The organism is Quyinboa sediminis (assembly GCF_042219855.1).
GTDB lineage: Bacteria > Bacteroidota > Bacteroidia > Bacteroidales > UBA5342 > JBHJHP01.
The window spans coordinates 327,063-384,733 of sequence record NZ_JBHJHP010000004.1 but is presented as its reverse complement, the minus strand read 5'-3'; the positions used below and the strand labels follow the sequence as shown (position 1 = coordinate 384,733).

The following is a 57,671-nucleotide window of genomic DNA, read 5'->3' as shown; positions in this document are numbered from 1 at the left end:
GAAGCTGAAAAACTGGAATCTTTAATGAAACCTGAAAACCTTTTAAAAGAAGGGTTTTCACTAAAAGATATTTAGAATCACAGATGAAAGGACGAGAATTAAAACCACATATTGGTATTTTTGGCCGTCGCAATTACGGAAAGAGCTCGATCATCAACGTGCTAACCGGACAGGACATTGCCATTGTTTCCGACACGCCGGGAACCACGACTGATCCGGTTAAAAAGTCCATTGAAATACATGGGATTGGCCCTGTAGTTTTAGTGGATACTGCCGGGATTGATGATACAGGAAGTTTAGGTGAACAGCGAATAAAAAAAACCCGGCAGGCCATCCAGTCCATCGACCTGGGTATTATTGTGATCAATAATAACGAGATTGGTGAAGAAGAAACGCGCCTTTTTCATGATTTGTACGATTTTGGAGTCCCTGCTTTGTTTATTCACAATAAATCGGATCTTTCACCATTAACAGTCGCGACCCAACATACAATAGCCGGAAAGTTCAGTTCAGCTGTTGTTGATTTTTCAACGGTTGAGCCCAAAAACAGTGAAGAGTTGATTCAGGCGATCAGAACAGCAATTCCTGCCACTGCCTATCAGACGGCTTCCATGCTGGGCGACCTTTTAAGCTATGGCGATATTGTTTTACTGATTGTTCCCATCGATATTGAAGCACCGGATGGCCGGCTGATTCTTCCTCAGGTTCAGGCAATAAGGGATATTCTGGATAACGACAGTGTAGCCATTGTGCTGAAAGAACGCGAGGTGGACGCATTTCTTAAGAAAACCGGCATCAAACCCAAACTGGCCGTCACAGACAGTTCTATCTTTTTAAAAGCAGATGCTTCCATACCAAAAGACATACCATTGACCGGATTCAGCGTGGTTCTGGCAAGATTTAAGGGAGACTTTCCAAAGTATCTTGAAGGCACACCCAAAATCAGTGAACTGAACGATGGTGACCGGATTTTGTTGTTGGAATCCTGCACACATCATGTGTCATGCGACGATATCGGCCGCGTAAAAATTCCGCGCTGGATCAGTAATTTCACCGGCAAACAACTGGAATACGATGTGGTATCCGGACTAGACAAACTGGAACGTCCCATTACGGACTATGCCCTGGTCATTCAGTGCGGCGGCTGTATGATTACCAGGAAACAGCTGATCAACAGACTCAAACCAGCCATAGATGCAGGAATACCTGTAACCAATTATGGCATGTCCATTGCCTGGGTTCAGGGCATTTACAAGCGGGCCATTGCACCTTTTGTAAAAACAACAGAAACAGCTGAAGACTACCTTTAATCTTTACCACAACCATGCAAGGCATAGCACATATACTGAAAGCAAACACCCTGACGAAAGCAAACATAATTGCACTTTTAAATGCTGAAGGCGAAGATAAAAGGCTGCTTTTTGAAACATCCTCTCGTGTAAAAAAACAATATGTGGATGACAAGGTCTACTTCAGGGGACTGATTGAATTCTCGAATGTATGTGATAAAAATTGCTTTTACTGCGGAATCCGTAAGGATAACTCCAAAGTAAAACGCTACAATTTAAGTGATGAAGAAATCGTAAATGCAGCCATTTTTGCCTGGAAGAACAAGTATGCATCCATTGTGATGCAATCGGGTGAATTAAGCGGTTCTGTATTTGTGAACCGGATTGACCGGCTGCTGAAAACCATTCATCAAAAAACAAACGGTGAACTGCATGTCACGCTTTCGTGTGGAGAGCAAAGCAAAGAAACCTACAGGCGATGGATGGAAAGTGGCGCTCACCGATATTTACTTCGCATAGAATCAAGTAATCCTGACCTCTATAAAAAGCTGCATCCCGATGACGGGAAACATCGCTTTGAAAACCGCATCAGGGCACTAAAAGATTTACAGGATAGCGGCTATCAAACCGGAACCGGTGTAATGATCGGGCTACCGTTTCAAACCATGGATGATCTGGCAAAAGATCTTTTGTTTATGCAGGAATTTAATATTGATATGGTTGGTATGGGCCCTTACATTGAACATCGCGATACACCTCTTTACAGGTACAAAGATCAGCTTCTGCCCATCGAAGAGCGCTTTCAACTGACGCTGAAAATGGTTGCCATCCTCAGGATCATGATGAAAGACATTAATATTGCCTCAGCAACAGCACTGCAGGCCATCGATAAAATCGGACGGGAAAAAGCCATAAAAATCGGTGCCAACGTGATTATGCCGAACATTACACCAGGAAAATACCGCGATGATTATAAATTGTACGAAAACAAGCCTTGTACTGATGAAAATGCGGAAGACTGCTCTAATTGTCTTGAAGCCCGAATAGCACTGGCAGAAAATGAGGTAGCATTGGGCGAATGGGGCGACTCTAAACATTTTCAGTTCAGAACCAAACAATAAAAAAGAGCTGTAACATAACGAAACAGCTCTGGTAATACTGGATGTATAATATCAATAGTTTTCCTCTTTAATCTCGAAATATGCCTGCGGATGCTGGCATCCCGGACAAACCTTCGGTGGCTTGGTTCCTTCATGTAAATATCCGCAAACACGGCACTTCCATGTCACCTTACCTTCACGTTCGAATACCTTTCCGTTTTCAAGATTTTCGTACAGTTTTTTATAGCGTGCTTCATGCGCTGCTTCAACTTTAGCAATTATCTTGAATGCCACGGCCACTTCCTTAAAACCCTCATCCTCAGCGATTTTAGCAAATTCAGGATATAATTCGGTCCACTCTTCATTCTCCCCGTTAGCTGCTTCTTTCAGGTTTTCAAGGGTTGAGCCGATAACGCCTGCCGGATAGCTGGCCGTAATTTCTACCATTCCGCCTTCAAGAAATCTGAAAAACCGTTTGGCATGTGCTTTTTCATTCACCGCTGTTTCTTCAAAAATGGCAGCTATCTGCTCCAGGCCTTCTTTTCTGGCTTGTTTTGCAAAATAATTGTACCGCATACGGGCCTGGGATTCACCCGCAAATGCTTTGAGCAGGTTTTGCTCTGTTTGAGATCCTTTTAAACTTTTCATGTGTTTTATTTTTGTTGATGTAAATACAATAGTGGGATATGAATAAACCTTCTAAGTGATCACCTCGAACATGTCCTTTGTGGCACCACAATTGGGACAAACCCAGTCATCGGGAATATCTTCGAATGGTGTTCCGGGAGGTATACCGCCATCAGGATCACCTTTTTCAGGATCATAAATATAGCCACAAACAAGGCACTGTGCCCCCCCTTCGTTCTCTTTTGCTTCCTTATCATCCCAGATTGCCTCCTCTTCATGCGCTTTTTTATTATCGCTTTCCTCCTGCTGTTTTCTTTCTTCCTGCTCCTTTTTAATCTTTTTTCTGTCAATATATGTTGGAGCATTCGGTGGGGCTATTCCACGTTTTACGTTCCTGTAGTATGCATACGTGAGCGGATCCATATCCGGTTCCAGTAATGCATCATTAATAACCTCACCGACAAATAAGGTATGGCTCCCGACATCTAACTGCATTGTGACCTTGCATTCAAACCAGGCGACACACTCACTTCGCACGATAGGCACACCGGTCTCACCATATATATAATCAATGCCATCGCTGAACTTATCTGTTTTATTGCTGGTTTCATATCCAAACTGCAGAATTACAGATTTGTCAGCTTCCTGCCGTAAAACCGAAACAGCAAATACGCCGCTATCCCTGATAACTTTATTTGTATGATTATCCTTATGACAGCTTATAGCCAGCTGAGGTGGCTCAGCAGTAACCTGAAACGCGGTATTGGCAATGTAACCGCTTTTATAGTCCTTATCACCGGAACAGATAACAAAGAGCCCGTAACTTATTTTATAAAATGCTTCGTAATTCATGATTTAATTAGCTGAGGTTCGCGTAAAGATAAGCAATATGATCCGTAGAAAACAGCAAACATAAAACATTTTAAACCGGTACTGTTTTGAATGAAGATATAGATTTCAACTGTGTTTGTTAAAAAATTCGATTTTTTGTGAATTTTTTTAACTCTGACATGAACTTTTCATTCACTTAATTGTACTTATAAACGACCAATCCTATTAATTTGGTCTGATTAAAATTTTTGGGGAAAATTTGAGTTAATTTTAACGAGTTTAAATAATAATTATTACTTTTATATAAGAGAGTCATAAATATCTCTGATTATCAACCACTAACAAAATAAGCTATGCGAAACATCTTTTCAATCCTCTCCCTTGCACTGCTATTATTGATAAGCGCATGCAATAATAAAAAAAGTACCACAGAAAACTCTGAAGCCACCGATGCGAAAATAGAATTACAAACCTACAATTTTGATGTTGAAGGCATGACCTGTACAGGTTGTGAACAAACCATACAGGCCAACGTAAGAAAACTGGAAGGTATTCAGCTTGTTTCGGCTTCTCATACCGACAAAAATGCTGTTGTAAGTTTCGATCCGGATAAAACGGACACAACAGCCATTAAACAAGCAATAGTTGGTTCTGGTTATACAGTTACAGGAATAACACAATCTTTAGAATAACGAATTAGTAAACACCCCGATATGAGTGACAAACCGAATAACAATCCAACAGGTCCGGTAAGGGACAGCAGGGAATCCCGGAGGGAATTTGTTAAGAAATTCGGTATTGCTGGTGCGGCACTTACTGTTGGTGCTGCCGCTATATATACCGGTCATAAATTTGAACAGGAGAAGGAATATGTTACCGTTTTAACGGAAGACAATAAACTTGTAAATGTTCCAAAAGACCAGATGAAGGATATTAAACTTGATCTGGACGAGTTACAGGCAAGAGGCCGTGAAGGTCTGGAAGGTAAAAGCTGGGTTATGGTTATTGACCTTGCTAAATGCCGGAATGCCAGAAAATGTATTAACGCCTGCCAGACGGCTCATGAGTTGCGTCCGTATGAATATCATATCAACACACTGGTCATGCAGGAAGATGAGTCAACAGAGCCATACTTCATGCCTAAACCATGTCAGCACTGTGATAATCCGCCATGTACTGCTGTCTGTCCTGTCAATGCCACCTTTAAGCGCCAGGATGGGATTGTTTTGATCGATAATGAACGTTGTATTGGTTGCCGGTTTTGTATGGCAGCCTGTCCGTATTCAGCAAGGATTTTCCATTGGAACGCACCTTTAAAGTCTGACGAATATAAACAGAACAGAGAGGAATACGAAGAAGCCGTTGAGCGGGGTGATTTTGAGAAAGCCAAAGCGCTAAAGAAAAAGGTGGAATACAATGTAGAACTTAATGTTCCGCAGAAAAAAGGAACCATCACAAAATGTCTTTTCAGTGCCGACAGGTTACGGGAGGGCAAAATGCCTTATTGTGTTTCAGCTTGTCCTAACGGTGTATTCTGGTATGGCGACAAAAACGAAGATGCTGTCACCAACGGAACGACCAAGGAAACCGTTCGTTTCAGTCAGTTGATTGAGGAAAAAGGAGGATATCGTCTGATGCCGGAACTTGGAACCGAACCAAGAGTTTATTATCTCCCACCCAAAGAGCGGGCTTTTAAATTTCCGGATGAGAAACCACCAAAAGACAGTTACACTAACGAAGCATAATACCATTAACTATGTCTGATCACAAAAAAATATTCTCTGACGATAATCAGAAACTGAATAAGATTTCTTCCGATCTTTTGGGGCATATAAGAATAAACGGAAGCTTTCTAGCCTGGATTGCATTCCTGCATATACTGTTACTGGTTTGTGTAGGCTTCTATGTTTATCAGTTGAAAAACGGACTCGGCGTTACAGGTTTAAGAGATTATGTAAGCTGGGGACTTTACATTGCACACTTTGTGTTTTTTGTTGCAGCCAGTTTGATAGGAATGCTGATTAGCTCTGTCTTAGGACTCATTGGTTATCAGTGGATCAAACCGATAGGAAGGATAGCTGAGATTATTGCAGTAGCCTTTTCTGCTGTTGCAGGCCTTGTAATCGTTTCTGACATGGGACGTCCCGACAGGCTGCCTTATGTTTTTATGTACGGAAGGGTTCAATCGCCGATATTATGGGATGTAACGGTAGTTACCACTTATATGGTTATCAGCCTTTTACTTTATTTCCTTCCCTTAATTCCGGATCTTGCCATTGCTAAAACCAGGTTACAGCATGCTCCGAAGTGGCTGTCTAAAGTATATGAGTTTTTATCGTTAAACTGGAATCACAGCAGCAAACAGTATGATATTTTACTTAAATCCATGCGTATTCTGCTTATTCTGATTATTCCGACTGCCTTTGCCATTCACACGGTAACCTCGTGGTTATTTGCAGTGACGCCAAGAGCAGGATGGAACAGTACCATATTCGGACCTTACTTTATAACCGGAGCATTTGTCACAGGTGTAGCCGGTGTTGTTATCCTGATGTACTTTTTCAGAAAGAATTATAAACTTGGGAATTACCTCACCGATATGCATTTCGACAAAATGGGTAAGTTATTGGTGCTTGTATCGCTTGTTTATCTCTATTTCAACATTAATGAATTTCTGGTTCCTGCCTATAAAATGGAAAAAGCAGAAGCTGTTCATATAAAAGAATTATTTGTTGGAGAACATGCCCTCCTATTCTGGGGAACCCAGTTGTCAGGATTAATCCTTCCGATTATTTTGCTTCTGTTCAGGAAAATGCGTAAGCCTCTGCCAATGCTGATAATATCCATATTTGTGTTTATGGCATCATGGACTAAACGGTATATCATTGTTGTTCCAACGCAGGAACATCCGTTTTTACCTAAAATGTATGTCCCTGAAAAATGGATGCATTATGTCCCCACTGCTCCGGAAGTATTTATCACACTGGGGACTTTTGTCCTTGCTGTGTTAATTATAACGGGATTATCGAAATTCTTTCCGGTAATACCCATCTGGGAAATGGCTGAGGAAGCAGAGAAAAAAGAAATCAAAGAGATTAAAGAATAAAGGAGGGATCATGAAATTATATGCACTCTTAGCACTGCTCTTATTATCCGGGTTAAACTCATTTTCACAGGATCCGGACTGGATTGTACCCGAAAACAAAACAAAGGATTTAAGTCCTTTCAAATTTACAGATGAAAATGTTGAAGCCGGGAAAAAAATATTTGAAGCCAATTGTACATCCTGTCATGGCCATCCCGGACAGGGAGATTACAACAGCGCATTAAACCCGGTGCCCGGTGACCCGGCAACAGGAAAGATTCAGAATAACAGTGACGGTACACTTCATTACAAAATCACCAATGGACGAGGTGCAATGCCGGCATTTAAAAATATTTTGTCCTCAACAGACATTTGGAATGTTATCGCATACATCAGGAGTTTTAATGAAGATTATGCACAGGAAGTGGCGAAAAAGATTATTGAAGGAACATTTGAAGGTAAAGATCTAAAGATACTTTTACAATATTTAAAGGATAAAGAGCAGATTCAGGCTTCGGTATCAGGCATTAAGGACGGTGCTAAAATTCCGGTTAAAAATGCAGAAGTCAATCTGTTTGCCAAACGTGTATTTGGTAATTTACCGGTTGATGAAGTTAAGCGAACCGATGAAGAAGGGTACGCATATTTTATGGCTCCGGCGGATCTGCCGGGGGACAGTGCAGGTTATGTCAGTTTCGTGGCCAATCTTCCGAACGAGGACCTCTATGGTACAGTGAATACAGACACCATGCTACAGGCGGGAGTGCCTACACATCCCGTAAGCCTCAGAGCTCAGAGGGCTATGTGGAATACCATCTGGAAAGCGCCCGTGTGGTTACTGATTGCATATTTTACAGTTGTTGCAGGAGTATGGGGATTCATCTTTTACATCCTGTTTCAAATCAGAAATATTTTTCTATTAGGTAAAAACAATTAATCATTTAAATCGTCACGCTATGAAAAACCTCACTTTTATTGGACGGCTGTTATTCGGTATCCCGTTTATATTTTTAGGTTTGGGTCATTTTATTGAACTGGACTTTTTCACAGCCGAGTTTACGTCATTTATTGCTATCGGTCCGTATACCATTATGCTGACAGGTTTACTGCTGATAGCTGCCGGTGTTAGTATTATTACCAATAAGTTGATTCAGGTATCAACGCTACTGCTGGCTGCTCTCATTTTTGTATTTATACTTACAATTCACATCCCAAACTATTTGAACGGGGATGAAACAGAAAAAGCCTTTGCAATGATGGCTATGCTTAAAGACCTCTCACTGATGGGCGGATCTTTAATTGTGGCAGGAATTTGTAAAGAAAGAAATAAAGTTAATAATGAAGCTTAACATGATTAAAAAAGGTCTCATACTTTTTCTCATTGTATTTTCATTTTCTCTCTCATTTTCACAGAGTTCAGAAAAAGAAGTTGAAGTTGGCGTGGTAGAACATCTGAATGATACCATTCCAATGGACCTTACTTTCCTGAATGAAAATAACGATACGGTAACTTTGGCAGAACTGGTTACAAAACCAACCATATTCAATTTCGTTTATTTTGACTGCCCCGGGCTTTGCAGCCCCTTACTCAGCGGAGTTTCCGACGTAGTAAGTAAACTGGACATGAAACTGGGTGATGATTATCAGGTTGTAACGATAAGTTTCAACACCAAGGACACACCGGAAAAAGCACGTGAGAAAAAAGAAAATTTTATTCAGAAAGTCAGTAAGGAGAACCGTGATGCCTGGATCTATTTAACAGGAACACAGGAAAGTATATCAAAGGCAACTGATGCATTCGGTTTTAAATACAAACCAACAGGTGTAGACTTTGCACATCCTTCTGTCATCATTATTGTCAGTCCTGACGGCAAAATTACGCGCTACCTCTATGGGTTAGACTTTTTACCGTTCGATGTTAAAATGGCATTAATTGAAGCTCAGAAGGGTATTTCAAGGCCCAGCATCAGCAAAATTTTACAGGTATGTTTTGCGTATGATCCCAAAAGCCGGGGTTATACTTTAAATGTTACCACAGTTTTTGGTGCTTTGATACTTGGTATTGCGGCCATAACATTTATTATCCTGCTGATAAAAGGAAGAAAAAAAGTAGTTAAATAATAATTATTCATATGTCTGTAACTGAAAATCAGAATTACGAAAGTTATCTGGAACATCACGGGAAGTATAAAGGTCTCCTGGGGTGGCTGACTTCGACAGACCATAAAAAAATTGGTTTGTTGTATATGTATTCCATTATGGCTTTTTTCCTGATTGCAGCAGTATTAGGATTACTGATGCGAATTGAGAAAATCGCTCCGGGAGAAACAATTATGGGTGCTCAGACCTATAACGGCATTTTCACCATTCATGGAATCATCATGATATTCATCGTGGTGATACCGGGTCTTGCAGCCGTGTTTGGGAACTTTTTTCTTCCCATATTAATTGGAGCAAAGGATGTGATGTTCCCAAAACTAAATCTCTTTTCATGGTATCTCTACATTATCGGTGCCATTCTGGGTGTATTATCACAGTTTATCGGTAACGGACCACCTGATACAGGCTGGACCTTCTATGTTCCCTATAGTGCTGAAGCCAACTCAAATGTCATTTATGCGCTGACCGCAGCATTTATTCTCGGGTTTTCTTCCATTCTTACAGGGATCAACTTTATTGTTACCATTCACCGCATGAGAGCACCGGGAATGACATGGTTTAAAATGCCATTGTTCCCCTGGGCACTGTACGCCACAGCATGGACACAGGTTCTGGCTACACCGATTGTAGGGATAACACTTTTAATGGTAATCGCTGAAAGGGTACTTCAGATTGGATTTTTTGATCCGGCTTTGGGTGGAGACCCCTTGCTTTATCAGCACCTGTTCTGGATTTATTCTCATCCGGCAGTATATATTATGATCCTACCGGCAATGGGAGCAGTAAGTGAGATATTTCCGACATTCAGTCAGAAACCGGTATTCGGTTACGGAGCCATAGCAATTTCAAGTATTGCCATTGCAGTGGTTGGCTATTTTGTTTGGGGTCACCATATGTTTACAACCGGGATCAGTTACTGGTCAAGATGGTTCTTTTCCTTCCTGACATTTATTGTTGCTATTCCAAGTGCCATCAAGGTATTTAACTGGATTTCGACAATGTATGGCGGTTCAATTGATCTTAAACCACCGCTACTGTATGCCATTTCGTTTATCTTCCTTTTTATGATCGGTGGATTTACAGGTTTAACACTTGGAGCACTGGCAACCAATGTACAGACACATGATACGACATTTGTGGTAGCACACTTCCATTATATTATTTTCGGAGGTATGGGATTTGCATTTTTCGCTGCAATTCACTACTGGTATCCTAAGATATATGGTACCATGTATAATATACGAATGGCTAATATTGCATGGGGAATCCTATTTACAGGATTTAACGTACTCTATTTCCCCTTATTCATTATTGGTCTGCAGGGGATGCCAAGACGGTATTTCGATTACCTGCCACAATTCCAGACCGGTCATGTGATTTCAACGATTGGCGCTTTTATTCTGTTCACCGGATTAATCATGATGATATGGAACCTTGCCAGAGGACGTAAAGGTCCTAAGGCCGGACCTAATCCATGGCACGGTGTGACCCTGGAATGGCAGATCCCTTCGCCACCTCCTGTTGAGAATTTTGACGAGATTCCGGTCATAAAACATGCCCCGTATCTCTTTAAAACAACGAAAGACGAAGATGCTTAAAACGAATTAATATGTCACAAACAGCGCACACAGAGCATGTAATTGATAGCGAATCGGGGAAAATGGGAATGTGGATATTCCTGTTTACGGAGCTGTTTCTGTTTGGAGGTCTTTTCCTGGTCTATGCCGTAATGCGATTCAGGTATTCCGAAGATTTTCATGAGGCAGCACTGGAACTCAATGCCTTAATAGGAACACTTAATACTGTTGTACTTCTTATTAGCAGTATGACGGTTGCGATGTCAATTACTGCCGTTCAGAGAGGAAAAAACAAACAGGCAGTCTGGTTTCTACTGGCCACCCTGATTCTCGCACTTGTTTTTATGGTTAACAAATACTTTGAATGGAGCCATAAATTTCATTTGCATCTTTATCCCGGATCAGAAATTATGGCCAATCTTCCACATGGCGAAACACAGTTCTTTGGTTTATATTATATCATGACCGGACTCCATGCAATCCATGTAATCGTGGGAGCAGTATTACTGATTATATCCATGCGAAGAGTCATTTCCGGCAGAATCAATAAGGACAAATACCTGCTGCTGGAAAACAGTGGTTTATACTGGCACCTGGTTGACCTTATCTGGATTTTCCTTTATCCCTTATTATATCTGGTAACTTAATATGTGATGACAATGAAAAACGAAGAAACTCAGGGTACAGAAAAAAAACATGTGCATATTTCCAGTTATTATCAGCTTGGAATAATTCTTATTGTGTTGTTATTCCTGACATTTTTGTCTGTATTTGTTGCAGCTATTCATTTTGGAGCACTCTCTATTGTAGTAGCCCTCCTGGTTGCATCAATTAAAGGAACTACTGTCGCAACCTATTTCATGCATCTTAAGTATGAAAAGCCATTTATACGGATTATGGTTGGAGGAGTATTTTTCCTTTTTGCACTGGTAATAATTATTACATTTATTGACTACTTTTTAAGATAGTAAAAGATAAGACTATGTTTTCAGGAGCTTCAAACTTAGCAGAAGGTGTAGATAGAACGTTTATTTTTATATTCAGCGTTGCCTTTCTGTTTATTATTGGCATTACAATTTTTATGATCTACACGGTGATTCATTTCAACCGTAAAAAAAACAAACCGGCCCGACAGTTTACAGGAAATGTCAAGCTCGAAATTATCTGGACCGTTATCCCGCTCATTCTTGTACTGATAATGTTTTACTATGGATGGAAAGGATTTGCCCCGATGCGAAAAGTTCCTAAGGGTGCAATGGAAATAACCGCCGTTGGAAGAATGTGGGAATGGGAGTTTGACTATGGAGACGGTAAAAAATCAAAAGATCTGGTTGTACCGGTGGATAAGCCGGTTAAGCTGAACCTGGTATCCGAAGATGTGAATCACTCTTTGTTTATACCTGCTTTCAGAGTGAAAGAAGATGTGGTTCCGGGTTATAATAACTACCTTTGGTTTACACCAACATACATTGGCAGCTACGATGTGCTGTGTGCCGAATATTGCGGTTTGTTACATTCCAACATGCTGGCTAAGGCGAAAGTCGTGTCTCAGGATGAATATGACAGCTGGTTCAGTAACCTGGCTGCTGTTGATACATCAAAAGCTGAAAATAACGGGTTGACCATACTAAAAAACAATGGTTGTCTTGCCTGCCATTCTCTTGACGGTTCTAAATTGGTTGGCCCAAGCTTCAAAGGTTTGTACGGACATGATGCAGTGGTTATTACTGATCAGGGTGAGCAAACGGTTAAAGCACTGGAAGATTATATCAGGACCTCCATTTATGAGCCGAACAAAGAAATCGTAAAAGGATATAATAAGGGATTGATGCAATCGTATAAAGATATCATCAGTGAAGATGAGGTTACCCAGATTACGGAATATTTGAAAACTATAGCAGAATAAATGGATAAAAACAACCATTCATATTTCCATCTTATACTTGTATTGATGAAACACAGGTTATCAATGACAGTGGCATTTTCAGCCATTGTTGGATGGTTCCTGTTTACATCGGAAATATCATTTGGAATTCTTGCTTTATATCTTGGCACCTTTTTGCTTGCAGGAGGTTCTTCTGCAATGAACCAGTACCAGGAACGGGAACTGGATAAAAACATGGGCAGAACCAGGAACAGGCCGCTGCCTTCAGGCTCTTTATCGGCACCTGCTGCTTTTTTAATTGCTGTTTTGCTCATGTTACTGGGTACCGTAATTCTGTTTGCATTCAACAACATCACAACCGCATTTCTTGGTGTGCTAAATGCAGTAATTTACAACCTGGTCTATACAAAATTAAAAACGAAAACACAGTATGCTGTTCTACCCGGTGCCATTGTTGGTGCCATACCTCCTATGATGGGATGGGCTGCTGCCGGTGGTAATATCCTGCAACCTCAGATTGTATATTTTGCCATGTTTATGTTTTTATGGCAAATGCCACATTTCTGGTTGCTGGTTATTAAGTATGGAAAAGAATATGAAAAGGCCGGCTTTTCTATCCTTTCTGGTAAAATTGATGAGCAGAAAATAAAACGGCTTGTTTTTTTCTGGGGAGCGATAACATCAGCCTATTTACTTGGATTTCCACTTTTTTTCAGGCACGCATCCTTACTGGTTATGATTGCCCTGATGATTTTAAACATCGGATTTATTATCGGATTTTACAGGATTTTATATAAACCTAAAGAAGAAAAACGAAGCACAATTAAAGCTTTTTTATTCATTAATTCTTACGCCCTGCTGGTGATGATTCTCTTTATTGCCAATACATTCATTTAATATATTTGACTGATTTTTAATGAACTACGAACATATAAAATCATGTGTTCTCAGTTTTAACAAGCAGATGTATATATACAAAAAACGGGGTTCAATTTGCATTGATACCCCGTTCCTCGTTCGACGACCGTAGTTGTCTTAGATTCCGAATAAGCTTATTATGACCGGCTCTGAGTTTTTCACTTTGCAGTTCGATTCTCTCGGCCCTGACCTTCCTTCATAACCTCTTACAGTTTTGAATTCCGGCTGTTCCTTATTCTGTTTTTTCCTTGCCGGTTACCCGGTAATTTCAAAACAGCTTCAGAACGAAGTATTCTCCAGCTCAGTTCATATTCGGTACAAGCCGAAACTTATATTTCCTATGCACTGTGAATCAGGTTTTGACACCTTATTCCTGAAACCCTGAAACCGAAGTTTCATTGTTCCTGCTTTTGAATCAGACTCTGAATGAACGTATCGTTCCTTTGTTTTAGGTTTTCACCATCAACACACATTTGAATCAAATCACTTTTTTGAGCGAACCCAAAAACGGTTGATTTTTTATCCCTGAGCTTGTTACCGGGGTTACCCGAATAACCGGAGCTTCATGTCGCAATAAAAGAATAAATCCTCTTATTGTTCAGATCCGCTGCAACTTGCGTTGCGTAAGTCATCTCGGCGAACCGAAAATCGTTAAACCTCAATCTTTTGGTAAATCAGGATGTTACCTTGGATGGTACCGGCGTTACAAATCCTGGAATCTGCACCCCATTGATACCGGGTTTATAGGCTCTCTTCAGTTATGAACGCAGGGTTCACGGAACTAAGAGATTAAGAATTGCCATGAGTAAACTCATTAATTCTTTAAACCATACTTCAGCCGAAACCGCTATCTGGTTTATCCTGCCTCAAACTCAAATGTTTTAAAGAACGAACCTCTTTCAACAGACTGCCTCCTCTTTAAGGATTGCTCCCTTCCGATTCGGACCTCGGCTTTCTTTGCCGGCAAACCTTTCAATTTGTACGATTCAGGTAAAATCCACTTAAGTATTATTACCTTCCTCCCGGTTTCTGAAAGCAGTCTTTATTGCTTTTCGGTATAACAAATATAATATGACATGATGCTATTGTGCAACTTTTTTTGGTTGAAGAAATCCACGATGTTTCATCTCTGTATTAACAGGTTATGAACGGCTTTATTAACAATTGTTGATAACATTGCAGTAACAGGTTCGTTTCGGAAATCGGCGGCAATATTAATGCTTTTTTAGTTAAGAGGAAATATAAATTACAAATCTTTACTGCCATTCCCGGGACGCAGGTATAATATATGTAGATGCAATACATTTTTTTAACAAAACGCAATTGAACAATAGCACCTTAAATATTGTATTATAATAAGTAAACTTCAGAAATGAACGGAGTATAACAAACTTTAATCAAACCGATTAAATTGCAGGAAAATAACTTACAATTTACGACAAATGTGGAACATTATGAAATCTCATTCGTATATATCAAAGAAAGTCAAACAAATTTAATTTTCACCTAAACACATCCGCTACTATGAGACAACTCAAAATTTCAAGACAGATTACAAGCCGGGAGGAGATATCGATTGATAAATACCTTCTGGAAGTTTCAAAAATCGATTTGTTAACACCTGATGAGGAGGTTGCATTAATAAAAAAGGTACGCGCCGGCGACAAACAGGCATTTGACAGGCTTATAAATTCAAATCTGCGTTTTGTCGTTTCGGTAGCCAAGCAGTATCAAAACCAGGGATTATCATTTCCGGATCTTATTAATGAAGGAAATATAGGACTGATAAAAGCTGCTGAACGCTTTGATGAAACCCGTGGTTTTAAGTTCATATCCTATGCAGTATGGTGGATCCGCCAGTCAATCCTGCAGGCGCTTGCAGAACAGGCAAGAATTGTCAGGCTGCCGCTGAATAAGATCGGATCTATTAATAAGGTAAATGCTACATACAATCATCTTGAGCAGACACTTCAGCGGGAACCTACTGCAGTTGAAATTGCAAAGGAACTGGATTTGCCGGTCAAGGACGTGCAACAGGCGCTGAGCAGTTTTAAACGACATGTATCAATGGATGCGCCCATTAGCAATGATGAAGAAAAGGGTACATTATACGATGTATTTCTGAATAACGACACCAAATCTCCGGATGATGATCTGGAAATGGAATCCTTAAAAACAGAAATCGCAAATTCCCTGGCATCGCTACATCCAAGGGAAATTGAAATTCTCAAACTTTTTTACGGACTGGAGGGCGAATCAGCCAAATCGCTTGAAGAAATTGGCAAAATTGTGGGGCTTACCAAAGAAAGAGTCCGGCAGATTCGTGAACGGGCACTTAAAAAGCTTAAGCAGAAACATCGCAATAAGCAGTTGAAATCCTATTTGTAAATAATATTTTTTAATTTTACGGGGCAGAAATAAATCTGCCCTTTTTTATTGCTTACCGGGGTAAGCATAATTTCACATATAAGGTAAAACAACATAATAATGAATCATCTAATCGCTCCATCTCTTCTGGCTGCGGATTTCAATAATTTGAAGTCTGAAGTTGAATTCATAAATAAAAGCGATGCAGACTGGCTGCATCTGGATATCATGGATGGTGTTTTTGTACCGAATATCTCGTTTGGATTTCCTGTTCTGGAAAAGGTTGCTGATGTTTGTGAAAAACCTATGGATGCCCATCTGATGATTGTTGAACCCCAGAAATTTATAACGGAATTCGGCAAACTGGGGATTCATATGCTTAACGTGCATTACGAAGCCTGCACACACCTGAACCGTGTGGTGAACCAGATTAAGGAGGCAGGGATGAAAGCTGCTGTTACACTGAATCCACACACCCCGGTACATTTACTGAAGGATATAATAAGTGAAGTTGATATGATCCTTCTAATGTCAGTAAATCCGGGATATGGTGCACAGAAATTTATACCTAATACCTTATCGAAGGTATCAGAGCTTAAACTGATGATTGAAGAGAAAGGATTGAATACGCTGATTGAAATTGATGGCGGGGTGAATTTCGATACTGCACCTCAGTTACTTGAACATGGTGCCGATGTTTTGGTTTCGGGCAGTTTTGTATTCAGCGCAAGCGATCGGTTCGAAACCATCAGAAAACTCAAAGCCTTATAAGCACACACAAACAAAAGTCAACATAAAATGAAACAATTCTTTATTACTATCACACTCGTGATACTGGCCTCGCTACAACCTTCGAATGCCTGTACCAACTTACTTGTAACAAAAGGAGCATCTGCAGAAAACTCCTCCATGATCAGTTATGCCGCTGACTCTCATACCTTGTATGGGGAACTCTATCACTGGCCTGCAAAAACATATCCTAAAGGAACAAAACTTAAAGTTTACGAATGGGATACGGGTAAATACCTTGGTGAGATTGATCAGGTTCAGCAAACCTATGCTGTGGTCGGAAATATAAACGAATATGCCGTTTCTATCGGCGAAACCACATTCGGTGGCAGACACGAACTGACGGATACAACTGCGATAATGGATTATGGTAGTTTGATATACATTGCCCTGCAGCGTTCTAAAACGGCAAGGGAAGCCATAGAAGTTATGACATCCCTGGTGAAGGAATATGGATATTACAGCTCAGGAGAATCTTTTTCGGTTGCCGATCCTAATGAAGTATGGATTCTGGAAATGATCAGTAAAGGCCCGCATGAAAAAGGAGCGGTCTGGGTTGCCAAACGCATCCCTGACGGATATGTTTGTGCGCATGCCAATCAGGCAAGAATTACCACCATAGATTTCAAGGATAAAAAGAATTGCCTTTATGCACCGGATGTGGTTAAGTTCGCAGAAAAGATGAAATACTTTGAGGGAAATAAGGAAGATTTTGATTTTTCTGCTGCCTATGCTCCGCTGGATTATGGCGCAGTACGCTTTTGCGATGCCAGGGTATGGAGTTTTTTCAACCACGTAAATCCCGAACAGGGCAAAAAGGATCTTCCTTATATCTTAGGGGAATCAAACAAACGCATGCCACTTTGGATCAAACCGGATAAAAAAATCAGCTACCGGGATGTGCAAAACTACATGCGGGATCATTTTGAAGGGACACCTCTGGATATGTCGAAAGATGCCGGTGCAGGTTCTTTTGCAGTACCTTACAGATGGAGGCCGTTAACATGGGAGATTGACAGCACAGAATATTTTAACGAAAGGGCTATTGCAACACAGCAAACAGGGTTTTCATTTGTGTCACAGCTAAGGGGAGACGGTTTTCCAACGCCAATGAAGGGCATCCTTTGGTTTGGTGTGGATGATGCGGCTACCAGTGTCTATGTACCCATTTATGCAGGAATAAAAGAGATTCCGGAATGTTTTAAAGTTGGAAACGGCGATATGCTCACATTTACCTGGGATGCTGCATTTTGGGTATTCAACTGGGTTTCAAACTGGGCATATACCCGTTACAGTTATATGATAGAAGATATTAAACCGGTACAGAAGGAACTTGAAAATTATTATCAGATTTCGGTGGATGCTGCAGATGAAGAGGCTAAACACCTTTATGCATCGGACAAAGCCGAATTCTATGATTACATTACTAATTTTTCAGCCAACCAGTCAGAGATGATGATGGACAAATGGACCAAACTAGGACAGTATCTCCTGGTAAAATATATTGATGGTAATATCAAAAAGGAAAAAGACGGAAAATTCATCAGAACTCCATACGGACTGCCTGAATTTCCGGATCAACCCGGTTATTCAAAGACATATTACAGGGAAGTGGTGAAAAGCGCAGGAGAGAATTTAAAAATGCGCGAAGTTCCTAATGAATAATTCATTATTTTTGGTAGCTTAACTCCGACGAATGGATCTGATAAAAAAATATTTTCCCAATCTTGAGACAGAACAGTTTGAAAAGCTGGAAGCTTTAATTCCTTTATACCGGGATTGGAATACAAAAATAAATGTGGTGAGCCGCAAGGATATTGACAATCTTGCTGTTCACCACATTCTGCATTCACTGGGCATCGTAAAAATCATTCGCTTTCAACCCAATACAACGGTTCTGGATGTAGGAACCGGCGGTGGTTTTCCCGGAATACCTCTATCCATTGTCTTTCCCCGATCAAACTTTCATCTTGTAGATTCGATTTCAAAAAAAATAAAGGTTGTTCAGGAAATTGCCACAACACTTGAATTAGGTAATGTTAGAGCCGAGCAAAAAAGGGTCCAGCAGATTAAGGCTAAATATGATTTTGTGGTCAGCAGGGCTGTTACATCTTTTCCCCGCTTTGTTAAAATGACCCAAAATAACATATCGGATGAACACAAGAACGGGTTACCCAATGGCATAATCTATTTAAAAGGGGGTGATTTCAGTAAAGAGATCGCAAATTTCAAAGATAAGGTTGCCGTTTTTAAGCTGACAGATTACTTTACTGAAGAGTTTTTTGAAACCAAGAAAGTCATCTATCTGCCGTTCGCATGATACGAAATTAAGGCAATAATCGTTTTTACTGTTACACGTACCAAAAGGTTTCTATGAACAGAAAAACGTTTTACATCTTATCAGTAGCTCTCATCGCAGGGTTTCAGGTTTTTTCACAATCATATCATTCTTATTACAACAGAAAAGCACAGCCGGAAAAACAAAACACGGTATCTCTGGAATACGGATTTTTATCCACGGTGAATATTGGAGTTTACCTTGTTGCTACCGGTGTTGATTATTTAATTGATGAATATGGCAATGAGCTTAACCGAAACGGCTATACCGTTACCGGTCCGCTTGGGTTTTCGTACATGAGGCATTTCAATAAATTCGAAATCGGAGGAGAATTCTGGCTCAGCAGGCATAGCATCAACTTTAGTGGATATTCCTATGGTTCTCCAACTGTAAAAACGTATGCATTCCTATTGAATGCCAATTACATTTATCTCAACAAAAATAATTTCAAGCTTTATTCGGGGCTCAGTTTTGGCCCCGGATACATTGGAATCTCCAATCTTACTGACGACAGTTTATTACAGAAACTTGAAAAATACCTGCCCCTTTCTTCCATGTATCTTGCCAGTCATATAAATGTTTTTGGCCTTCGCTACGGCAAAGATTTTGGTGTTTGTGTTGAAACCGGTTTCGGGCACAAGGGACTAATCCATTTTGGTGTGGATTATATGTTTTAATAAACATCATCCTAAGTCTTATGTCTTATGTCTTACATCTTATGTCTTGTGTCTTGTGTCTAATATCTAACAAACATCATACTCTGTTTTATTCATTGGTCTTATCTTTAGGATCAAATCGATACGAATGATACAGGAAGCACTCATTAAGCCCGAAAGCATTGTGGTTATAGGCGCATCTGAAAACCTCCAGAAGCCAGGCGGGAAAATTCTTTACAATCTTCAGAACGGGAACTTTAAGGGCAGATTATATGTGGTAAATCCTGCTCGGGACAGTATTTCCGGAATAAAAGTTCATAAATCACCGGATGAACTACCGAAGGTTGACCTGGCCATACTGGCTGTTCCTGCAAAGTTCTGTCCTCCTGCCATCGAAATACTCTTAAAAAAAGGGACCAAAGCATTTATCATCATATCTGCCGGTTTCAGTGAAGAAAATGAAGAAGGTAAAAAGCTGGAAGATAAAATCAGGGGAATGATAAATTCCTATGATGCAACATTAATAGGTCCGAATTGTATCGGTGTACTCACTCCTTTTCATCAAAGTATATTCACCTCCCCCATTCCCAAACTTGACCCGAAAGGCTGTGAATTGATCTCAGGATCAGGTGCCACCGCAGTATTTATAATTGAAACCGGCATGAAAAAGGGCCTGACTTTTTCGAGCGTATATTCGGTTGGCAACAGCGCACAGACAGGTGTGGAGGACATTCTTGAGTATCTGGATAACTCTTTTGATCCCGAAACCAGCTCACCTATAAAACTCCTTTACATTGAAAGCATTCAAAATCCTGATAAACTGCTTAAACATGCATCATCACTGATTCGGAAAGGCTGCAGGATTGCAGCAATCAAAGCCGGTGGTTCTGAAGCCGGAAGCAGGGCTGCAACATCGCATACGGGAGCATTGGCGAGCAGCGATCTGGCAGTGGATGCGCTGTTCAAAAAAGCAGGCATTGTCAGATGTTACGGACGTGACGAACTGACTACCATTGCCGGAGTTTTTATGTGTAAGGAGCTGAAAGGAAAGAATATGGCGATCATCACTCATGCCGGCGGACCAGCCGTTATGCTTACGGATGCCCTTTCGAACGGAGGCATTAACATCCCTTCCATATCGGGAGAAAAGGCGGATTCATTAAAGACCGGTTTATTTCCCGGATCTTCCGTATCAAACCCGATAGATTTTCTTGCAACCGGAACAGCAGAGCAGTTAGGGCTGATTATAGATGCATGCGAACACGATTTTGATCAGATCGATGCAATGGCTGTCATATTTGGCAGTCCGGGACTATTTCCGGTCAGAGATGTTTATACTGTTCTGGATCAGAAAATCAGAAGCTGCCGGAAACCAATCTATCCTATCCTTCCCTCAGTAGTTAATGTTGCCGATGATATATCATATTTTACTTCGCTGGGGCATGTTAACTTTCCGGATGAAGTAGAACTCGGCAATGCACTGGTCAAAATATTTCAAACACACACACCGGCTGATGAAAATTTAGATCTGGACCAGGTTGATATTCCTGCTGCAAGAAGAATAATTGACAATGCAACGGATGGCTATTTACCGCCGGACAAGGTTGAAAAACTCCTTGATTGTGCTTCTATACCAAGGGTAAAAGAACTGTCAGGGAAAACCGAAAATGAAGTTTTACGTGCAGCCAAATCCATCGGTTATCCCTGTGTCATGAAAGTGGTTGGTCCGGTTCATAAAACAGATGTGAGAGGTGTGGTTCTTGATGTACATTCCGATGAACATCTGCTTGCAGAGTTCAGACGAATGATGAAAATTAAGGATGTTACGGCCGTTTTGGTTCAGCCTATGATTAAAGGACACGAACTGTTTATTGGAGCCAAGTACGAACCTAAGTTCGGACACGTAATTCTGTGCGGACTCGGAGGCATATTTATTGAGGTACTGAAAGATGTCAGCTCCGGTCTGGCTCCGTTAACCCTAAAGGAAGCACTTTCAATGATCCGTTCGTTAAAAAGCTATGCATTAATTAAAGGAACCCGTGGTCATGAAGGCGTCAATGAACTGCTGTTTGCGCAGATAATAGTACGCCTGTCCTCTTTATTGCGGTTTGCAACAGAGATTGTGGAACTTGATATTAATCCGCTTATTGGTCTGGGAGACAGAATTTTTGCTGTGGATGCAAGGATTAGAATTAGTCGTGAGAAGTGAATAGTGAGACGCGAATAAAACCATGAAAGCCTAGTAAAAAGGAATAACTATTAATTCTTCGATTTTCCCTTTTCAATTAAAATCAATTCCCTACCTTCTGCACAGTACCGGTGCCATCTATTTTAATTTGGGTTTCGGGATCACCCTTATAATAAACAGACCCGGAACCATTGATATCAACATTCAGACTATTGGCAACATGTAACTGACAATCTCCGGTACCGTCAATATTTACAATCGCATTACTGCTCTCCATATCGAAACATAGCATACTACCTGAACCATCGATGGCCACACTCAAATCATTTGTAAAACCTGTCAGTCTTACATCTCCCGCTCCGTTAACCGTTGCATTAACCGCATTGCATTCTATTTCATCACAGCGCATGTTACCTGATCCGTCAATATTTATATCGGTTGAACCGGCTACAATCTTTTTCGCCACCACATCGCCGGAACCATTCAGGTTTATTTCGAGAGGCCCCTGAACCCTGACTGAATCGGATATCTCTATATCCCCTGAACCATCCAGACCAATTAATCTCACATCGGGCAACGACACTTCAAACCGCAACTCATCGAACTGCCACACCTTTACCTTGTCCTGTAAATAAATATGAAGAATGCTGTCTGTAACGTACAGATTCAGCCATTCAAAAAGATTTTTATTGGTGGTAACGGTAATATTCTTATCTCCTTGTGACACTACAAGTTTACCTGGAACATCAAGTATAATGCCTTTAAAATCCTTGAGGTTATACCCGCGACTGATAACATCCCCTTCTCCTTCCACCAGTTCCACGCATGATGTAAATGTTAAAACCGCCAAAATAAGCAGGAGTGTCTTTTTCATAATCTGGTATTTTCCAAATGAAAAACTGATTTTAAAAATACTATTTATATATGAAACGGGCAAAACCTGTATCAAAAGCCAGATGATGTTATACTTCTCCGCAGGTACAAAACAGATTTCTGTCTCCGTAAGCATCGTCCACACGGGCAACAGGTGGCCAGTATTTATTCATCCTGAGCCATTCTACCGGATATGCTGCTTTTTCCCTGTTATATTTGTGATCCCAGTTATCTGAAACAACTTCCTGAGCTGTATGTGGTGCATTTTTTAATACATTATCGGCTTTATCGGTATCACCCTTTTCCACTGACTGAATTTCATTGTAAATACTCTTTAACGCATCCACAAAACGATCCAGTTCCTCCAGACTTTCGCTTTCAGTCGGTTCAGCCATTAAGGTGCCATGAACCGGGAATGAAAGTGTAGGCGCATGAAAGCCGTAATCCATTAAGCGTTTGGCAATATCCACTTCGTTGATGCCGGAAGCTTTAAAATGCCTGCATTCCAGAATCATTTCATGAGCCACACGTCCCTTTTCACCCACATAAAGTACACCAAACGTATCTTTAAGCTTATGGGCAATATAGTTTGCATTTAAAATGGCTATTTCAGATGCCTGTTTCAATCCGTCAGCACCAAGCATTTTAATATAACCATACGTAATCGGCAAGATACTGGCACTACCATAAGGTGCTGCTGCAACAGGTTTTCCTTTGCGGTCGTTATTTAATACATTATGTCCGGGAAGAAAATCCACCAGGTGCTCAGCAACGGCAATCGGACCTACTCCGGGGCCACCTCCACCATGCGGTATTGCAAAGGTTTTATGCAGATTAAGATGACATACGTCTGCACCGATTATTGCCGGATTTGTTAAACCAACCTGTGCATTCATATTAGCGCCATCCATGTAAACCTGACCACCTGCATCATGAATTATGCGGCACATCTGTCTTACATTGGCTTCGTAGACACCATGTGTGGATGGATAGGTAATCATAAATGCTGCCAGTTTTTCTCCCGTTTCCGCGACTTTTTGTTTCAGGTCTTCAAGACTGATGTTTCCTTTGTCGTCACATTTAACAACGACCACCTGCATACCGGCAGCTACAGCACTGGCAGGATTGGTTCCATGAGCAGAAGAAGGTATAAGAACCACATCCCGCTGATCATCACCGCGACTGAGATGATATTCCCTGATTACCATCAGACCGGCCAGTTCACCTGCAGCACCTGAATTTGGCTGAAGGCTCACATCTGCAAAACCGGTAATCACGGCTAAATCGTGTCGTAATTCCTTAAACATCTCGTGATATCCGGCTGCCTGATCAACAGGAACAAATGGATGTATTCCATTGAACTCAATCCAGCTTAAGGGCAGCATCTCTGTTGCAGCATTCAGCTTCATGGTACATGATCCCAGCGATATCATGGAATGCGTAAGGGAAATATCCTTATGTTCCAGCATTTTTATGTAGCGCACCATTTCGGTTTCCGAGCGATACTTCATAAATACATCCTGAGATAAATACGCACCTGTTCTGAGAAACTTTTTTCCTAAGGTAATATTTTCAGGTACATCATCCACAGAGGGAACAGCCTTATTATTCGCTTTGGCAAATACTTCCAGTATCCAGTTCACATCATCTATATTGGTTGTTTCGTCGATACTGATACCGACTTCTCCGGAAGTAAAATACCTGAAATTCATTTCCAGCTCTGTAGAATACCGGATGATATCGGATAACCTTACCTGGGACGGTATTCTGATTTTCAGTGTATCAAAGTAATTATCATTTAACTGCTTATATCCCAGTTTTTCCACTTCCTCTGACAAAAAGGAAGCAATACTGTGAATGCGTTTAGCGATACGTTCAATGCCCTCCCTGCCATGATAAACGGCATAGAAGCCAGCCATATTTGCCAGGAGAGCCTGCGCTGTACATATATTGGAAGTAGCCCTCTCCCGCTTAATATGCTGCTCACGTGTTTGCAAAGCCATACGCAGCGCCCTGTTTCCGAATCTGTCGCGCGTAACACCTATTATCCTTCCCGGGATATTTCTCTTATACTCTTCCCTGGTGGCAAAAAATGCAGCAGCTGGTCCACCATATCCCATGGGCACTCCAAACCGTTGAGATGATCCAAATACAATATCCGCTCCCCATTCACCCGGAGGTACCAGTAATGCCAGACTAAGAATGTCTGTAGCAACAGCAACCTTTTTGTCCTGCTGGTGAAACTTATCTGTAAAGCTTTTATAATCAAGCACCCGTCCATCTGAATTCGGATACTGAACGATGGCACCAAACATGGCATCCGCACATTCACAGGTTCTGAAATCTCCAATGTGAATAGTTATTCCCAAAGGCTTGCTTCTTGTTTTTAATACAGCAAGAGTTTGGGGCCAAATATTTTCATCCACAAATAAGGTGTTCATGCCATCCTTAACCTGGGACCGGGACCGGCAGTTATACATCATTATCATGGCTTCAGCAGCAGCAGTTGCTTCATCGAGAAGACTGGCGTTTGCAAGTTCCATTCCGGTCATGTCACAAACCACGGTTTGGTAGTTCAGTAAAGCTTCAAGCCTGCCCTGTGATATTTCTGCCTGATAAGGCGTATATGAGGTATACCATACCGGATTTTCAAGTACATTTCTTAAGATGACCGATGGCGTTATGGTATCATAATATCCCATACCGATATACGTATTAAACACCTTATTTTTTGATGCAAGGCCTAATATGCGACGATAATACTGACGTTCGGTCAATCCCTGAGCCATATCCAGCGGTTTATCCAGCAAGATATCAGAAGGTATGGTTTGCTCAATAAGCTCCTGTACACTACCAACACCAAGCTCTTTCAGCATATATTCAATCTCGTGAGGACGAGGACCAATATGACGGGAAACAAAACGATCAGTATTCATGTGTTAAATATCTTAATATCAATATATTATTTTTATCTTATTATAGTTCGAAAGATAATGATTTTTATTTTATACAGGGATATGATAATTATCATCCGCCGGGAAACATAATAACCTTTTATCAACTGCCGGGAAATAAAAAAACATAAAAAAACCCGGAAATCTCATTCCGGGTCCTGAAACATATCATTAATAATTTTTATCTTCCCATCATCGCAGCACCAAATCCGGCGAGCATCATAACCACAAGGGTTATAACATATATCGAAATGACCACAATGGTTAATATACCAAGAATCTGCAGGAAACTATTCATGTTTTTAAAACTCAGTTCCAGCATCTCATCATCATTGGTTTTCAGCGCAGCTATTGCTTTATCTGCAAAACGATAAAGCTTTATTGCAATAACAATATTGACAATGGCCATTGCAAAGTAAAAAATTCCCCCAAGGATAAAGACCGTGGAAGATAAGAAAGCCGCCGGACCAAGACCTTGTCCCTGCGGAGCCATCCCTTGTCTCATACCGGGAATCAGTGAACTCATGCCCATTAAAGCAAATGTTCCGAAGATCATTAATCCGGCTGAAATAAAACCCAGAATAGCAAAGAATTTAGACCACTGCGCACTCCTGTAGAGGTAATGCGCTGCATTTTCATTCACGTTTAATACATAAGAGTTTTCAACTTCCATAATTATATTTTTAGGTTATTCTGTTTGCGCAGGACTGTTTCCCATTGAAATACCGGTCAATGTATACCCCTGAGTAGAAATATCATGTGATGCATTAAAATCGATATTCTGAACAGTCATAACAGTATGTTCCTTATTCACCTTTGATTTGCTGTCATACTGAATAACCACACCATCAGTCTGACCAGCCAGCCAAAGGGATCCGGCAAACAATTGATTATTATATACTTTTGAGTTGATTTTATGGTTCAGTTGATTGGTAACCCACAAGGTAACCAGGTATTCATCATCTTCAGCCTGGTATTCCTCACACCTGAATCCGTTAATGGTTTTTGTTTTCCCTGTTTTTTTCAGTTTATAATTCTGCGGCATCTGATTTTCTTCCGCCTTAGCTTTTGCATCAGCCTCCATATCCGACATTTGCTCTGCCGTCATTTTAGTTGCAATACCGGTTTTTTGACCTCCATCGTTCATCAGAATAAGTGTACAGTTATTATCTGTATCGTAAATGAAGGAGGTAAATGCTCCATCTTCATTTGTAAATTCCATTCCGTAATCCGATTTTCCTTCAGAAAAATAGGTATTATAATACACAGGATCTTCTGTTGTACCACTTGCATCGGTCTGTTCAATCAACATTTTCATATGCGAAGCAAAATGGTATGTATCCTTATGAGGCACATCAACGCCCACACCCATAGATTTCATAAAATTACCCATAGCAGCATCAAAGCGTTTTTCAGAATCACGTTTCCCTTCACCTGCGTTTGGCTCAGCATCCGTTGCATTTGCATTATTTATACTGTCAGTTGCTCCCTCTAACTTGACTGATGCAGAATCCAGGATTTTATCAGCGGCCTTATTTACAGCTTTATCAACGGCTTTATCCACTTCTTTATCGGCTCTTTTCCTAACAGATTTTTCAACCTTATTTTTGAGATAGTTGGGGAGTGTCTGAGCTTCAGTAACCATTGGCAGCAATGTAAAAGAAGCAATCAGAGCAATTAAAATCTTTTTCATGGTCAATAAATTTAAAAACACATTCAAAATTACTAAATTATTACGCTAAAGTATATTACCGGAATATGATATTTCAGATCAGAAAAACTTACCGGTAACACAAACAGGTATCAAATGTATAAAAAATATCCATATTTTATACGTATTTAAAATAAGTATTTCAGCTTCTGCAGGACACAAAAAAAACCGTGAATTTATCACGGTTTCTTTTTATATGTTTCACCCTTTAGGTTTAATTTTCAATAACTGACCAGGCGATATGGAATTGGAAGTAAGGTTATTCAGCCGTTTGATATCATCGCTGGAAATGCCGGGGAATTTTCGGGCTATAAGCCAAAGATTATCACCCGATCTTACCTTATAATAGACATAATCCGGATCGTGGCCGTTTGTTGTTTGAACGGGTGCTGCTGAAGCAGTATATGAGGCCGTACCCTGCTTCTGCGCAAACGACATCTCATTGATTGAAGCATATTTACTTTTCTGAGATGATGGCACAAAAACGACCAGTTTCTGACCTACCCGTATCAGGTTCCGGTAAATGTTATTCCAGTACCGTAAATCTGAAATCCTCACATCATACCAATCCGCAATATATCCCAGGTTGTCCCCTGATTTAACGGTATAATACAGTTTGGTTTTTCCTGCGATTGAAGAAGGGATATAACCGGCACTGGCTGCAGGATCAACTGTTTCCCTCTTTTCACTGAAATACTCATTATCCTTATAGTTGAAAATGCTGTCCTGCAATTCCACAAACTGTCCTGTAACACTTACCGGCACGGTTAAGGTATACGACTTTGTACCTCCAGGAATAATCTCACGTCTGTATTGTGGATTCAGCTCTTTCAGTATCTCTTCAGGAACATTCAGTACAGCAGAAACCTGATTAAAATGCAATGGTTCCTGGATGATAAGAGTATCGGTATGCATAGGGATATTAGCCTGAACCGGAATAATATGATGTTCCTTATAATAATTGAGCGTATACATGGCAGCAATAAATGCCGGCACATATCCTCTTGTTTCACGGGGCAGCCTGTAGTAAATTTCCCAGTAGTCTCTTTTTCCTCCACTTCGGCGAATGGCTTTATTCACATTCCCGGGTCCGCAGTTATAGGCAGCAATCACCAGGTACCAGTCCTGATAAATATCGTACAGATCGCTTAAATATTGAATGGCTGCCTGAGTTGATTTTCTCGGATCACGCCGTTCATCAATATATGAATTGACATCAAGATGATACTGTTTTCCCGTATAATATACAAACTGCCATAATCCGGAAGCCCCGGCCCTTGAAAATGCTCTTGGTTTTAATGCAGATTCAATTACCGGCATATATTTTAATTCTATAGGCAGACCTGCTTTATCCAGCTCCTCCTCGAAAATGGGAAAATAATAATCCGTAAGCCCAAGTATTTCTGATGTCACGCCGCGCTTTTTATCGGCATAAACAGCAATGTGGGCCTTTACCCTCTCATTAAAAGGTAGTTCTATCACGGTCTCTTCCGACAGCTTCTTTAAGCGCTGAATAAAAACGGAGTCCGGAACATTAGCGATGGAAGTTGAATCGTTAAACGCCGTATCGATATAGGTAAATGCACGGTCGGAATACCAACCTGTAACTTTATCATCCAGACGATTCATAAACTGTTCGGCCTCAGCCAATGCATCTTTATAACTGACATCTGTTACCGTAGTATCGTTAACTTCTCCTTCTCCTGCGGCCCAAATATTTGAAACAATAATCAAACAAGCGGTTAAAACTATCCCCCTCATATTAAAAGTTTAATGTTAATGACAATCCAGGCGTATATTTCCCTGACCCTGAAAGGCCATTCAACAACACCGGACTAACATTCATTGATAAATCATTACTTACATCAAAATCTGCCAGATGTGCATCCACATTGGCATCAATAATATTTAATACATACACTCCAACGGTGACTATAATCATTAAGTCTCTGTCCCTTCTGAAACTTTCTCTCCTGCTCTTAAAAACGCCTTCAAAATATGATTTATTCGATAAAATATAAGCTTCTCTTTCTTCCCTTGGCATCGGCAAAGGTGCATCAATATAACTTCGTGATGATGGATCGCTGTCAACCAGATCTATATAAGCGTAACGATATAAACTGTAACGTTCATTGTTGTAATTAATACCATATGCACAGGCAGCAAAACCAGCGTACAAAATTGGCACTTTCCACCATTTATGGTTATAAATCTGTCCCAGACCAGGGAATGCAGCTGAGAGCATGGCAGCTTTCTTTGGAACATACACCTTGCTCAGCTTATGTTGCTTCTCAACTTTTTGCCCACCAACTATATCTGGTAACGAATCATTCTGCACAATATTTTGCTGTGCAGTTGCAATCGTTCCAAAGCATAGTAAAACAAAAAAGAAAAGAATAGCGTGTTTCACAAGTTCAGTTACTGTAATTTATCCAAAATACTGATTATACGTTCCAGTTCCTCATCAGATGAAAACGGAATAGAGATTTTCCCTTCCCCTTTTTCATCCCTTGAAAAAGCTACCTTTACTCCAAAAAAGGAAGAAAGATGTTTTTTCAGTGCTTTATATTCTTCCGGAAGTTTTTTCCGTGGAACCGGTACCGGTTCAGATTCTTCCCTGCTTTCTTCATTCAGCTCCCGAACTATTTCCTCAACCTTACGAACCGAAAAATCATATTCCATAATCTGTTCATAAACCATAAGCTGGGTTTGAGCATCATCTATTCCGAGCATGGCTCTGGCATGCCCCATTTGAATTTTTCTGTCACGAATACCAAGCTGAATCTCGGCCGGAAGTTTTAACAGGCGAAGGTAGTTGGCAATGGTGGCTCTTTTTTTTCCGACACGTTTGCTTACCACATCCTGAGTCAGATCAAACTCATCCATTAAACGCTGATATGAAAGCGCAATTTCAATGGCATCCAGGTCTTCACGCTGAATATTTTCAACCAGAGCCATCTCCAGCATGCTGTCATCCCCGGCTTTACGGATGTAGGCCGGAATTTTTTCAAGGCCGGCTTTTTTTGAAGCTCTGAATCTTCTTTCTCCGGCAATTATCTGATACTTATCACCCTGCTTACGCAATGTAACAGGCGAAATCACTCCGATCTTTGCGATGGATTCTGCCAGTTCCTCAAGCGCCTGTTCCTCAAAAACTGTTCGTGGTTGATAAGGGTTAGCTTCGATAAGGCTCACTTCAACCTCATCAAACATATCATTATGTTTACTTTTTGTATCGTTGGCATTATCAATTAATGCACCTAATCCTTTTCCCAGAGCAGCTTTTTTTGCCATGTAGTTTTATTTTGAATTCTTTGCGATTACTTCCTGTGCCAGATTCAGATGATTGAGTGCTCCCTTGGAATTGGCATCATAATAGAGAACCGGTGTTCCGTAGCTGGGTGCTTCGCTCAGGCGAATATTGCGCTGTATAATAGTATCGAATACCATGTCCTGAAAATGGGTGCGCACTTCTTCCACCACCTGATTTGACAGCCTTAGACGGGAGTCGTACATGGTAAGCAGGAAGCCTTCAATTTCCAGTTCAGGATTTAATCTACCCTGTATTATTTTAATGGTGTTCAGCAGCTTACCCAGTCCTTCCAGTGCAAAATATTCACACTGAACCGGAATAATAACCGAGTCGGCAGCAGTAAGAGAATTGACGGTTATGAGTCCCAGTGACGGGGAACAATCGACTAGAATAAAATCAAAGTCATCCCGGACCTGTTCAAGTATTTTCTTGAGCATTTTTTCACGCTCCGGCAGATCAAGCATCTCTATTTCGGCCCCCACCAGATCAATATGTGACGGTAACAGATGCACACCCTCCACATCGGTTGGCAATATGGCCTGTTTGGTATCAATCTGATCCACAATACATTCGTAGAGACTGTATTCAACATCACGAACTTCAATACCCATCCCTGATGTTGCATTGGCCTGCGGATCGGCATCAACAACCAATACTTTTTTCTCAAGTGAACCAAGACTGGCCGCTAAATTAATGGTTGTGGTCGTTTTACCGACGCCTCCTTTCTGGTTTGCTAAAGCAATGATTTTACCCATCGTAAATCGTCTTTTCAACGCAAAGAAAATTAAAAAATCTTTTATAGAACGTAAATTTGCATATAAATTGTGTGCGAAGTTATTAACAAAACCAAAGGAATCAAAATGTTATTTAAAGAGAAAACCCACTTTAAATAAGCCGGTTAAATCAAATACACCCTTAAATTAACAGACCACATAACAGCTATAAAACGAAAAGCCGGAAACCCTACGGTTCCCGGCCTTTAATCATATAAATTATCAAAACTAAAATTCCAGTACTTCTTTTATTCCTTTTAGTATTTTATCGCTGTTCGGCAGAACAGCCTTTTCGAGAATTCTGTTAAAGCCAACGGGCATAAATTCTGACCCAACCCTGCCGATTGGCGCATCAAGGTATTCAAATGCCTCTTTAGATATAATACCGGCGAGCTCACCACCAAATCCTCCAAAAACCTTATCCTCATGCGCAATTAAAACACGCGATGTTTTCTTCACAGAAGCAATAATGGTTTCCGTATCCAGTGGGGAAAGAGAGCGCAGGTCAATAACTTCCACGTCCCCCAAACCTTCTTCTTCAGCTTTTTTAGCCGCTTCCAATGCCATATGTGTGGTATTACCATACGTTAGCAATGTCAGATCGGATCCTTCTTTTCTGATGCGGGCTTTTCCAAAGGGTACTTCAAAATCTTCAGGTACCGGTGTAGCTGCCTTGGGATCCTGATACAATGCCTTTGGTTCAAGAAACAATGTCATCCCTTCTGAACGGAGCGATGTACGTAACAATCCGGCAGCATCATCTGCAAATGAAGGATATACTACACGGACACCGGGAAAAGTCACCATGGCACCTTCAATAGTTTGGGAGTGATATAATCCTCCACCGATATAGCCACCGGATGCGAGACGAACTGTAATATTCGGCGAGAACTGTCCCTTGGTACGCCAGTATTCATGCGTTGTTTCCACGAACTGTTCCATTGCAGGCCAAAAATAATCTGCAAACTCAGCCCCTTCAATCACAACACGCAGATCTTTTCGGTAACGGGTCATCCCGTTTGCGGTTCCCATAATAAAATCTTCGGCAATTGGCGCATTAAACACGCGCTCTTTACCAAACTCCTGCTGCATGCCCTTTGACACATTGAATATTCCGCCTTTATCCTTGTTGGCTATATCCTGTCCCCAAAGGAATGTTTCTTTATTGTTTCGGAATTCAGCCTTCAGCGTTTCATTCAGAGCCGTAATAAACTTCATCGGCTCATTCTCAGAATTATGCAGGCCATCCGGATACTTCTCCGACTGATATGGCTCAGGAATAACAAAGTCATAAATGCTTTCAGGTTTCGGATCCGGTGCTGCAAGACCAGCTTTATGGGCAGCTTTAACTTCCGCTTTTACATCTGCTTCAATCGATGCCAGTTCTTCTTCGGTAAAACGTTCATAACGCAGTAACATTCTGCGGAACTTACTAACCGGGTCATAAGCCTTCACGTACGACAGCTCTCCCTTATCACGGTAAAGATCGTGTCTGTCAGAATTGGAATGTGAATGTATACGCACACAATTTGCATGCACGATTACCGGCTTGTGTTCTTTCACCGCAAACTCAACGGCCTCATCCATCGAATTCATGGAATCGAATACATCTTTTCCGTTACAATGAATAATTTTTACGTTTTTAAAGCTGGCAAAGTTATCTGCTACCTTACGTGCTGCAGTCTGATCCTTTTTAGGAACCGATATGCCGTAACCGTTGTCCTGAAAAACAAAAACCACGGGTAAACGCTCGCGGTCTGCTCCGGTAATGGCCTCATACACATAACCTTCCGATACGGATGACTCACCCTGTGAGCTAATAACAACCGCGTCTTCCTTGTAATATTTAACTGCACGGGCCACACCCACGGCATGGAGGGTATGGTTTCCTGTACAGGAAGATACGTTGTGAACATTCCATTCCGGTTTGGCAAAGTGATTAGACATGTGCCGACCACCACCAGCCACATCTGTATCCTTTGATATCCCGTTTAATATAATTTCTTTGGCCGTTAATCCTGCAGATACCGAAGTCACCAGATCACGGTAATACGGAAACAGATGATCCTTCTTCGGTCTGAAGTGCTGACCTATGGCCAACTGAATGGCATCGTGCCCCGCGGCTGGAGCGTGATAAGACCACCCGATGGCCTGTTTCAGGTAATTAGGCGCCTTATCGTCGAGCGCCCGTCCCAGGGTCATCAGGTAAAACCACTTTTTTAAATCTTCTTTATCTGACTGAATAACGCCGTATTTCTTTTCGTTTCGCTTCATAATTGAGAGTTTTATACCGTTCTTTCCGGATCAAATTTTTCTAAGTAATCACCAACTCGTCTCAGGAATTTACCTCCCAGCATACCATCCACGATACGATGATCGTACGAGAGAGACAAATACATTTTACTGCGGATACCAATGGTATCTCCTTCCGGAGTCTCAATTACAGATACTTTCTTTTTAATGGATCCCGTGGCAAGAATTGCTACCTGAGGCTGATTAATTATTGGTGTCCCTATGATATTATCGAATGAACCAAAATTCGTGATGGTAAAGGTTCCTCCCTGAATATCATCCGGGGACAGCTTGTTTTCACGGGCTTTTGCAGCAAGACTGTTCATGTTGGAAGCCAGACCTGCAAGGTTCATCATATCTGCATTCTTCACTACCGGAACGATGAGGTTGCCGGAAGGAAGGGCCACTGCAACACCTATATTTACGTTCTTTTTCAAAATGATCTGGTCCCCGTTGACTGATGCATTAACCCATGGAAAATCGCGAAGCGCTTTTGCAACAGCCTCGGTAAACACAGGCATGAATGTCAGTTTCTGACCATATTTCTTCTGAAACTCATCCTTCACTCTGTTTCTCCAGTTTACCAGAGTGGTAACATCAGCTTCCACAACAGAGGTAACATGTGGTGAAATTTGTTTTGAAGACACCATATGTTCTGCAATTTTCTTGCGCATACGGTCCATCTCAACTATTTCATCTTCACCCGATACGGAAATTTCAATTTTAGCAGCCTGCGTTGGCTGTTGAGGTGCAGCTGGTTTTGAAGCAGCTTTTTCGGTTTTAGGTTCAGCTTTGGCTTCTTTTGCTTCACCACCGTCTTCAATAAATGCCAGCACATCTTCTTTATTCACCCGGCCATTCAAACCGCTGCCCTTAATTGAATCCAGATCCGACTCACTTAATCCGTTTTCTTTGGCTATTTTACGGACAACAGGAGAGAAGAATTTACCCGAACTGCTTCTTGCACCCGGTTCTTTTGATTCTTCATCCGGTTCAGACTGTTGATCATCCTTTTGTTCCCCGCTATCTTTATCTTCTTTCTGTTCTGAATCGCCACCGGATGTCTCTTCCTTCGTTTCACCACTGTCATCATCCCCACCGGCTTCTCCTTCCATATCAATAATCGCAATTACTTCACCAACGGCTACGGTATCATCCTCTTTAAACAGGACCTCCTTAACCACACCATCAACCGGTGAAGGAACTTCGGAATCAACCTTATCGGTTGCAATCTCAAGCAGAACATCATCTTCCTCGACTTTGTCGCCCGGTTTTACAAACCATTTTGTAATGGTCGCTTCCTGTATACTTTCGCCCATCTTGGGCATTACAATATTAAAACTTGCCATTTATAGTAATATTTATTATCTGCTACATTCAATCTAACAGAACTTATTTCCAACGGTTTTGTTCACCACCTGACGTGTCCACATAAAAATTCTGCTAAACACTATTTATATATTAGTTTCATCTTCAAAACAATTGATATTAAGGTTTGTTTAATTGCTCAATTAACAATGTAGAGTATTCCGGTTTAACCTCCATATTTTTTTTTAAAAAGCGTGCTTTGAAAAACACAACGATCTGACAAAAGGTAAATTATCTGCCTTATATTAATGCAAATAGTTTTTCCTACCCCGATAATAGTTTAAAATGTATTCCCCGCATTTAGGATTATTTTCTAATTTTGCAGCGATTTAAAAACTGGACTGAAATGTATACCTCGAAGCAAATAAAAGGTGATATCTACTATGTTGGTGTAAACGACAGAAAAACGGAGCGGTTTGAAAACATGTGGCCCATACCGCGTGGTGTTTCATACAACTCCTATTTAATTATGGATGAAAAAGTTGCACTGATTGACACAGTGGAAATCAGCTTTGTGGAACAATACCTGAAAAAAATTGAGACAGTACTCAAAGGCCGTAACATCGATTATTTGATAGTGGATCATATTGAGCCGGATCATGGTGGAAGTATCCGTATGATTAAGAACCGTTTTCCTGAGATAACAATTGTGGGAAACAAAAAGACCTTTGATATGCTGGATGGGTTTTTTGGCATGGAATGCAATAAACTTGAAGTAAAGGAAGGTGACTCCCTGACTCTTGGGAAAAATGAGTTACAGTTTTACACGGCTCCCATGGTGCACTGGCCGGAAGTTATGGTTACCTATAATGCCACTGAAAAAGTGCTGTTCAGCGCAGATGCGTTCGGAACATGGGGTACACTGGATGGTGGTATTTTTGACACCGATATCAACCTGGATCACATCTGGGACGAGATGCGCAGGTATTATTCCAATATTGTAGGGAAATATGGCAACCCTGTACAAAAAGCACTTTCCAAACTAAGCGGACTGGATATCGAAGTCATTTGTTCCACTCACGGACCTGTCTGGACAACTGATATCCCAAAGGTTGTCGGGAAATACGATACCTGGAGTAAATATGAGCCGGAAGAAAGCGGGGTGGTTATCGCATATGGTTCAATGTATGGAAATACAGAAGAAATGGCTGAAACCATAGCCAATGCCATCTCTGAAAACGGAGTGAAGAATATTGTCATGCATGATGTATCCAAATCACATGCATCCTATATTATATCTGACATCTGGAAGTACAATGGATTGATTGTCGGTAGTCCTACCTACTCTAATCAACTGTTTCCATTGGTTCAGGCATTACTGGATAAAATAAAAATACGCGGTGTAAAAAACCGTTTGTTCAGTTATTTTGGTTCTTATGCCTGGTCGGGTGCAACACACAAGCATTTTCAGCAGTTCGCCGAAGAACTGAACTTGGATGTTGTGGGTATTCCGGTTGAAGAAAAACTGCGTATGACCGATGCTAAATTACAGGAATGTCTTGCGCTTGGTGCCGCTATGGCAGAAAAAATCAAGTCTCTTTCGTAACAGTAAATTAGGATATATGAAAAAACACCCGAAAGATAACTTCGGGAGTTTTTATTTATATCTCATGTGAAAATCACTTATTCTCCGTTTTCTTCTTGGTAAAAGATTTGTTTTTCACTTCATAAATCCGGTCAATAATATCAACCACCTTTAATCCTTCAAGGGCATTGGTTGTAATGGCCCCTTTTTCTTTAAGTTTATCCACCACATTCTGTATAACCAGGTGATGATTCTGTGCAGATCCTTTATAGGGGCCGTAATCATTGGGAGGATTTGAAGGTGCCAGCTCAGGCATCTCGTAATCTTTAACATTGCAATACACGACTTCATTCATATACTGCCCGGCAACTTTTACCGTTCCTTTTGATCCGATAATCGTGATGCTACTCTCAAAATTTGTATGATAAATGGAGGTGGAATAGTTGATGCTTCCCATTCCTCCGTTGATGAAATCGAAAGTCACCAGTCCGGAGTCCTCAAAATCAGTCAGATTGTGATGGTTGAAGTCATTAAAATTACCTTTAATATTTGTAATGTCACCAAATAACCAATACATGATATCCACAAAATGAGAGAACTGAGTAAACAGTGTACCTCCATCCAGTCTGGCATCACCATGCCAGTTACCTTTTTTGTAATACCGGTCGTCTCTGTTCCAATAGCAGTTCAGTTGAACCATGTAAGGATCGCCCAATATACCATCTTCTACTATCTGCTTCAGCCAGACTGAAGGTGGAGAATAGCGATTCTGCATCACACAGAATACATGACGGGACATTTCAAGCGATTTAAAAACCATTTTCTCCGCGTCCACCTTATTCAGTGCCATAGGTTTTTCAACCACTACATGCTTATGTTTTGCCAGGGCTTTTAAACTAAAATCTGCATGCAAACCATTTGGTGTACATATATTTACTACGTCATATTCGAGGCCTGAGGATAACAGGTCCTCGAAATTTTGAAAGAATGGCTCTTCCAGATCCTTCACCCCTAACTCTTCCATGGAAAGCTGATCACAAACAGCCACAAGTTCAGCATCCGGATTTCTCCTGATCATTTCTGCGTGACGTTTACCGATATGACCATAGCCGGCTACAACAAACCTGATTTTTTTATCACTCATAATTCTACATTTAAAGCGGGCATAAAATTAATAAAATTAACCGGAGGCCTGACATTTTAATTAAACGTTCTGAAAAATTTAAAATCATCTCCGTATAACCATCTAATTAAGTGTGACTCACCTCTGAATATTCTGAAATGATTATGTTTAACACCTCAAATACTTCAGGCAAGCATTGCAATTTCATCTTTAATTCTTATCTTAGTATCCAGCCAATAGAGAAAATTACCGTATGAAAAAAACACTTTCCGGTTGGTATATTTGTTATTGTTTACTTATGATAAACCTGTCAGGGTTTTCACAAGACCTGCACATCAGTCGCATTGCAGAAAACATTCTGGTCAATAATGACAGCTCATTTACCAGATATATAACAGTGGATTTCTATGCTAATGAAGAAAGTGTTGGTTTTCCTGTTATTTATGATGAACAGATGGAAAGTCTGACACAAATTACACTTTCAGAACGAAAAGGAAGAAGATTAAAAACGATTAAAAACCCTCTGATAAAAGAAGATGATGTAGAATTAGATTACCTTACAAGTAAAAAAGTAAAATACGTTATTTTACCGCAGGAAACACGAGCCAGGATATCATACCAACTCCACTGCGATGAGTTGATGTATCTTTCAAATCTTCCTTTTTTTTCCTATTATGATGTTGATACAATAGTGTACAGCATATCTGTTCCAGACTACTTCTGGTTCCGGTACGACATAGTCAAAAATGACTCTCTAAAATATCTGACTATTGATTCTTTAAAAAAAGATAATTCTACGACGTGGCATATAAAAACCGCACCCGTTATAGTCAAATCGGATCCATTAATGCTCTTTGGTATATATAAAAACCTCAAGGTGCCATTAATGCGTACAATTGTATATCCCAGATCATACAATAGCAGTGCAAAGAATTACTTAAAAGACTGGTATCTCGAAAAGATTGGCCCAAGTAAAGGTCTTGATTCTATTGCTTTGGCAAAAATTGATGAGCTAACTGACGGTCTGAATAATCCAGAAGAAATCACCAGCATACTTTACAATTATGTGAAATCAAACTTTAAATATGTTGCCATTGAAATTGGAATGGGAGCTTTTATCCCTTCCCATGTTAACGAAGTGTTCCGAAGCAAGCAGGGTGACTGCAAGGCTCTTTCAAATTTTTTATGTGAAGCACTTAAATACAAAGGAATAAACAGTACAATTGCTTTGGCGTCCACATTTAACCACATATGCAATTGTGACTATCCATCACTTTGTTCTGCCAACCATCTTATCTGTATCGCTTATTTGAATAACAAAACCGTTTTACTGGACCCAACCGATCCGATTCACAGATTATATCAACCTGTGGAAAGTATTCAGAATCGTTCATTGTTTATTATTGCACCTGAAAATGCCGAATTTTACACATGTGATGCTTATACACCAGAGCAGAATTTAATTAGCTACAATATTTCTCTTGAAGATGTTCCCGATAAAAAACGAATGTCAGGAACATTTAATGTAACTTATAATGGTATATCAGGAAATTATCTGAAGCGGAAAATCCTTGATTTAACAACCTCCGAAATTAACTCGTTTAGTATCAAACATTATGAGAATACTTTCAATCATCAGAAAGTTGATGAATTTAATTTTAACTGCACCGATACCACTGTTTCCGGTAGTGGCTTTATGAGTGTCAGCGGGAAAAAATTCAGTTCGGGTGACAATGATTATCTGTTTCTGGATTTTATTCCTGATTTATTTGAAAACAATGAAAGAGAAACCCTTCTGGAAGGCACCTATGTCGGTAACCCGTTTGAAAAACGGTTAAGACTCAGACTTAAGCTGTCGGAACCAGTAGAACCGTTTGAACCCATAGAACATAAGTATTCTCATGAAGGAATGTTTCTTCACATAAAAATTTACTCACCTACAAATGAGATAATTGAATATCAGTACGACTTTTCATTTGATGATGTGTTTACCACAAAAGAAAATACGGATAACATCAATGATATTTTAAATTCGTTCAAGAAATTTAAAGATGAACCACTTATTCTCAAAGTTAAAAACAAAATTTAAGTTACTGATACTGGTATCGGTCTGTTTAATTAGCAGTGTTTCCACACTCGCATCTGATAGTATTTCAGATGAATCCTTCAGGATCTATACAGAAAAAGCAGACGCATATTACAAATACTCCTACACCGATATTTCTTACATCAAAAACTGGAACCGATATAAAAAATACACTTCCAATAAAAGTAAACTCATCATTAATTCCAGAAAAGGCGTTGATGAGTATTCCTTTATACGATTAAATAAAATTGCCAGGAACCACCTTGAAAAATTTGGCATCAGAACATTAAAGGCTGATGGTTCAATTGTAGAACTGGATTCGGCACTGTTCTTTAAACATAAAAAATCAATAGACAATACGGATCTTATCAGTTATCCGATTCCTGGTGTAGAGCCGGGTGATACTATTGAGTTCAACTACATTTTCTGGGAAACCGTATCTGCAAGTCAACTCAGAGGATTTGTCAACTTATACAGCGAAATACCTAGTTTAACTACAGAATATACTTTAAAAACATCTCCTGAGTTAATCGTGAGATACAAAACCTATAATGGTTTTCCTGATCCTATGACCATCGCAAATGACACACTCATTTACTGCGTATTCAAAATGGAAAATATACCCGGCATCGTTGAAAACCAATACACTTGTCTGCCATGTGAATTACCATATTTGTATTATGCAGTTGACAAAAAAGATGATGAACTAAAAACATGGAAAGATGTCTATAACACAGAGTTTAATTTTATAACACAACCCATATTACTCGATTATGAAAACTCTACATATTATAAACGATGGAAAAGACGAGTAATCGGAGATGCACAGGACAGCAGCAAGTTCTTTCAGTTTAAACTTTTAATAGATGAACTCAACCGGAACTATACAATTGAACCAACAACAGAAGACGAATTTATTAAATCAAGTGGATATTTCTTAAAAGAGAAACATTTCGACCCCATAAGCATCCGGAGGATGTACCGGCAACTTCTTGAAGATCTGGATATTAATTACTGGGCTGTGTTTGCCAGAGATAAACGCTCCGGCGTACTGGATCCGTATTACTTAAGAAAAGGTGAATACGAACACATTTTCTTTGGATTTGAAAACAACGATGGATCTTTAAGCCTTTTATATCCACCGAATGAATCTTTCAAATACCAGATAGACGAGATCCCGACTTCAATATATAATACGGTTGCTGTATTGGTAAAACCTTACAAATACGAAATTAAAAAGAAAAGCGACCAGTTTATAAATTATGACCTCAAAATGGCAGAGGTTGATTCCGTTATAACACAGATTGTGAAGCTGCCAGGATTCAGCCCGGGATCAAACAATTCAAAGCTTATTTATTATTGCGATGTAGATCCCATAACAAAAACATCAACATTTAAATCCAACGTCTCTGTATCAGGAGGACTTTCTACTGACATCAGAAGTTTTATAACCATGCTGTATCAGGATGAAGACGCAAAAGATTTTTATAATGCATACAACGAATATGAAGGAAATGAAAGCGCATTTGAAATTGATACTGTACTTGAAACGGATCTAAAATCAACCAGACCTTTTACCTTTAAATTTTGTGCCGAAGGAACTGTTAAAAATAACATTACGTTTATCAATGACTCTATAATCAGCATCACCCTTGAAGACCTTATCCAGCATTCTTTGATAGAAAGCAAGCAGGATTCTATGGATCTTAATTATTACCTGGATTATACCTTCACTGACCTATTCCTACTTGTGCTTAATTTTCCGGTCAAGATAGAACTACTTGGAAATGAAAGTATTGAAAAAGAAATTCATAATAACTTCGGTGAGTATATTTTTAAACTGAATATTGTGAATAACAATCAGCTGGTTCTTCAGTCACATTACAAAATATTCAGAGATTTAATCCCCAAAGAAGATTATGAACAATTAAAAGTCCTAAACAAACTGGTTCAGGATGTAAAGAATATGCGTATAATGATAACAACCAAACCAAACTCTTAAATCACTCAAATTATGAAACGAATATCCTGCCTTTTATTACTTATCTGCATTCTGAGTTTATCAGCAGTAGCGGATGTTATTTACTCACCTTATAAAGATGGTGGCGTAGCATTATCCCTGGAAGGAATAGCCAGTTATGAATTTTCGTTTACCCAACGCAACACAGTCAATTTTTGGGGAGGTGCCGGCGCGGTATCCCTCTTCGAAAAATTTCCTAACCCGGCATTCGGCACTGAAGCGGCAGTTGAACTCAGGCACTATTTCAATGCCGGTAGCTTCAGCGGGTTCAATGTAGGTTTATATGCCGGCCTGGCATATATGAATCATCCTGATTTCCAGAGAGACTCGTACCGTTCTCAACACACTTCCGTGGGCTTTGTCCCTGGATTGAAACTGACTTATAAACACAAGATAAATAACTGGTTAGTGGCAGAACCGTATCTGGGATTATCAACTCCCTGGTATGATGATAATTTTAGTGAATTGTCAGACCGGATATCGAGAAGTGATCCCGGATTTTATCTGACAATTGGCTTCCGCATTGGGTTTAATAAAATACTTGGGAACAATTAACGCATTAACTGAAAAGAAAAGGTTCTTTACAGCTGCATCCTAAAGCTCACCTCGTTCAAATTTTCCGATAATTTCACCGGCAATACTGATTACAGAAGGATGTGCAGGTAAATTATCACGGGTGAACCAGGCCGCTTCAGCTATTTCTTTTTCATCTATAACAATGGGTTGTGTTGCATTTGCTTGTGCAATGAAACCAATCATCATTGAACCGGACAGGGGCCATGGCTGACTGTTGTAATACCTGATGTTTTGAACCTCAATCCCAACTTCCTCCATTACTTCTCGCTTTACGGCATCTTCAAGGGTTTCACCCACATCCACATAGCCGGCAATTAAAGAAAACCAGCTTCCCGGAAAATTCGTATTGCGGGCAAGCAGGATTTTATCGTCACTTATGATTGCCACGATAACTGCAGGCGATATTTTAGGGTAAACAACCGTAACACATTCAGGACAGATCAGTGCTCTTTCTTCAGGTTTATGTTTTGTTTTTGACCCGCATTTTCCGCAAAACCGGTTTTGCTCATACCAGTTTTTAAGGTGATAGGCTGCCAGACTGACCCAGGCAATCTCCTGCTGACTGATGCGTCTGAAGAAACTGATCTCATTATAAGCCAGATCAGGATGCTTGAATGCAATATCACCGCTTAATAAAAAACAGGACGTTTCATCGAACATAAACAAAAAGGTCGGACTTATCTTATCCTGACTGAAAGATATATCCTTAACTTTAGGCAGTTCAATTACATCCCCATTCATTTTAAGTAAAAGATCATTTCCTGTAAAATGAAACACAAAACTTTCTTCATTTAATTTCTGATCAGGGAGATACTGGTTTTCAAAACGGTGCGGAAAAATATCCTGAATCATACATTTGTCTTTGGAACCGCTAAAGTACTTAGAATATTGGTTTATTTACAAAATTAAAGTTGATTAACAGTTTTATATTTCATGCCATTATCGTCCGATTAAAAAACCAATATTAATTAAAGATTCTTCGCTTCATTTTATTACGCTCAGAATGACAGTCTCTCAGGTTCATATGGGGCTGGAGGATGGGGTTGGTTTTCGAATCTGTAGCAAACCAACCCCATCCTCCAGCCCAGCAGCCAGCAACTGCCTGTCATTCTGAGTGAAGCGAGGAATCTCTGAAGTTTTAACCGGACAACAGAAATTTCATGCATCTAAAAACAAGATTCAGGATGTTAGTATTTCCGAAAAACCGTTTATCCAAACTCTATCTTGCACAGGCTTCTTTGTTTTTCCAAAAACAATATTATCTTTAAAGGTAAATATTTAACAGGTCTGTTTATATAGTTAAAAGGCGCTCAATTCACCTGTAAACACAACACATATGATAAAAAAACCTATTGTTTTACTGCTGCTCTGTATAACCATACTTCCGGTTTTTGCCGCTAACGGAGAACTATATGCGGTGCTGGAACAGGAGTTCGACAGAGAATTCCGTGAATTCAGCAATAAGGACAGCAACCTCTATTATATGGATTATCGCGTAGATGTTGTCAAAGCTTATAGTCTCAGTGCGGCGTTCGGTTATTTAACCGGTGATGAACAGAATGAAATTTCGTATTGTACCATATCCATGCGTTACGGTAACCATGAATTCGATAACACTCACCTGTTAAAAGGTGGGCGACGCAGTTCAAACACCCTGGCTTTTGTCATTCCTTCCAATAGTTCCGAAGGCATACGGCAAACCATATGGTTCAATGCCTGTAATCTTTTCGAACGCGTTAAATCGGAATACATCCAGCTAAAAAACACCATGAAGGCAGAGGATATCAGCAAGCAAAACGATTTCTCCAACGAGCCACCCAACGTGTACAAAGAACCGGAAAACGAGATACCCTTTCCGGACGGTCAACGTGAAATATGGAAAGAACGACTGATAAAATACAGTCGCCCTTTTGCTGAAAGTGATGTTATCATATCCGGTAATGCCGGACTGGATTACCTGGAGCAAAGGACCTACTTTTTCAATTCAGAGGGCAGCAGGATCGTTCAGAACAAGAACGCTGCCATGCTGAATCTGATTGGCGTAATCAAATCAGAGGATGGCGACTATACACCGTACCACCGTAATTTTATAGCAGAATCACCGGATCAGCTCCCTTCTGATTCCGAATTGACAGAAGCTGCAATGGAAGTTAAAAGCATGTTGCTTAAACTAAATGAAGCGCCGCTGGCCGATCCGTATGCCGGACCTGTGATTATGTCTCCTATGGCTTCAGGGGTATTTTTTCATGAGATTTTCGGACACCGGCTTGAGGGACACCGGCTGAAAGACGAAAACAATGGAAATACGTTCAAAAACAAATTGAATAAGATGGTTCTGCCTAAAACGTTTAATGTATGGTTCGACCCAACACAGAATTATCTCAGTAACACCTATCTTAACGGTCATTATGCATATGACGATGAAGGGGTTAAAGCAAGACGAGTAGATGTGATTGAACGTGGTGTGTTAAAAACGTTTCTTATGAACCGTACACCTGCTCCGGGACTTCCGCACAGCAATGGGCACGGCAGAGCATCAGCAGGTCAGTCACCTGTAGCGCGTCAGTCGAATATGTTCATTGAATCTGTAAAACCGCTTTCTGACAGCAAGTTAAAAAACAAGCTGATCAAAGAGTGTAAGAAGCAGAAAAAGGAATATGGCTATTACATCAAAACCGTATCGGGTGGATTTACCAACAACAGCAGGTACACTCCCAATGTATTTAACGTAACCCCAACAGAGGTTTACCGTATTTATGTAGATGGCAGACCCGATGAACTTGTCAGGGGTGTAAACTTTATCGGAACACCGCTAGCCATGTTCTCTGAAATTACCGCCGCCGGTGAAACACCGGGCATATTTAACGGTTTTTGTGGTGCAGAATCAGGTTCGGTTCCTGTTGCAACCATAGCACCATCGCTCTTTATTAAAAAAGTGGAAACACAGCGCAGTGCTCAAACCTTTTCTAAACCGGTGATTTTGCCATCACCCAAATCAGCAAAACAGGAACAGCCATGAAAACAATATCCTATAGAAATACGCACATACATCGGGTCAGTAAAATCTTAATGCTAACCCTCTTCCTTGTTTTTTCAGACTTCATTACAGTTAAAGCTGCTTTTAACGATGTTATCCTGAAGGCCATGAGTGACGAACTTAACCGAAACATGGAAAATCTGGTATATAAAGATTTTGAGAAGCCTTTTTATATTGCCTATACTGTTTACGATATTGAAGTTGAACGGTATTCCTACTCTCTGGGTGGCCGGAATATGTCTGTTACTGACCGGGGCCTTAGTGGTGGTGTACGTGTAATGATAGGTGATTATAAACTGACAGATGAGAATTACAACGACTATACAGGTAGAGTGAACCGGGACAATGAATACATGCCTATGCCAATTGATCCGGATTACGACGGTATCAGACGTTATTTATGGAAGGCTACGGATAACGTATATAAAAGTGCTGCGGAAACGTATAAAAACAAGGTGGCAGCCATGAAGCAACAAAATATGACAGAGGATGATCTGCCTGCACCGGATTTTTCAAAGGAAAAACCAAGGGAATACATCGTTAAAGATAATTCATGGACATCTGAAGACGTAAGCTTTGAACAATTAAGCAAAGAACTCAGCAAAGTATTCCTTGCCTATCCTGACATTATCGGGTCACAGGTTTATATGTCAAATACAAAGGTATACAGATACTACATCAATTCAGAGGGTACCCGTCTTGCTGTTCCGGAAAGCATGATAACCTTATCCGTTACCGGTGCTGCATACAACAGATACAACGATCTGGTGAGTGAGGATATGTCTCTGGAATCCTTAAGCACAGCTAATCTGCCGCCGGCAGACACCCTGAAATCATACATCCGCACCTTTGCTGACAACCTTATGGAGCGTTGCGGCATGGAAAACTGGGACGATACGTATTCCGGACCTGTCCTTTTCGAAAATCAGGCTGTTTGTGAAGTCGTTTTCAGTGACCTTTTCGCCACAGGCAGCGGGCTTGTTGCATCACGCGATCAGTTGGTCAACAATTCTTACCGGGGCATCTACCTCGAAAACTCCAACACACTGGAGAGACGGATTGGCAAAAAGGTGATATCTGATTTGATATCGGTATATGATGTCCCCTCTTTGAAAAGTTATAACAACATTCCTCTAATGGGATATTACAGTATTGATAATGAAGGTGTCGCACCTAAAGACACGCTTCCGCTCGTTGAATCAGGGATATTAAAAACCCTGCTGACCAACCGGATTCCAATTAAAAGCATACCCTACTCCACGGGCCACTCACGATCCGCCATTGGTGATGGTAGTATATCGACAACCGTAGGCCCAAGCAATGTAATTCTAAAAAGCAATGCCCCGCTGAGCAAATCTGAACTCAGGAAAAAACTGATTGACATGGCTGTTGATGAAGGGCTGGATTATGCCATCATTCTCCGTCCTGCCATTGCCGGAAGCCTGAATTGTCCTGTAAATGTGTTTAAGGTGGATGTTAAAACAGGAAAAGAAACACGGATTACAGGTGTTAACCCCGGTGTATCCGATTTCGATATCATGAAGGACATTGTTGCCACATCCAATCACAATGTTGTTTTAAACACCAGCCAGATTGGTGGCAATGGCCCTTATGGAGGTGGAAGTGCCACATCGTATATCTACCCGGACGCAGTTCTGGTTGAAGATTATGAACTCAACAGTATTAACCAGATGCTGATGAAACAACCCCCGGCAATACAAAATCCTTTGAAAGAGGAATAGTATTTTTGTAAAATTTACGTCACACAAAAAATAGTTTTACAAAAAATTATATATTTGCACCGCAAAAAGATTTATTGGGGAATTAGCTCAGTTGGCTAGAGTGCTTGACTGGCAGTCAAGAGGTCACGGGTTCGACTCCCGTATTCTCCACAGAGAGGAAATTCGATAAGGATTTCCTCTTTTTTTATGAATACATTAAACCACTATTCTACCCGATCTATGCAGTCTGCAAATTTTCCAACAGCTCTAAACTTAATCCCTGACAAACTTAAGGCTCTTTGTCTTATCACCATTATAAAGTTTAATGATATAATAGCCAGAAGTTAAGTTGCCAATATTGAGCTGATTTACCTTTGAATCCAGTTTCCCTTCCATGAACCTGGCACCTCTTAAATTCATCACTGTAAAACCGGCATTTATATAATCCGGCGGAATGGCAATATTCAGTTCATCCCGGGCAGGATTAGGATACAACAAAGGATCTTCCACCTGTGTAATGCTACTATCGGGAGTTTCCAATAAAGACCAGATGATCGGGTCTTTAAAATTACCTTTTGAATCATTCACCTCAAACACAACGGAATCTACAATCCTGATAAACTGTTTGAATTCAGGAAAATAAGCCTTAAATGAAATTTTTTCTCCGGCAGAGTTTCCATAAATCAGTAAAGGTATCCTGTATTTATCCATACTTGAATAATACCGGGAGGTGGATTTACCCACACATTCACCTACCGCATTAAAGGCAGCTACAATTATGTCGGGTGTTTCTTCATACAACGAATCATTTGACATGCATATTCCTGTAATGGTCATACTGTATTCATACAGGTTAGGATTTACATTCCAGTCATCCTCTGCCTCAGCCCAAACAGCCATAAGCATCACGATGAAGAAAATAATATATCTTATTTTTCGCATTTGAATAATTATTCTAATAAATGAGACTGCCTTTTCGTTACGGACAGCCCCATTTATTTATTTAAATCCTATTTATTTTTTACAAGCATTATAGTTTCCAACGCTGTATTGTTTCTTAGCTGAAGTACATATACACCTCCTTCAACCATTGAACCGTCTGATGATTTACCATCCCAGATCAATTGATCCGAAGGAACATTTCCCCATTGCCTGATTAAACGCCCCTGCATATCATAAATGGCAGCCGCTGTAACATCATCCGGAATATTCCATATCCGTATTTTATCATTAAATGGATTGGGTGATACCATAACAGACATATCGGAATGAACACCAAACGTTAATTTAAGGGGATTTCTGATCGAACCAACAATGGCATCCGGTTTATAGCTTAAGGTTTCCGATGCCATTAATACATCCGATGATCCGTTTATCAGGCGGAAACTTACTTCACCCTGCTCTGCATTACCTGCAATTGTTATCGGGAAAAGCCAGTCATCCAGCACATTAACAGGATTCACTATGCCAACAACGTTTCCGTCATGATTCAGCGCCCGGAGTTCGGTTTCCCTGGTCACCCTGACATCACCTGTTGCAATGGCAAAGGCCGACATATTGAACTCATAATGGTTAAGAGAAACGTCAGGGAATCCATATGCTTCTGGTATTCCCACACCCTTAAATAAGGTTTCCTGAGGAAATACAAATGATCCTGTAGTATCATTTTCGGAGTGATACATATAACCTTCATTGGGTTTCATATATGTCAGACTTCCAATCCAACCCAGATCCTGATCAAACATACTGAACTGAACCTGATTTTTGATCAAATCTCCGTGTGCAGGCTCATAATAACTCAACGCACTCTCAACAGGCATTTTATGCTGTGGCGTGTAACCAATCCAGTTCCATCCATTTTCTATCCGGATAGGATGAGAGGCCGTAGAAACAGGTATGCCGGATACCTTTAACGTATCCTTATAACTGTTTTTCAGCTTATAGGATTGAGTCACAACATAGCCACTGTCCGTAAGTGTTCCGTCCCAACCGGTACCTTCAACATACGAATCAAAAAGTAATTTCGATTTGATCTCATCATAGGTAGCCGATTGTATGCTGGCAAGCAACATGTTGGTACTGTTCAACTGGTCAGAAGCCAGGTTGAACGACATCCAGTTCCATCCTGCTTTAATCGGTATTTCCTTACCTACATCATTGGTTGTGGAAATATCGACTGGGTCTGACGGTTCACCCATAATGCCATTCGCATTAAATGCAAACGACGGAGTGACTGAGGTATACAAATTGCCTGTACCGGCATCCCAGACATTGAAGGTCACGGTACCCGTTTCATTCATATTTCCATGAATGGTAAGGTTTACCAAATAAAGGTCACGATCCCGGATATACTGTACATGAGCTGAACCCCGGCAGCTTTCATCGATAAATGCAGCAACCACATCATTGACATCCATGGATAATTCTCCTGCAATACTCAGTTTTCCAATTACGGACATGGAGGTTTCGTAATCATTCGGATCCACGGACCATTCCGGTTCTTCATCTTTAACAGAAAGATTGATTTTACACCTTTCATTGTAATCCAGGTTTCCGTTGACATAAATATCGTGGCTGTATTGGCCTACATTAATGGCCGGATTAACCGTGAAGACAACATCCTGTGATGAAAGAGGACCGAGCGTTCCCATCGTGATGTCAGCTGTCAGCCAAACCGGAAGGTTCTCTAACTGCCAGTATTCGGTTGTTCCGCCCTTATTCTCAATTGTCAGAGTAAATACAGGTGTATTGTCTGGCACACATTCAAGTGAAATTTCCTGTTTTTGCCATACCAACTGGTTCTTATCTACAAAAGCAGTCCATGACACAGTAGACTCCATGCGGTTTCCATATAAATCATACACACCGTCCACACTGATATTTAATACAGTATTTTCGATACGCGATGCATCAATATTCGGTGATATCAGTATCTGGTTGCCATTTATGGTATAATCGAACGGAATTGAGCCAAGTGGTCTGGCCAGCTTTATGGCTGCGGTTTCCAGAGAAAATGCCGAACCATCAAACAGTTCACAATCCCCGGCAATGGCATTTTCATCCATTGTCATATTAACCAGTGTCTGATTATTAACCGATGGGTCAGTAACCGTCACATCCTCAAACGGGAAGTAAGCCTTGAGTCCCTTTTCATTGCCATACAATGAGTGATTCATCAGTTCCTGAATATTGACCTGTGTTCGGGCAGCGTTCCATATTCGCAGTTCATCAAGGACTCCGTTAAAAAACATATCTGCAGCACTTTCAGAAGCATTTTTCAGATAATACCGGGCTCCCAGTGCGATGTAGGCACCTCCCATTCCGGTCACTTCTGTAGCAGACCCGCTGATTTTACCTATACCATCCAGGTAAACAGTCATGTTGCCTCTGCGATTTACGACCAGTGCGAAGTGATGCCAGTTGTTATCCAGATAGGAAGTACCATCTGTCACAAAGATTTTTCCATCGTTCATGATTTTTATCGTTCCGTCCGATGCAGCAACAACAGCCCATTTTAAAGGCGAACTGTCTGAGCCATCTGCCTTTCCGTTTGAAAGCAAATATTCATCTGTGGATGGTTTTGCTGTTTTAAACCAGAACTCTACTGTGAAGTCTGACGTATTGGTCATTTCCAGTTGTGCAGAATTGAAAAGGGCATAGCCACCATTCAGAGCCAGGGCAGATCCCTGCTTGAAAATGCTCCAGGTCGCATTCACCTGTCCATGCCGTGAGAAAGCCTTATCTTCTGCCAGACTACCAAACGCATCATCCATGGCCCAGGCACCAATCAGGCCTTTCTCATATCCGTTTAAAATGGTATAACGACGTGCCGTAACCTGGCTCATGGTTGAAGCCTGATTCCAGATACGAAGACTGTGTATATTTCCTTTAAAACCATGTGTCCCGTCATTCGCTATCATCAACGAGGCACTTCCAAAGTAATTCACATTTATTTTTTTGGATGGAGTGAAGGTTTCATCTCCCTGAGCTATGATCATTCGCATTTCGTTTGATTCATCTTTGCCACCGTTATCAAATACCACAGCATAATGGTTATAAACGCCAACATTGGTAAACGTAGCTAGGGAAGTTAAGGCCTCGCCATTCAGTTTCATGACCAGCTGATCATCTGCATTAAACCCGAGCCAGAGTCCGCCACTGTTGGCATCACCATGGGAAATAAGGCATTCTTCCACCCCTGTTCGTTCCCGTTTGGCCCAAAACTCAACTGTAAACGGTGTATAGTTCAGGTTTATATTCTGCAGGACAGTCATATTCTGCGATACGCCGTCAAAATGCAGGCTGGCATCGTGTAATACATAATCATAATCGCGCAGGTCCGTTCCGTTCTGAATTCCAGTCAGGGAAATATTGGCCTTACCAAAAATCCCTGCCTGAATATCTTCATCAAATGGGAGCAAAATTTCACTGTTTGGTGAAAGGATGGCATCCGCCGGCTGCGGTGATCCAAAAACTTTCGGAGGTTTACTGTCGTATACGCCTGAAACTATTTCTGATTCATAAACAGAACCATCTGAGCAATAGGTTATTGCACGCAAATCATAATTCCTGTTTTGCAGATCCGTCATATCCCAGATAAAGGTAGTGGTAGGATTTCCTGCAATGTCCGTAGTATCTTCACCGGACATTCCGTCAACAAACGTTTGAACCGTATTCCACTGGTTGCCTTCTGAAAATTTGTACTGGAAGATAAAGCTGGTGAACTTGCCATGGTTAAGATCATACCCACTAAACTTTACGGGCATTTCATACCTTCCGGATTCCTTTTTAAAGCTGTTATTAACGACCCAGTTATCGCGTGGATTCGTAATCTCAATCTCTGTGCAGCTTTTTGTAAATTCCGCCGTTATGGTCAAGGTGTCTGAAATATCGGGTACATCATCCGTTGGATCGAATTGACAAAGGGAATGCATTATGATATCCAGATCCTGATACAGGTTTACCTCACTTCTTCCTTTCTCCACTGTAAGAGTTTTCGTTACTGTTTTTCCTGCGGGAACCAATACAGTAATTCCTCCCACCAGTGCTTTGCCGTCTACTTTAAGAATGGCACCATCCGGGTTGGTGGCCGGATCGACAAAGAGACCATACCAGGCATCAAGGTCTACATCGCTGGTGTTGGAAAGATAAATGCTGAATACAGCTTGCTGGCCTTCCGGCACATTGGAAATGAAAAGTCTCTCTGCTGTTATTACCGGTGACTCCCGTTGCATTGTTCCGGAACTGATTTCAACACCGGGCATGTAATAATCCTTATAGAAATCCTTGTATTCATTATCAGCAGCCCTGCTGTGTTCCCTGAACATATCATCGAAGGAAACCGGAGCGCCGCCATCCATTAAATCTATTTTTTCGTCCCAGGATAAATTTCCTATCAAATTGTCGACATATTCGTCAATTTCCGCTAATAAAACCGGTTTTAGCTCAGGTTGCAGGAACTTCGTGTTGTATCCCGGTTCAGCCGGACAGGAAGATTGTCCTCCACGCAAAATAAATACCGGGGAACCAAACACTCGGTCTTTCTTTACATCCACCGAAAAATAGTCGCCAATATCTCCATCTTCAAGCTTAAAACCAACGGTTTGACTTAAGGATGTTGAACTGGTTTTTGTATCCACACCACCTTTATGAATGCGTTCCTTACCCTGCACTTTGAATCCTAATCCATTAACCTCTATCCCTAGAGATGTTGCAACGCCAAAATCAACATTCCATTCAAATGACGAGGAAGATACCTTGGTCGTATCAACTGTAACTGATGACTCTATACTTGCTCCGGCATCAAAAGATAAATTATTATACTCATTGTTATCATTAAAATTATCTGATGCAGTCAGTTTAAGCAGTTCATTTTTAGCCAGTATCTTTTTCCAGTGATTGATCAGTTTATTGTACTCTTCCACTTCATTTTTTACAGTATCGGAAGGTGTTCCTGCCTGGAACACAAAATCGTAAGATGGCCCCCTGATGGTTGTGGAGGTCGTATCGACATGTTGATTATTAAATACCGGATCAGTATTGCTTAAGCCATACCTGGCATCTGAGGGAGAAAGGTGTGATATATATGTTAAGCTATCAAACAACTGATTGCGCAAATTAATCAGGTTTGGTATAAGATAATTTTCAATATGATTTTGGGTATATATAAAATCGGTTGTCTCTGTTTTGCCTACTATAAGTGCCTTTTTATTACCTACCTTATAATTGCCTGTATTATCCCTGATAATTTTAATATTTGTAGCAGCCCCATAATAGATGTTGGTACCATGTCCAAAGAAGACATCACCCATATCTCCCACGAACAAAGAATTGCTCTGGGTTGAATAATTGAACTGATATGTTTTTGTAGATGTAAAGGTATTGTCATCGTTTCTTTTATACGAATGACTGGTTGAAAGACCTATTTCATTGATAACATCAATATCCGTTATTACTTCAAATCCAAGTCCACTGGAAGTTTTAACATCCACCCCCATCATATAAAGGATATCAAGGTCACCGCCGGTGCCGGTAGCGGCCGAGCTCACCGTGGTATTACTGACAGTAAATCCCTTATTAAAATAGGAATAACTATTTGATCCAGGAGGATCACGCAGAATAAAATCAATTTCATCGGGACCGGTAACGAAATTAAGGCCCCCTGCAAGTTTTCCACCTAATACATAACAGGCACGGGTAATTTCTGCTCCCGGAATATAATTATCACCAACCTTGAGTTTAAAATTAATGTTTTTGGTATAAGGATCTGCCTCCAGAGGAATTCCACCCATAAAGGTATGTATGGCAATGCCTTTTCCATTGAGCTTAAGTGCATCGAGTTTATTGGTATTGGCAAACTGATTTTCAATCACAACTGTACCGTCATTAACCGGTACCGTTGACACCTGATTATTATCTGCATTGATGTATGGTTCCACCACGGCTATCTTTATGTCATAGGTGTTCAGTTGTAAGAAAACAGGATGTCCCAGTAAATAGGTATAACTCTCGTCACTTTCCCTTTGAACAAGAGGAATTGTAATGCTGGAATCCCTATTCACATTGTAATTATACGTTTTCTCGCCCCAATAAGCTGAGTCATTTTTATTAGTAATCTTCATTTGAGGTGAAGAACGCCATATCCAGTCCCGGTTATGGTTATAAGCCAGTACCGTATCTACTTTTTCAAATATTTTTTTCGTTTCACCGCTAACAACAGTGTCACTGAAAATTGAATCGATGGTATATTGCAGATTGAATTTATTCGACATATCAATGGGTAATCCATCGCTTGCACGATTAAAAGATATACCGGGATTTATGGTTGTCGGGGCTCCCTGTAAAATAAATTTTTCAGGCAACAGCTCAATCTTATAGGTTCCATTATTTACATCTGTGGTAAATGAAACGGTTGGATCATTATTCCACAGGTCTACACCGCGTTCTGTTGTAAGTGTAACCTTGACCTGTCCAATGTTATTGGTTGTTGGATCCGTCAAAGATCCTGTGGCTTTTTGACCTTCAACAGGACCGCCAACAATTTTACCTACCAGTGTCAGTTTGGTTGTATCACTAAAACTGACACCATAAACATCATCCTGAAAATCGAAATATGTCGTATTTCCATATTCATCCAGAGCCGGCCAGTAGGCCGATTCAAAGACATGTCCGTTTTTCTCTATTGAAATATAATGTTCACCAATGGGTACATCTATATCAAATTCTCCCTGTCCGTTTGTGCGTACAGGTTGTTTCTTCTCATCGGAAACGATAACGCCATCTACCTTCAGGTATACATCCTGTACCGGATACCTGGTTCCTGCGTACATAACAGTTCCCGTTACCCTGAAAGAGGATATGTCAGTAAAGTCAGTATTGTTAAACACAGATGATTCCTGACTGATATAGAGCAGTTTATTGGTAGGATCGAACTGATGGATTCCCATGGATGGAACAACCCTGAAATACGAGCCTCCCGATGAATAGGCAATACCCGCGATGACGTAATTGCCATTCTCGTCCGATACAGCTTTATATCCCAGTCGTGAAGCCGAAGGAACATAGGTTGAAAATCTGGCATCATAATTATTGTTGACACTAACTATGGAAGCATGATTCTCATTAAAATTGCTGTTTAATCTTGATATGTCATAAAAATTACGACCACCACCTTCGTTCATTTTCCAGTAACCTACCAGGTTGGAATTATTCGGATTTTCATAAGCATCGAATGTACGATATACATCATCGGCACTAAAGGAGTTTTCCCAAAGCTTAATTTCATCCATATAACCTGAAAAATATAACATCGTATTCCCTTTACTGGCACCGCCAATGAACCATTTTGACTGGCCCACTTCTTTACCCGGGAAGTTTGCAGACATAAACAGACTTCCGTTCAGGTAGAGCTGGCAACTGTCTCCCTGTGCAAACCAACTTAAACTAAGCTGCATAAAATCCTGCATTATGCTGTCAGCGATTTGTTTGGATCCCATTTCCATATCACCCATTGTTACATAAAGCCATGTGCTGTCTGTGTTTTGTTTAAATCCAAAAGACAAACTGGTACCTAAAGAGAATACCGGATTATATACCTTATTGTTAAACCATGTTGGCTTCACCCACGCCTGAACTGAAGCGCCATTTGACAAGTCAGCTGGTGTTACCGGGTTTACCAGTCCATAATTTCCCAAAATGCTTTCGGGGAAATGGTAACTATACTCCCCCTCCTTGCTGGGAATTTCCGGTTCTGCAAATACCTTAACACCTTCAACTATATTGCCTCCCTTGTAAGTTATACGCCCTGTTACCGTAGCTGACGTAACACGAAAACCGACGCCATCAATGCGATTTAATCCCGGAATTTCGGTATCCCACACACCATCAGCGATTACCTTATAGGCATACATCTGTCCTGGTTCTGCATATACGTCCTGCCAGGTGCTTTCATCGCTGGAGAGGGTACCTACCAAACGGTATAGCTCATCCCCGTCAGAAAGTTTTTTCCTGTAAATTTTAATCTGTGTAACCAAATCAATAGAGTACAATTCCCATTGCAGCTTAACAAAATCGCTGTAATATCCTTTGGAGGCAAAAAGACCACCATTAAATGCATCCTGTGTGTATTTTAAATCATAAGGAAATCCAATAGAAATGGATCTGTCGCTGGCAATTAATTTTGTATCGTTGCCCAGATAAGCTTCTCCAATCATTCCCGTAATCCCTAACTGGTTTGATTGGTAATTAAATGTGTAATTACCTGTATTTGAAGGTGAATATTGTGGTTGTGCATAAATCTGCGTAACCAACCCCCACAATACAAGAAATAAGACTTTCTTGTTCATAATTTGTGGGCTTAAAGTTTGATGATATAATTTACCGCAACATTTACAGGACGTGTTTCATTACCTCCGGTATTGTAAATTGTTAAACCATGTATATGTCCTCCGTTCCATGAAAGAGCATCTCCGGGGATGGGCCCGGGAGGCGTTGACCATGCCTCATCACTACTACTGGTTTCAGCAAGCGTCTTCATGCTTGAGTTTACATTCGGAACCTGATCCATAGGAAGTTTCTGGATAGTATGCGTATGTGCACCACCGTTATCCATTTGGTATTGATGGGTGTGAGATTTAAACTCATCGGCCTGATAAGAACCTAAGTTTCGACCATTATCAAGCCCCCTGCCGTTATCCATACCTCGCAGGAAAACACCACGCAGGTCGGGAACTTTGAAACTGGTAACCCCGGTTCCTCCATATGTCGTTTGTATTACGTTGTATAATTCTTTGTATAGGTCATCATTACCATTATAGGTTCCTCCATTACACATAACCCATCCCTGCGGTGCAGAGGTTCCGGCGTACGGAACAATAGTTCCGGGAGGTACTCCGTTACTTCCCCCTTTTACTTTATCGGCTACAACAGACCTTGTTGAACTTTCAGCTGCCTTAGCATAAGGAACTGCCAGTAATATCTTTTTTGCTACTGTTTGATAAGCGCCGTTGTCTTTCACCTCTACTTTAAGGGTATAATCGAAGCTGGCAAAATCCAATGCATCAAAAGCGGTTGTATTTACAACTCCAATCACAGCCTGAAATACCCCGAATTCATTTGTGCTTAGCGTTTGATCCTCCGTAAACTCGGGATTGGTTTCATTGCCCGAATACAAGGTAAACTTAACTTCCAGATTTGGTTCGTTTTGTAGTGCAGCTCCGTCGGCTCCGCGAGCATATCCCTGAAAAGAGAAACCTTTGGTTGATTGAGCAATCGTTGCCAGACTAAGGCAAAAGAAAAATAAAAGAGTATATACGGCTTTCATGATTATATGTATTAATAAGTTTATAATAGATAATTAAATTCCTAATTACCAACATTATCATGCAGCGAATAATAAAATCAGCGGGAATATAAATTCAATTTGGAGTGTCTTTCAGCGAGGTATTGAAAGCTTTTAAAGAAATGGAGTAAACAAACTCTTTTATATACT

Annotated in this window: 43 protein-coding genes and 1 tRNA gene (1 of these 44 only partly in view); 27 read left to right on the top strand and 17 right to left on the bottom strand. The window is 40.6% G+C overall.

Annotated elements, in window-relative coordinates; all coding sequences use genetic code 11:
• The 3 genes in view from ACE1EF_RS12020 to hydE are tightly spaced (at most 14 nt apart) and all read left to right on the top strand, a layout consistent with a single transcriptional unit that may run on beyond the window.
• On the top strand, nt 1-75 hold the 3' end of the coding sequence (locus tag ACE1EF_RS12020) for a lyase family protein (protein WP_375720914.1). Its footprint begins 1,365 nt before the window's first position; 75 of the gene's 1,440 nt are visible here — the last part of the coding sequence; its start codon lies off the left edge, out of view; it ends in the stop codon at nt 73-75.
• Nucleotides 76-83: 8 nt separating this feature from the next.
• Nucleotides 84-1,310, top strand: coding sequence for a [FeFe] hydrogenase H-cluster maturation GTPase HydF (gene hydF / locus ACE1EF_RS12015; RefSeq protein WP_375720913.1), 1,227 nt, complete (start codon nt 84-86; stop codon nt 1,308-1,310).
• A gap of 14 nt (nt 1,311-1,324) precedes the next feature.
• Entirely contained in the window at nt 1,325-2,410 is a 1,086-nt protein-coding gene (gene hydE / locus ACE1EF_RS12010) for a [FeFe] hydrogenase H-cluster radical SAM maturase HydE (RefSeq protein WP_375720912.1), read from the top strand.
• 51 nt (nt 2,411-2,461) lie between these two features.
• Here hydE and rbr read toward each other — a convergent pair whose 3' ends face one another.
• Nucleotides 2,462-3,037 carry a rubrerythrin gene (gene rbr, locus ACE1EF_RS12005; RefSeq protein ID WP_375720911.1) on the bottom strand — a complete coding sequence of 192 codons (576 nt, stop codon included), beginning with the start codon at nt 3,035-3,037 and terminating at the stop codon, nt 2,462-2,464.
• Nucleotides 3,038-3,088: 51 nt separating this feature from the next.
• The gene (locus ACE1EF_RS12000) at nt 3,089-3,868 is read right to left on the bottom strand and encodes a flavin reductase (RefSeq protein WP_375720910.1); all 780 of its coding nucleotides are present in this window, start codon (nt 3,866-3,868) and stop codon (nt 3,089-3,091) included.
• A 332-nt stretch (nt 3,869-4,200) separates the two neighbouring features.
• On the opposite strand from ACE1EF_RS12000, the gene ACE1EF_RS11995 reads away from it, so the two are divergent.
• The 17 genes from ACE1EF_RS11995 to ACE1EF_RS11915 all read left to right on the top strand — a co-directional run bounded on the left by ACE1EF_RS11995 (nt 4,201) and on the right by ACE1EF_RS11915 (nt 21,831).
• Nucleotides 4,201-4,539: a cation transporter gene (locus tag ACE1EF_RS11995; protein WP_375720909.1), complete on the top strand. Its 339-nt coding sequence runs from the start codon at nt 4,201-4,203 to the stop codon at nt 4,537-4,539.
• Nucleotides 4,540-4,560: 21 nt separating this feature from the next.
• Nucleotides 4,561-5,592 carry a 4Fe-4S dicluster domain-containing protein gene (locus ACE1EF_RS11990; RefSeq protein WP_375720908.1) on the top strand — a complete coding sequence of 344 codons (1,032 nt, stop codon included), beginning with the start codon at nt 4,561-4,563 and terminating at the stop codon, nt 5,590-5,592.
• An 11-nt stretch (nt 5,593-5,603) separates the two neighbouring features.
• On the top strand, nt 5,604-6,953 hold the full coding sequence (gene nrfD, locus ACE1EF_RS11985) for an NrfD/PsrC family molybdoenzyme membrane anchor subunit (protein WP_375720907.1): 1,350 nt from the start codon (nt 5,604-5,606) through the stop codon (nt 6,951-6,953).
• Nucleotides 6,954-6,963: 10 nt separating this feature from the next.
• A complete protein-coding gene (locus tag ACE1EF_RS11980) occupies nt 6,964-7,869 on the top strand; it encodes a c-type cytochrome (RefSeq protein ID WP_375720906.1) in 906 nt (301 codons plus the stop codon).
• 19 nt (nt 7,870-7,888) lie between these two features.
• On the top strand, nt 7,889-8,281 hold the full coding sequence (locus ACE1EF_RS11975) for a DoxX family protein (protein WP_375720905.1): 393 nt from the start codon (nt 7,889-7,891) through the stop codon (nt 8,279-8,281).
• On the top strand, nt 8,271-9,053 hold the full coding sequence (locus ACE1EF_RS11970) for an SCO family protein (protein ID WP_375720904.1): 783 nt from the start codon (nt 8,271-8,273) through the stop codon (nt 9,051-9,053). Before ACE1EF_RS11975 ends, ACE1EF_RS11970 begins: the two co-directional genes overlap by 11 nt.
• A gap of 11 nt (nt 9,054-9,064) precedes the next feature.
• Nucleotides 9,065-10,690, top strand: coding sequence for a cytochrome c oxidase subunit I (locus ACE1EF_RS11965; RefSeq protein WP_375720903.1), 1,626 nt, complete (start codon nt 9,065-9,067; stop codon nt 10,688-10,690).
• A gap of 11 nt (nt 10,691-10,701) precedes the next feature.
• Nucleotides 10,702-11,316: a cytochrome c oxidase subunit 3 family protein gene (locus ACE1EF_RS11960; RefSeq protein WP_375720902.1), complete on the top strand. Its 615-nt coding sequence runs from the start codon at nt 10,702-10,704 to the stop codon at nt 11,314-11,316.
• A 12-nt stretch (nt 11,317-11,328) separates the two neighbouring features.
• Nucleotides 11,329-11,637 (top strand): cytochrome C oxidase subunit IV family protein, encoded by a 309-nt coding sequence (locus ACE1EF_RS11955; RefSeq protein ID WP_375720901.1) that lies wholly within the window; start codon nt 11,329-11,331, stop codon nt 11,635-11,637.
• Between the two features lie 14 nt (nt 11,638-11,651).
• Nucleotides 11,652-12,575 (top strand): cytochrome c oxidase subunit II, encoded by a 924-nt coding sequence (gene coxB, locus ACE1EF_RS11950; protein WP_375720900.1) that lies wholly within the window; start codon nt 11,652-11,654, stop codon nt 12,573-12,575.
• Between the two features lie 45 nt (nt 12,576-12,620).
• Complete coding sequence (locus ACE1EF_RS11945) at nt 12,621-13,451, top strand: protoheme IX farnesyltransferase (protein ID WP_375720899.1); 831 nt, start codon at nt 12,621-12,623, stop codon at nt 13,449-13,451.
• A gap of 1,545 nt (nt 13,452-14,996) precedes the next feature.
• Nucleotides 14,997-15,860: a sigma-70 family RNA polymerase sigma factor gene (locus tag ACE1EF_RS11940; protein WP_375720898.1), complete on the top strand. Its 864-nt coding sequence runs from the start codon at nt 14,997-14,999 to the stop codon at nt 15,858-15,860.
• Nucleotides 15,861-15,959: 99 nt separating this feature from the next.
• Nucleotides 15,960-16,610 carry a ribulose-phosphate 3-epimerase gene (rpe, locus tag ACE1EF_RS11935; RefSeq protein WP_375720897.1) on the top strand — a complete coding sequence of 217 codons (651 nt, stop codon included), beginning with the start codon at nt 15,960-15,962 and terminating at the stop codon, nt 16,608-16,610.
• Between the two features lie 27 nt (nt 16,611-16,637).
• On the top strand, nt 16,638-18,293 hold the full coding sequence (locus tag ACE1EF_RS11930; RefSeq protein ID WP_375720896.1) for a dipeptidase: 1,656 nt from the start codon (nt 16,638-16,640) through the stop codon (nt 18,291-18,293).
• Between the two features lie 31 nt (nt 18,294-18,324).
• Nucleotides 18,325-18,948: a 16S rRNA (guanine(527)-N(7))-methyltransferase RsmG gene (gene rsmG / locus ACE1EF_RS11925; RefSeq protein WP_375720895.1), complete on the top strand. Its 624-nt coding sequence runs from the start codon at nt 18,325-18,327 to the stop codon at nt 18,946-18,948.
• A gap of 53 nt (nt 18,949-19,001) precedes the next feature.
• Nucleotides 19,002-19,643, top strand: a complete 642-nt coding sequence (locus ACE1EF_RS11920) for a hypothetical protein (RefSeq protein WP_375720894.1) — start codon at nt 19,002-19,004, stop codon at nt 19,641-19,643.
• 127 nt (nt 19,644-19,770) lie between these two features.
• Nucleotides 19,771-21,831, top strand: coding sequence for an acetate--CoA ligase family protein (locus ACE1EF_RS11915; RefSeq protein ID WP_375720893.1), 2,061 nt, complete (start codon nt 19,771-19,773; stop codon nt 21,829-21,831).
• 82 nt (nt 21,832-21,913) lie between these two features.
• On the opposite strand, the gene ACE1EF_RS11910 is transcribed toward ACE1EF_RS11915, so the two are convergent.
• The 10 genes from ACE1EF_RS11910 to ACE1EF_RS11865 form a co-directional block, all read right to left on the bottom strand.
• Nucleotides 21,914-22,684, bottom strand: a complete 771-nt coding sequence (locus ACE1EF_RS11910) for a head GIN domain-containing protein (RefSeq protein WP_375720892.1) — start codon at nt 22,682-22,684, stop codon at nt 21,914-21,916.
• Nucleotides 22,685-22,772: 88 nt separating this feature from the next.
• Entirely contained in the window at nt 22,773-25,619 is a 2,847-nt protein-coding gene (gene gcvP / locus ACE1EF_RS11905; protein WP_375720891.1) for an aminomethyl-transferring glycine dehydrogenase, read from the bottom strand.
• A 199-nt stretch (nt 25,620-25,818) separates the two neighbouring features.
• Entirely contained in the window at nt 25,819-26,310 is a 492-nt protein-coding gene (locus tag ACE1EF_RS11900; RefSeq protein ID WP_375720890.1) for a DUF5362 family protein, read from the bottom strand.
• Nucleotides 26,311-26,325: 15 nt separating this feature from the next.
• On the bottom strand, nt 26,326-27,330 hold the full coding sequence (locus ACE1EF_RS11895; RefSeq protein ID WP_375720889.1) for a DUF4412 domain-containing protein: 1,005 nt from the start codon (nt 27,328-27,330) through the stop codon (nt 26,326-26,328).
• Between the two features lie 219 nt (nt 27,331-27,549).
• On the bottom strand, nt 27,550-29,109 hold the full coding sequence (locus ACE1EF_RS11890; protein ID WP_375720888.1) for a lytic transglycosylase domain-containing protein: 1,560 nt from the start codon (nt 29,107-29,109) through the stop codon (nt 27,550-27,552).
• A 1-nt stretch (nt 29,110) separates the two neighbouring features.
• Complete coding sequence (locus ACE1EF_RS11885; RefSeq protein ID WP_375720887.1) at nt 29,111-29,758, bottom strand: DUF5683 domain-containing protein; 648 nt, start codon at nt 29,756-29,758, stop codon at nt 29,111-29,113.
• 8 nt (nt 29,759-29,766) lie between these two features.
• Nucleotides 29,767-30,642: a ParB/RepB/Spo0J family partition protein gene (locus ACE1EF_RS11880; RefSeq protein ID WP_375720886.1), complete on the bottom strand. Its 876-nt coding sequence runs from the start codon at nt 30,640-30,642 to the stop codon at nt 29,767-29,769.
• 6 nt (nt 30,643-30,648) lie between these two features.
• A complete protein-coding gene (locus ACE1EF_RS11875) occupies nt 30,649-31,434 on the bottom strand; it encodes a ParA family protein (RefSeq protein ID WP_473774491.1) in 786 nt (261 codons plus the stop codon).
• A 228-nt stretch (nt 31,435-31,662) separates the two neighbouring features.
• The gene (locus ACE1EF_RS11870) at nt 31,663-33,708 is read right to left on the bottom strand and encodes an alpha-ketoacid dehydrogenase subunit alpha/beta (protein ID WP_375720885.1); all 2,046 of its coding nucleotides are present in this window, start codon (nt 33,706-33,708) and stop codon (nt 31,663-31,665) included.
• A gap of 11 nt (nt 33,709-33,719) precedes the next feature.
• Nucleotides 33,720-35,075 (bottom strand): dihydrolipoamide acetyltransferase family protein, encoded by a 1,356-nt coding sequence (locus ACE1EF_RS11865; protein ID WP_375720884.1) that lies wholly within the window; start codon nt 35,073-35,075, stop codon nt 33,720-33,722.
• 365 nt (nt 35,076-35,440) lie between these two features.
• Here ACE1EF_RS11865 and ACE1EF_RS11860 point away from each other — a divergent pair, with 365 nt between their 5' ends.
• Nucleotides 35,441-36,640, top strand: coding sequence for an FprA family A-type flavoprotein (locus tag ACE1EF_RS11860; protein WP_375720883.1), 1,200 nt, complete (start codon nt 35,441-35,443; stop codon nt 36,638-36,640).
• A 73-nt stretch (nt 36,641-36,713) separates the two neighbouring features.
• Here ACE1EF_RS11860 and ACE1EF_RS11855 read toward each other — a convergent pair whose 3' ends face one another.
• Nucleotides 36,714-37,763 (bottom strand): Gfo/Idh/MocA family protein, encoded by a 1,050-nt coding sequence (locus ACE1EF_RS11855; protein WP_375720882.1) that lies wholly within the window; start codon nt 37,761-37,763, stop codon nt 36,714-36,716.
• Nucleotides 37,764-37,995: 232 nt separating this feature from the next.
• Here ACE1EF_RS11855 and ACE1EF_RS11850 point away from each other — a divergent pair, with 232 nt between their 5' ends.
• Genes ACE1EF_RS11850 through ACE1EF_RS11840 form a run of 3 tightly spaced genes read left to right on the top strand, consistent with a single transcriptional unit; the run spans nt 37,996 to nt 42,403 of the window.
• Nucleotides 37,996-39,831: a transglutaminase-like domain-containing protein gene (locus tag ACE1EF_RS11850; protein WP_375720881.1), complete on the top strand. Its 1,836-nt coding sequence runs from the start codon at nt 37,996-37,998 to the stop codon at nt 39,829-39,831.
• Nucleotides 39,794-41,830, top strand: coding sequence for a DUF3857 domain-containing protein (locus ACE1EF_RS11845; protein ID WP_375720880.1), 2,037 nt, complete (start codon nt 39,794-39,796; stop codon nt 41,828-41,830). Before ACE1EF_RS11850 ends, ACE1EF_RS11845 begins: the two co-directional genes overlap by 38 nt.
• A gap of 12 nt (nt 41,831-41,842) precedes the next feature.
• Complete coding sequence (locus tag ACE1EF_RS11840; protein ID WP_375720879.1) at nt 41,843-42,403, top strand: hypothetical protein; 561 nt, start codon at nt 41,843-41,845, stop codon at nt 42,401-42,403.
• Nucleotides 42,404-42,442: 39 nt separating this feature from the next.
• Here ACE1EF_RS11840 and nudC read toward each other — a convergent pair whose 3' ends face one another.
• The gene (nudC, locus tag ACE1EF_RS11835) at nt 42,443-43,276 is read right to left on the bottom strand and encodes an NAD(+) diphosphatase (RefSeq protein ID WP_375720878.1); all 834 of its coding nucleotides are present in this window, start codon (nt 43,274-43,276) and stop codon (nt 42,443-42,445) included.
• 484 nt (nt 43,277-43,760) lie between these two features.
• On the opposite strand from nudC, the gene ACE1EF_RS11830 reads away from it, so the two are divergent.
• From ACE1EF_RS11830 to ACE1EF_RS11820, 3 genes are all read left to right on the top strand, one after another.
• A complete protein-coding gene (locus ACE1EF_RS11830) occupies nt 43,761-45,443 on the top strand; it encodes a TldD/PmbA family protein (protein ID WP_375720877.1) in 1,683 nt (560 codons plus the stop codon).
• Nucleotides 45,440-47,203 (top strand): metallopeptidase TldD-related protein, encoded by a 1,764-nt coding sequence (locus tag ACE1EF_RS11825; protein ID WP_375720876.1) that lies wholly within the window; start codon nt 45,440-45,442, stop codon nt 47,201-47,203. The genes ACE1EF_RS11830 and ACE1EF_RS11825 overlap by 4 nt, the downstream gene beginning before the upstream one ends.
• Nucleotides 47,204-47,279: 76 nt before the next feature.
• A tRNA-Ala gene (locus ACE1EF_RS11820) sits at nt 47,280-47,353 on the top strand.
• Between the two features lie 102 nt (nt 47,354-47,455).
• Here ACE1EF_RS11820 and ACE1EF_RS11815 read toward each other — a convergent pair.
• The 3 genes from ACE1EF_RS11815 to ACE1EF_RS11805 all read right to left on the bottom strand — a co-directional run bounded on the left by ACE1EF_RS11815 (nt 47,456) and on the right by ACE1EF_RS11805 (nt 57,503).
• The gene (locus ACE1EF_RS11815; protein WP_375720875.1) at nt 47,456-48,124 is read right to left on the bottom strand and encodes a T9SS type A sorting domain-containing protein; all 669 of its coding nucleotides are present in this window, start codon (nt 48,122-48,124) and stop codon (nt 47,456-47,458) included.
• 68 nt (nt 48,125-48,192) lie between these two features.
• Entirely contained in the window at nt 48,193-56,526 is an 8,334-nt protein-coding gene (locus tag ACE1EF_RS11810) for a LamG domain-containing protein (RefSeq protein WP_375720874.1), read from the bottom strand.
• Between the two features lie 11 nt (nt 56,527-56,537).
• Nucleotides 56,538-57,503: a phage tail protein gene (locus tag ACE1EF_RS11805; protein WP_375720873.1), complete on the bottom strand. Its 966-nt coding sequence runs from the start codon at nt 57,501-57,503 to the stop codon at nt 56,538-56,540.
• Between the last annotated feature and the right edge of the window lie 168 nt (nt 57,504-57,671).

Coding starts and splice junctions, on each gene's coding strand:
- hydF (WP_375720913.1), top strand. CDS start 84: ATGAAAGGACGAGAATTAAAACCACATATTGGTATTTTTGGCCGTCGC.
- hydE (WP_375720912.1), top strand. CDS start 1,325: ATGCAAGGCATAGCACATATACTGAAAGCAAACACCCTGACGAAAGCA.
- rbr (WP_375720911.1), bottom strand. CDS start 3,037: ATGAAAAGTTTAAAAGGATCTCAAACAGAGCAAAACCTGCTCAAAGCA.
- ACE1EF_RS12000 (WP_375720910.1), bottom strand. CDS start 3,868: ATGAATTACGAAGCATTTTATAAAATAAGTTACGGGCTCTTTGTTATC.
- ACE1EF_RS11995 (WP_375720909.1), top strand. CDS start 4,201: ATGCGAAACATCTTTTCAATCCTCTCCCTTGCACTGCTATTATTGATA.
- ACE1EF_RS11990 (WP_375720908.1), top strand. CDS start 4,561: ATGAGTGACAAACCGAATAACAATCCAACAGGTCCGGTAAGGGACAGC.
- nrfD (WP_375720907.1), top strand. CDS start 5,604: ATGTCTGATCACAAAAAAATATTCTCTGACGATAATCAGAAACTGAAT.
- ACE1EF_RS11980 (WP_375720906.1), top strand. CDS start 6,964: ATGAAATTATATGCACTCTTAGCACTGCTCTTATTATCCGGGTTAAAC.
- ACE1EF_RS11975 (WP_375720905.1), top strand. CDS start 7,889: ATGAAAAACCTCACTTTTATTGGACGGCTGTTATTCGGTATCCCGTTT.
- ACE1EF_RS11970 (WP_375720904.1), top strand. CDS start 8,271: ATGAAGCTTAACATGATTAAAAAAGGTCTCATACTTTTTCTCATTGTA.
- ACE1EF_RS11965 (WP_375720903.1), top strand. CDS start 9,065: ATGTCTGTAACTGAAAATCAGAATTACGAAAGTTATCTGGAACATCAC.
- ACE1EF_RS11960 (WP_375720902.1), top strand. CDS start 10,702: ATGTCACAAACAGCGCACACAGAGCATGTAATTGATAGCGAATCGGGG.
- ACE1EF_RS11955 (WP_375720901.1), top strand. CDS start 11,329: ATGAAAAACGAAGAAACTCAGGGTACAGAAAAAAAACATGTGCATATT.
- coxB (WP_375720900.1), top strand. CDS start 11,652: ATGTTTTCAGGAGCTTCAAACTTAGCAGAAGGTGTAGATAGAACGTTT.
- ACE1EF_RS11945 (WP_375720899.1), top strand. CDS start 12,621: ATGAAACACAGGTTATCAATGACAGTGGCATTTTCAGCCATTGTTGGA.
- ACE1EF_RS11940 (WP_375720898.1), top strand. CDS start 14,997: ATGAGACAACTCAAAATTTCAAGACAGATTACAAGCCGGGAGGAGATA.
- rpe (WP_375720897.1), top strand. CDS start 15,960: ATGAATCATCTAATCGCTCCATCTCTTCTGGCTGCGGATTTCAATAAT.
- ACE1EF_RS11930 (WP_375720896.1), top strand. CDS start 16,638: ATGAAACAATTCTTTATTACTATCACACTCGTGATACTGGCCTCGCTA.
- rsmG (WP_375720895.1), top strand. CDS start 18,325: ATGGATCTGATAAAAAAATATTTTCCCAATCTTGAGACAGAACAGTTT.
- ACE1EF_RS11920 (WP_375720894.1), top strand. CDS start 19,002: ATGAACAGAAAAACGTTTTACATCTTATCAGTAGCTCTCATCGCAGGG.
- ACE1EF_RS11915 (WP_375720893.1), top strand. CDS start 19,771: ATGATACAGGAAGCACTCATTAAGCCCGAAAGCATTGTGGTTATAGGC.
- ACE1EF_RS11910 (WP_375720892.1), bottom strand. CDS start 22,684: ATGAAAAAGACACTCCTGCTTATTTTGGCGGTTTTAACATTTACATCA.
- gcvP (WP_375720891.1), bottom strand. CDS start 25,619: ATGAATACTGATCGTTTTGTTTCCCGTCATATTGGTCCTCGTCCTCAC.
- ACE1EF_RS11900 (WP_375720890.1), bottom strand. CDS start 26,310: ATGGAAGTTGAAAACTCTTATGTATTAAACGTGAATGAAAATGCAGCG.
- ACE1EF_RS11895 (WP_375720889.1), bottom strand. CDS start 27,330: ATGAAAAAGATTTTAATTGCTCTGATTGCTTCTTTTACATTGCTGCCA.
- ACE1EF_RS11890 (WP_375720888.1), bottom strand. CDS start 29,109: ATGAGGGGGATAGTTTTAACCGCTTGTTTGATTATTGTTTCAAATATT.
- ACE1EF_RS11880 (WP_375720886.1), bottom strand. CDS start 30,642: ATGGCAAAAAAAGCTGCTCTGGGAAAAGGATTAGGTGCATTAATTGAT.
- ACE1EF_RS11870 (WP_375720885.1), bottom strand. CDS start 33,708: ATGAAGCGAAACGAAAAGAAATACGGCGTTATTCAGTCAGATAAAGAA.
- ACE1EF_RS11865 (WP_375720884.1), bottom strand. CDS start 35,075: ATGGCAAGTTTTAATATTGTAATGCCCAAGATGGGCGAAAGTATACAG.
- ACE1EF_RS11860 (WP_375720883.1), top strand. CDS start 35,441: ATGTATACCTCGAAGCAAATAAAAGGTGATATCTACTATGTTGGTGTA.
- ACE1EF_RS11855 (WP_375720882.1), bottom strand. CDS start 37,763: ATGAGTGATAAAAAAATCAGGTTTGTTGTAGCCGGCTATGGTCATATC.
- ACE1EF_RS11850 (WP_375720881.1), top strand. CDS start 37,996: ATGAAAAAAACACTTTCCGGTTGGTATATTTGTTATTGTTTACTTATG.
- ACE1EF_RS11845 (WP_375720880.1), top strand. CDS start 39,794: ATGAACCACTTATTCTCAAAGTTAAAAACAAAATTTAAGTTACTGATA.
- ACE1EF_RS11840 (WP_375720879.1), top strand. CDS start 41,843: ATGAAACGAATATCCTGCCTTTTATTACTTATCTGCATTCTGAGTTTA.
- nudC (WP_375720878.1), bottom strand. CDS start 43,276: ATGATTCAGGATATTTTTCCGCACCGTTTTGAAAACCAGTATCTCCCT.
- ACE1EF_RS11830 (WP_375720877.1), top strand. CDS start 43,761: ATGATAAAAAAACCTATTGTTTTACTGCTGCTCTGTATAACCATACTT.
- ACE1EF_RS11825 (WP_375720876.1), top strand. CDS start 45,440: ATGAAAACAATATCCTATAGAAATACGCACATACATCGGGTCAGTAAA.
- ACE1EF_RS11815 (WP_375720875.1), bottom strand. CDS start 48,124: ATGCGAAAAATAAGATATATTATTTTCTTCATCGTGATGCTTATGGCT.
- ACE1EF_RS11810 (WP_375720874.1), bottom strand. CDS start 56,526: ATGAACAAGAAAGTCTTATTTCTTGTATTGTGGGGGTTGGTTACGCAG.
- ACE1EF_RS11805 (WP_375720873.1), bottom strand. CDS start 57,503: ATGAAAGCCGTATATACTCTTTTATTTTTCTTTTGCCTTAGTCTGGCA.